At 63.9% G+C, this 56,259-nt stretch carries 55 protein-coding genes and 1 pseudogene (2 of these 56 cut by a window edge); 36 read left to right on the forward strand and 20 right to left on the reverse strand.

Going from position 1 to position 56,259, the window contains the following annotated elements:
- Together guaD and FJ988_RS02980 are read right to left on the reverse strand one after the other, a co-directional pair.
- On the reverse strand, positions 1–868 hold the 5' portion of the coding sequence (gene guaD / locus FJ988_RS02975) for a guanine deaminase (protein ID WP_140815232.1). Its footprint begins 446 nt before the window's first position; 868 of the gene's 1,314 nt are visible here — the first part of the coding sequence; the start codon lies at positions 866–868; its stop codon lies off the left edge, out of view.
- 2 nt (positions 869–870) lie between these two features.
- A complete protein-coding gene (locus tag FJ988_RS02980; RefSeq protein ID WP_140815233.1) occupies positions 871–2,097 on the reverse strand; it encodes a urate hydroxylase PuuD in 1,227 nt (408 codons plus the stop codon).
- A 142-nt stretch (positions 2,098–2,239) separates the two neighbouring features.
- On the opposite strand from FJ988_RS02980, the gene FJ988_RS02985 reads away from it, so the two are divergent.
- From FJ988_RS02985 to FJ988_RS02995, 3 genes are all read left to right on the forward strand, one after another.
- Positions 2,240–3,160 (forward strand): LysR family transcriptional regulator, encoded by a 921-nt coding sequence (locus FJ988_RS02985; RefSeq protein WP_140815234.1) that lies wholly within the window; start codon positions 2,240–2,242, stop codon positions 3,158–3,160.
- A 385-nt stretch (positions 3,161–3,545) separates the two neighbouring features.
- Entirely contained in the window at positions 3,546–4,493 is a 948-nt protein-coding gene (locus tag FJ988_RS02990; protein WP_140815235.1) for an LLM class flavin-dependent oxidoreductase, read from the forward strand.
- On the forward strand, positions 4,490–5,740 hold the full coding sequence (locus FJ988_RS02995) for an LLM class flavin-dependent oxidoreductase (RefSeq protein ID WP_140815236.1): 1,251 nt from the start codon (positions 4,490–4,492) through the stop codon (positions 5,738–5,740). Before FJ988_RS02990 ends, FJ988_RS02995 begins: the two co-directional genes overlap by 4 nt.
- 4 nt (positions 5,741–5,744) lie before the next feature.
- Here FJ988_RS02995 and FJ988_RS03000 read toward each other — a convergent pair whose 3' ends face one another.
- On the reverse strand, positions 5,745–6,575 hold the full coding sequence (locus tag FJ988_RS03000; RefSeq protein ID WP_140815237.1) for a PhzF family phenazine biosynthesis protein: 831 nt from the start codon (positions 6,573–6,575) through the stop codon (positions 5,745–5,747).
- Positions 6,576–6,787: 212 nt separating this feature from the next.
- Here FJ988_RS03000 and dps point away from each other — a divergent pair, with 212 nt between their 5' ends.
- Positions 6,788–7,276, forward strand: coding sequence for a DNA starvation/stationary phase protection protein Dps (gene dps, locus FJ988_RS03005; RefSeq protein ID WP_140815238.1), 489 nt, complete (start codon positions 6,788–6,790; stop codon positions 7,274–7,276).
- 16 nt (positions 7,277–7,292) lie between these two features.
- Here dps and xdhC read toward each other — a convergent pair whose 3' ends face one another.
- From xdhC to uraH, 4 genes are all read right to left on the reverse strand, one after another.
- Positions 7,293–8,192 carry a xanthine dehydrogenase accessory protein XdhC gene (gene xdhC / locus FJ988_RS03010; protein ID WP_140815239.1) on the reverse strand — a complete coding sequence of 300 codons (900 nt, stop codon included), beginning with the start codon at positions 8,190–8,192 and terminating at the stop codon, positions 7,293–7,295.
- 62 nt (positions 8,193–8,254) lie between these two features.
- Complete coding sequence (gene xdhB, locus FJ988_RS03015) at positions 8,255–10,618, reverse strand: xanthine dehydrogenase molybdopterin binding subunit (RefSeq protein WP_140815240.1); 2,364 nt, start codon at positions 10,616–10,618, stop codon at positions 8,255–8,257.
- Positions 10,618–12,099 (reverse strand): xanthine dehydrogenase small subunit, encoded by a 1,482-nt coding sequence (gene xdhA, locus FJ988_RS03020; RefSeq protein WP_140815241.1) that lies wholly within the window; start codon positions 12,097–12,099, stop codon positions 10,618–10,620. Before xdhA ends, xdhB begins: the two co-directional genes overlap by 1 nt.
- A gap of 3 nt (positions 12,100–12,102) precedes the next feature.
- Positions 12,103–12,477, reverse strand: coding sequence for a hydroxyisourate hydrolase (uraH, locus tag FJ988_RS03025; RefSeq protein ID WP_140815242.1), 375 nt, complete (start codon positions 12,475–12,477; stop codon positions 12,103–12,105).
- A gap of 178 nt (positions 12,478–12,655) precedes the next feature.
- Between uraH and puuE the strand changes: the two genes are divergently transcribed.
- From puuE to FJ988_RS03100, 15 genes are all read left to right on the forward strand, one after another.
- A complete protein-coding gene (puuE, locus tag FJ988_RS03030) occupies positions 12,656–14,080 on the forward strand; it encodes an allantoinase PuuE (RefSeq protein ID WP_140815243.1) in 1,425 nt (474 codons plus the stop codon).
- Between the two features lie 47 nt (positions 14,081–14,127).
- Positions 14,128–14,988, forward strand: a complete 861-nt coding sequence (locus FJ988_RS03035) for a bifunctional allantoicase/(S)-ureidoglycine aminohydrolase (protein ID WP_140815244.1) — start codon at positions 14,128–14,130, stop codon at positions 14,986–14,988.
- Complete coding sequence (locus FJ988_RS03040; protein ID WP_140815245.1) at positions 14,985–15,476, forward strand: ureidoglycolate lyase; 492 nt, start codon at positions 14,985–14,987, stop codon at positions 15,474–15,476. The genes FJ988_RS03035 and FJ988_RS03040 overlap by 4 nt, the downstream gene beginning before the upstream one ends.
- Positions 15,477–15,492: 16 nt before the next feature.
- Positions 15,493–16,086: a nucleoside deaminase gene (locus FJ988_RS03045; RefSeq protein WP_140815246.1), complete on the forward strand. Its 594-nt coding sequence runs from the start codon at positions 15,493–15,495 to the stop codon at positions 16,084–16,086.
- 50 nt (positions 16,087–16,136) lie between these two features.
- The gene (locus FJ988_RS03050) at positions 16,137–16,442 is read left to right on the forward strand and encodes a type II toxin-antitoxin system MqsR family toxin (RefSeq protein WP_140815247.1); all 306 of its coding nucleotides are present in this window, start codon (positions 16,137–16,139) and stop codon (positions 16,440–16,442) included.
- A gap of 1 nt (position 16,443) precedes the next feature.
- Positions 16,444–16,857, forward strand: a complete 414-nt coding sequence (locus FJ988_RS03055) for a type II toxin-antitoxin system MqsA family antitoxin (protein WP_140815248.1) — start codon at positions 16,444–16,446, stop codon at positions 16,855–16,857.
- Positions 16,858–16,936: 79 nt separating this feature from the next.
- Positions 16,937–18,922: a CocE/NonD family hydrolase gene (locus FJ988_RS03060; protein WP_140815249.1), complete on the forward strand. Its 1,986-nt coding sequence runs from the start codon at positions 16,937–16,939 to the stop codon at positions 18,920–18,922.
- 150 nt (positions 18,923–19,072) lie between these two features.
- Complete coding sequence (locus FJ988_RS03065) at positions 19,073–20,659, forward strand: ABC transporter substrate-binding protein (protein WP_140815250.1); 1,587 nt, start codon at positions 19,073–19,075, stop codon at positions 20,657–20,659.
- Between the two features lie 16 nt (positions 20,660–20,675).
- Positions 20,676–21,635 (forward strand): ABC transporter permease, encoded by a 960-nt coding sequence (locus tag FJ988_RS03070; RefSeq protein WP_140815251.1) that lies wholly within the window; start codon positions 20,676–20,678, stop codon positions 21,633–21,635.
- Between the two features lie 12 nt (positions 21,636–21,647).
- The gene (locus FJ988_RS03075; RefSeq protein ID WP_140815252.1) at positions 21,648–22,472 is read left to right on the forward strand and encodes an ABC transporter permease; all 825 of its coding nucleotides are present in this window, start codon (positions 21,648–21,650) and stop codon (positions 22,470–22,472) included.
- A complete protein-coding gene (locus FJ988_RS03080) occupies positions 22,472–24,127 on the forward strand; it encodes an ABC transporter ATP-binding protein (protein ID WP_140815253.1) in 1,656 nt (551 codons plus the stop codon). The genes FJ988_RS03075 and FJ988_RS03080 overlap by 1 nt, the downstream gene beginning before the upstream one ends.
- 135 nt (positions 24,128–24,262) lie before the next feature.
- On the forward strand, positions 24,263–25,102 hold the full coding sequence (locus FJ988_RS03085) for an alkaline phosphatase family protein (protein WP_140815254.1): 840 nt from the start codon (positions 24,263–24,265) through the stop codon (positions 25,100–25,102).
- Between the two features lie 122 nt (positions 25,103–25,224).
- Positions 25,225–25,791: a sigma-70 family RNA polymerase sigma factor gene (locus FJ988_RS03090; protein WP_140815255.1), complete on the forward strand. Its 567-nt coding sequence runs from the start codon at positions 25,225–25,227 to the stop codon at positions 25,789–25,791.
- The gene (locus FJ988_RS03095) at positions 25,788–26,456 is read left to right on the forward strand and encodes an anti-sigma factor (RefSeq protein ID WP_140815256.1); all 669 of its coding nucleotides are present in this window, start codon (positions 25,788–25,790) and stop codon (positions 26,454–26,456) included. The genes FJ988_RS03090 and FJ988_RS03095 overlap by 4 nt, the downstream gene beginning before the upstream one ends.
- Entirely contained in the window at positions 26,446–27,894 is a 1,449-nt protein-coding gene (locus FJ988_RS03100; protein WP_140815257.1) for a S8 family serine peptidase, read from the forward strand. Before FJ988_RS03095 ends, FJ988_RS03100 begins: the two co-directional genes overlap by 11 nt.
- A gap of 46 nt (positions 27,895–27,940) precedes the next feature.
- On the opposite strand, the gene FJ988_RS03105 is transcribed toward FJ988_RS03100, so the two are convergent.
- Positions 27,941–29,287 carry an FAD-binding oxidoreductase gene (locus FJ988_RS03105; protein ID WP_140815258.1) on the reverse strand — a complete coding sequence of 449 codons (1,347 nt, stop codon included), beginning with the start codon at positions 29,285–29,287 and terminating at the stop codon, positions 27,941–27,943.
- A gap of 688 nt (positions 29,288–29,975) precedes the next feature.
- Positions 29,976–30,998, reverse strand: a complete 1,023-nt coding sequence (locus tag FJ988_RS03110) for a LacI family DNA-binding transcriptional regulator (protein ID WP_140815259.1) — start codon at positions 30,996–30,998, stop codon at positions 29,976–29,978.
- A 359-nt stretch (positions 30,999–31,357) separates the two neighbouring features.
- Between FJ988_RS03110 and FJ988_RS03115 the strand changes: the two genes are divergently transcribed.
- The 5 genes from FJ988_RS03115 (at position 31,358) to FJ988_RS03135 (ending at position 37,906) form a co-directional block, all read left to right on the forward strand.
- A complete protein-coding gene (locus FJ988_RS03115) occupies positions 31,358–32,713 on the forward strand; it encodes an ABC transporter substrate-binding protein (protein WP_140815260.1) in 1,356 nt (451 codons plus the stop codon).
- Between the two features lie 190 nt (positions 32,714–32,903).
- On the forward strand, positions 32,904–33,917 hold the full coding sequence (locus tag FJ988_RS03120; protein WP_140815261.1) for a carbohydrate ABC transporter permease: 1,014 nt from the start codon (positions 32,904–32,906) through the stop codon (positions 33,915–33,917).
- A gap of 1 nt (position 33,918) precedes the next feature.
- A complete protein-coding gene (locus FJ988_RS03125; protein WP_140815262.1) occupies positions 33,919–35,073 on the forward strand; it encodes a carbohydrate ABC transporter permease in 1,155 nt (384 codons plus the stop codon).
- Between the two features lie 4 nt (positions 35,074–35,077).
- Positions 35,078–36,742: an alpha-glucosidase family protein gene (locus tag FJ988_RS03130; protein WP_140815263.1), complete on the forward strand. Its 1,665-nt coding sequence runs from the start codon at positions 35,078–35,080 to the stop codon at positions 36,740–36,742.
- 51 nt (positions 36,743–36,793) lie between these two features.
- Positions 36,794–37,906, forward strand: a complete 1,113-nt coding sequence (locus FJ988_RS03135; RefSeq protein WP_140815264.1) for an ABC transporter ATP-binding protein — start codon at positions 36,794–36,796, stop codon at positions 37,904–37,906.
- A 78-nt stretch (positions 37,907–37,984) separates the two neighbouring features.
- On the opposite strand, the gene FJ988_RS03140 is transcribed toward FJ988_RS03135, so the two are convergent.
- The 3 genes from FJ988_RS03140 to FJ988_RS03150 form a co-directional block, all read right to left on the reverse strand.
- On the reverse strand, positions 37,985–38,212 hold the full coding sequence (locus FJ988_RS03140) for a DUF680 domain-containing protein (protein ID WP_140815265.1): 228 nt from the start codon (positions 38,210–38,212) through the stop codon (positions 37,985–37,987).
- 70 nt (positions 38,213–38,282) lie between these two features.
- Positions 38,283–38,489, reverse strand: coding sequence for a DUF680 domain-containing protein (locus tag FJ988_RS03145; protein WP_140815266.1), 207 nt, complete (start codon positions 38,487–38,489; stop codon positions 38,283–38,285).
- A gap of 72 nt (positions 38,490–38,561) precedes the next feature.
- Entirely contained in the window at positions 38,562–38,768 is a 207-nt protein-coding gene (locus FJ988_RS03150) for a DUF680 domain-containing protein (RefSeq protein ID WP_140815267.1), read from the reverse strand.
- A 439-nt stretch (positions 38,769–39,207) separates the two neighbouring features.
- Between FJ988_RS03150 and FJ988_RS03155 the strand changes: the two genes are divergently transcribed.
- From FJ988_RS03155 to FJ988_RS03190, 8 genes and pseudogenes are all read left to right on the forward strand, one after another.
- Complete coding sequence (locus FJ988_RS03155) at positions 39,208–39,492, forward strand: SRPBCC family protein (protein WP_281407742.1); 285 nt, start codon at positions 39,208–39,210, stop codon at positions 39,490–39,492.
- 69 nt (positions 39,493–39,561) lie between these two features.
- A pseudogene (locus FJ988_RS03160) lies at positions 39,562–39,822 on the forward strand (hybrid-cluster NAD(P)-dependent oxidoreductase); the annotation flags it as partial.
- Between the two features lie 219 nt (positions 39,823–40,041).
- Positions 40,042–40,452 carry a PqqD family protein gene (locus FJ988_RS03165; RefSeq protein WP_140815268.1) on the forward strand — a complete coding sequence of 137 codons (411 nt, stop codon included), beginning with the start codon at positions 40,042–40,044 and terminating at the stop codon, positions 40,450–40,452.
- Between the two features lie 157 nt (positions 40,453–40,609).
- Positions 40,610–41,656, forward strand: a complete 1,047-nt coding sequence (locus tag FJ988_RS03170; RefSeq protein WP_140815269.1) for a serine kinase — start codon at positions 40,610–40,612, stop codon at positions 41,654–41,656.
- A complete protein-coding gene (locus tag FJ988_RS03175; protein ID WP_181183395.1) occupies positions 41,656–42,408 on the forward strand; it encodes a glycosyltransferase family A protein in 753 nt (250 codons plus the stop codon). The genes FJ988_RS03170 and FJ988_RS03175 overlap by 1 nt, the downstream gene beginning before the upstream one ends.
- A 55-nt stretch (positions 42,409–42,463) precedes the next feature.
- Positions 42,464–43,216, forward strand: a complete 753-nt coding sequence (locus tag FJ988_RS03180) for a glycosyltransferase (protein WP_140815270.1) — start codon at positions 42,464–42,466, stop codon at positions 43,214–43,216.
- Positions 43,216–43,893 carry a glycosyltransferase family A protein gene (locus tag FJ988_RS03185; protein WP_140815271.1) on the forward strand — a complete coding sequence of 226 codons (678 nt, stop codon included), beginning with the start codon at positions 43,216–43,218 and terminating at the stop codon, positions 43,891–43,893. Before FJ988_RS03180 ends, FJ988_RS03185 begins: the two co-directional genes overlap by 1 nt.
- Positions 43,893–45,362: a nucleotidyltransferase family protein gene (locus FJ988_RS03190; protein WP_140815272.1), complete on the forward strand. Its 1,470-nt coding sequence runs from the start codon at positions 43,893–43,895 to the stop codon at positions 45,360–45,362. The genes FJ988_RS03185 and FJ988_RS03190 overlap by 1 nt, the downstream gene beginning before the upstream one ends.
- Positions 45,363–45,440: 78 nt before the next feature.
- Here the strand turns inward: FJ988_RS03190 and FJ988_RS03195 are convergent, their stop codons facing one another.
- The 5 genes from FJ988_RS03195 to FJ988_RS03215 form a co-directional block, all read right to left on the reverse strand.
- A complete protein-coding gene (locus tag FJ988_RS03195) occupies positions 45,441–45,845 on the reverse strand; it encodes a type II toxin-antitoxin system VapC family toxin (RefSeq protein ID WP_140815273.1) in 405 nt (134 codons plus the stop codon).
- Positions 45,842–46,075 carry an AbrB/MazE/SpoVT family DNA-binding domain-containing protein gene (locus FJ988_RS03200; protein ID WP_140815274.1) on the reverse strand — a complete coding sequence of 78 codons (234 nt, stop codon included), beginning with the start codon at positions 46,073–46,075 and terminating at the stop codon, positions 45,842–45,844. Before FJ988_RS03200 ends, FJ988_RS03195 begins: the two co-directional genes overlap by 4 nt.
- 74 nt (positions 46,076–46,149) lie before the next feature.
- Positions 46,150–46,896, reverse strand: coding sequence for a ferredoxin reductase (locus FJ988_RS03205; RefSeq protein ID WP_246688414.1), 747 nt, complete (start codon positions 46,894–46,896; stop codon positions 46,150–46,152).
- Positions 46,893–47,504, reverse strand: a complete 612-nt coding sequence (locus tag FJ988_RS03210; protein ID WP_140815276.1) for a molybdopterin-dependent oxidoreductase — start codon at positions 47,502–47,504, stop codon at positions 46,893–46,895. The genes FJ988_RS03205 and FJ988_RS03210 overlap by 4 nt, the downstream gene beginning before the upstream one ends.
- Before the next feature lie 125 nt (positions 47,505–47,629).
- Positions 47,630–49,177, reverse strand: coding sequence for a DegQ family serine endoprotease (locus FJ988_RS03215; RefSeq protein WP_140815277.1), 1,548 nt, complete (start codon positions 49,175–49,177; stop codon positions 47,630–47,632).
- 498 nt (positions 49,178–49,675) lie between these two features.
- Between FJ988_RS03215 and FJ988_RS03220 the strand changes: the two genes are divergently transcribed.
- Positions 49,676–50,134 carry a hypothetical protein gene (locus FJ988_RS03220; protein WP_140815278.1) on the forward strand — a complete coding sequence of 153 codons (459 nt, stop codon included), beginning with the start codon at positions 49,676–49,678 and terminating at the stop codon, positions 50,132–50,134.
- A gap of 90 nt (positions 50,135–50,224) precedes the next feature.
- On the opposite strand, the gene FJ988_RS03225 is transcribed toward FJ988_RS03220, so the two are convergent.
- The 3 genes from FJ988_RS03225 to FJ988_RS03240 form a co-directional block, all read right to left on the reverse strand.
- The gene (locus tag FJ988_RS03225) at positions 50,225–50,959 is read right to left on the reverse strand and encodes an MBL fold metallo-hydrolase (protein WP_181183396.1); all 735 of its coding nucleotides are present in this window, start codon (positions 50,957–50,959) and stop codon (positions 50,225–50,227) included.
- On the reverse strand, positions 50,959–52,125 hold the full coding sequence (locus FJ988_RS03230; RefSeq protein ID WP_140815279.1) for a diphosphate--fructose-6-phosphate 1-phosphotransferase: 1,167 nt from the start codon (positions 52,123–52,125) through the stop codon (positions 50,959–50,961). The genes FJ988_RS03225 and FJ988_RS03230 overlap by 1 nt, the downstream gene beginning before the upstream one ends.
- Positions 52,126–52,353: 228 nt before the next feature.
- The gene (locus FJ988_RS03240) at positions 52,354–53,124 is read right to left on the reverse strand and encodes a L,D-transpeptidase (RefSeq protein WP_140815281.1); all 771 of its coding nucleotides are present in this window, start codon (positions 53,122–53,124) and stop codon (positions 52,354–52,356) included.
- A gap of 229 nt (positions 53,125–53,353) precedes the next feature.
- Here FJ988_RS03240 and FJ988_RS03245 point away from each other — a divergent pair, with 229 nt between their 5' ends.
- The 3 genes from FJ988_RS03245 to xylB all read left to right on the forward strand — a co-directional run.
- Positions 53,354–53,977: a LysE family translocator gene (locus FJ988_RS03245; RefSeq protein ID WP_140815282.1), complete on the forward strand. Its 624-nt coding sequence runs from the start codon at positions 53,354–53,356 to the stop codon at positions 53,975–53,977.
- Positions 53,978–54,080: 103 nt separating this feature from the next.
- Positions 54,081–55,406 carry a tetratricopeptide repeat protein gene (locus tag FJ988_RS03250; RefSeq protein ID WP_140815283.1) on the forward strand — a complete coding sequence of 442 codons (1,326 nt, stop codon included), beginning with the start codon at positions 54,081–54,083 and terminating at the stop codon, positions 55,404–55,406.
- Between the two features lie 82 nt (positions 55,407–55,488).
- Positions 55,489–56,259 carry the 5' portion of a xylulokinase gene (xylB, locus tag FJ988_RS03255; protein ID WP_140815284.1) on the forward strand. 684 nt of this gene lie beyond the right edge of the window, so 771 of the gene's 1,455 nt are visible here — the first part of the coding sequence; it begins with the start codon at positions 55,489–55,491; its stop codon lies off the right edge, out of view.

The following is a 56,259-nucleotide window of genomic DNA, read 5'->3' on the forward strand; positions in this document are numbered from 1 at the left end:
CCGCTACCGAACCCGACTGCGACAGCGCATCGGCCTCGCGCTCCGACAAATGGATGCAGTGGCCGAACAGGCTCTTTTTGCCGAGCAGGCCGTAATGCTCATAGACATCGGTGTAGTCGCGCGACCAGGGATAGAGCTCCTGGGTGAAAGCGATCTCGGCGTGGTTTTCCGAGAGATGCGTCTGCATGTGGAGATCGGGATGCTCGCGGCAGAGCGCGCCAGCCATCTCCATCTGCTTAGGCGTCGACGTGATGGCGAAGCGCGGCGTGATGGCATAGAGCTGGCGGCCCTTGCCATGCCATTCGGCAATCAGCGCCTTGGTATCGTCATAACCGGTCTGCGGCGTGTCGAGCACGGCGTCCGGCGCATTGCGGTCCATCATCACCTTGCCGGCGATGTTCAACATGTTGCGGTCATGCGACTCGGCGAAGAAGGCTTCGGCCGACGATTTGTGCACCGAGCAATAGGCGGCGACCGTCGTCGTGCCCTGGCGCAGGATCTCGTCCAGGAACAGCCGTGCAATGCGGCGGCCATGCTGGGCGTCGCGGAATTTAGACTCTTCCGGGAAGGTGTATGTGTTCAGCCAGTCGAGCAGCTCGGCGCCATAGGAAGCGATGATCTGCATCTGCGGCACGTGCACATGCGCGTCGATGAAGCCGGGCAGCAGCAGATGCGGGCGGTGGTTGATGGTCTCGACGCCGGCGCCGGACTTCTTCGCCACCTCGCCATAGGGTCCGGCGGCAATGATCTTGCCGTTGTCGACCAGCAGGCCGCCATCCTCCTCGTAACGCCAGGCGGAATGGTCGTCTATCGCTTCGGGCCAGCGCAGGAAGGACAGCGTTCGGCCGCGCAGAATTTTCGATGTCATGCTTACTTTCCGGCGCCTTCGAACCAGGCCACCAGGAGGGCCCGTTCCTGGTCGGTGATCTGGGTGACGTTGGCCGGCGGCATGGCATGCGCCCGGCCGGCCTGGATGTAAATCTCGCGCGCATGCTCGGCGATGCGCTCGTCGGTGTCGAGCAGCACGCCCTTCGGTGCATGGTAGATGCCCTCATAGACCGGCTCTTCCGTATGGCACATCGAGCAGCGGCCGAGCACGGTGTCGCGCACGGCCGGGAAATGCGCCGAGGCGATATAGACCTGGGCGGCGGCCGAGGCGGCGGAAGCCTTCGGCTCGCCGGTCAGCACCTTCGGCACGGTCGACAGCCAGATGATGATCATGAACAGCACCGCCGCACCCAACCAGGTCCAGTGCGGGTTGCCCTTGCGGGCATGCAGGCTGTTGAAATAGTGCCGGATCAGCACGCCGATGATGAAGACCAGCGAAGCGATGACCCAGTTGAACTCGGTGCCGAAGGCCAGCGGGTAGTGGTTCGACAGCATCAGGAACAGGACCGGCAAGGTCAGGTAGTTGTTGTGCAGCGAGCGCTGCTTGGCGATCTTGCCGTATTTCGGGTCCGGCTTGCGGCCGGCGATCAGGTCGGCGACGACGATCTTCTGGTTGGGGATGATGACCATGAAGACATTGGCCGACATGATCGTGGCGGTGATGGCGCCGAGATGCAGGAAGGCGGCACGGCCGGTGAAGAGATGAGTCAGCCCCCAGGCGATGAAGACCAGCACGCCGTAGAGCACCAGCATCAGGCCGGTATCGCTTTTGCCCAACGGCGAGCGGCAGAGCAGGTCATAGACGATCCAGCCGACCCCGATGGTGGCCAGCGACAGCAGGATGCCGACCGGTACCGAAACATTGAGGACGTTGGGGTCGATCAGGAACAAGTTGGCGCCGCCGTAATAGACCAGGCAGAGCATGGCGAAGCCCGACATCCAGGTGGCGTAAGACTCCCATTTGAACCAGGTGAGGTGCTCCGGCATCTCGGCCGGCGCCACCAAATATTTCTGGATGTGGTAGAAGCCGCCGCCATGCACCTGCCATTCCTCGCCGAAGGCGCCGGCGGGCAGGCCGGGACGCTGGCGCAGGCCGAGGTCGAGCGCGACGAAATAGAAGGACGATCCGATCCAGGCGATGCCGGTGATGACATGCAGCCAGCGGACGGCGAAGCTCAGCCAGTCCCAGAAAATCGCGAAATCCATCATTGGTGATCGTCCCTGCCGATTGGCCGACTTTACGGTCTAGCGCGCAAACGAAAAGAGGCGAGGTGCGCGATGACTTTCAAAAAAAAATAAAAAATACTAGGGTTGCCCTACGCAGCCGCATGAGAGCCACGGAAGCCGCCGCATGGCCTATCTCGACAACATCGCCGTCTTCGTCCGTGTCGTCGAGCTCGGCAATCTGTCGGCCGCCGGGCGCGACATGCGCATTTCGCCGGCGGTCGCCTCCAACCGCATCAAGGAGCTGGAGAAGCATCTGGGCGTGCGGCTGTTCAACCGCACGACCAGGCAGCTGATGCCGACCGAGCACGGCACGGTGTTCTATACCGGCGCCAAGCAGGTGCTGGATGCCATCACCGAGGCGGAAGCCGCTGTTGCCGCGCTCTCCGGCCAGCCGCGCGGCACGATCAAAGTGACGGCGCCACTTGGCCTGGGACGACGGCTCGTGGCCTCCGGTATCCCAGATTTCCACGACAAATACCCCGATATCGAGGTGCGGCTTCGGCTTTCCGACCACAATGTCGATATCATGAAGGAAGGCATCGACGTCGCCTTCCGGTTGGGCATCATCGAGGATTCCAGCCTCAGGATGCGCGGCATCATGGAATGCGAGCGCGTGCTGGTGGCGGCGCCGAAGTATCTGGAGGCGCGCGGCGAGCCGGCCGAGCCGCAGGAACTGATCGGCCGGAAGCATGATTGCCTGATGCTGCGCTATGCCGGGGCGCGCGAATTCGTCTGGACCCTGCAGACGCCGACCGGCGTTCAGAAATACGAGGTGCACGGCCCCTACGACACCGACGACGGCGACGTGCTGACCGGCTGGGCGCTTTCCGGCCGCGGCATCATCAACAAGCCGCGCTTCGAGGTCGAGCCGTTCATCCGCGATCGCCGGCTGAAAGTGATCCTGCCGCAGGCGCCGCCGACGCCGGTGCAATTCGCCGCCGTCTATCCGCACAAGAAGCTGCAGGACCCGAAGGTGCGGCTGCTGCTCGACTTCATGGCCGAGCGCTGCCAGCGGCTGATCAAGGATATCCTGGCGGGGAAGTAGGGCTGGTGGCGTTGTGTCGCGATTGGCCGAAGCCTCCGCGACGTCGTCATCCACGGGCGGAGCGACGCGAAGCGGGAGCGCAGACCCGAGGATCCATTCCGTGACCTTTACCGAAGGGTGCAGCGGAGCAGAATTCTGTACCGTCGCAACGCTTTGACGTCACGGAATGGATTCCAGGGTCTGCGCCGCGTCGCTTCGCTCCTTGCTCCGCCCTGGAATGACGACGCGACAGGTGTTCGGCTAACCACCAAGGCGGTAGGTGCGCGATGACTGGCCGGCAAGTGACAGTCTGGTGGCCCATTCGATGACGTTGCCTTGCTTAAAGGCGGGCCTAGGTTGGTGGCCAGACGGCTGCCCGATTTCACGGCGGCCGAAGGGCCGCACTATGCATCTCGCCATTTCGCTAGACATCGCCGCCGCCAACGGACAGGCCGTGCTGGACTTCAGCCGGATCAGTGCTTTCGTCCGCGATGTGGAAGCGGCGGGCGTGGACATGGTCGTCATTTCCGACTCGGCCGATAAGCCGTCGAGCAGCCCGTTCGAAGCGACGACGCTGCTTGCCGCCCTGGCCATCGTGACCGACAGGATCGGGCTCGTCGCCGGCGCTTCGACACTGGCGCATCAGCCCTACAATCTGGCGCGCCGTTTCGCGTCGCTCGACATCATCAGCCGCGGCCGCATCGGCTGGAACGCGACCTTGGCACAGAACCCGCGCGAGGCGCCGAATTTCAGCCGGCCCGAAGGTTTCTCGGATGAGGACTTTCGACGTCGCGCCAGAGAGTTCATCACCATCGTCCGGGGATTGTGGGTCGGCTGGGAACCCGATGCGCTGCTCTTCGACAAGGCGGGCGGCCGCTTCCATGATCCGGAAAAGATGCAGCTTCTGAACCATGCCAGCGAATTCTTTTCGGTGCGCGGGCCGCTCAATGTCGCGCGTTCGCCGCAGGATAGGCCGGTTCTGGTGATGTCCGGGCTAGCGGAGGCCGACCATGCGTTTGCAAGCCGCGCCGCCGACGTCATTCTGATCGGCGAGCAATCACCGGAAACCGCAAAAACGGTTTGCGAGGAACTGAGACGCCTTGCGCGTGGCGCCGATCGCCAGGCGCCGAAACTGCTATTGACCGTCGGCGCGGGATCCGAACTCGGTGCGGACCAAATCGCAGCCTTGCACGCCTCAAGCGAGTGTGACGGGATCAACGTCGCCTTGCCGGCTGACCTTAGCGCGCTCGATGATTTTGCCGGTCGGGTTCTGCCGAAGCTAAGAGGACGCGGCGTGGCCGTTGCTGGCCATGCCACCTTGCGCCGTCATCTCGGATTGGGAGGCGCGCAATGAGCAAGCGCCAGATGAAGCTCGGGCTGTTCCTGTGGGCGACGGGCCACCACATCGCCGCCTGGCGGCATCCGAAGGCGCATGTGACAGCTGGCATCGACATCGACCACTACATCCAGCTCGCCCGCACGGCGGAAGCGGCGAAGTTCGACATGATCTTCTGCGAGGACGCCGCCGGCCTGCGCGAAGCAAATGTCAACATTGCCAGCCAGACCTCGCGCTCGATCGGCTTCGAGCCGATCAGCCTCTTGTCCGCCCTTGCCGCACAGACCGAGCGTATTGGCCTCGTGTCGACCGCTTCGACCGGCTACAACGAGCCCTACGGGCTGGCGCGGACTTTTGCCTCGCTCGACAATCTGAGCGGCGGCCGGGCCGGCTGGAACCTGGTCACGTCGGCCAGCCCGATCGAGGCAGCGAATTTCGGCGCGACCGGTTTGCGGCCGCACGCCGACCGCTATGCAAGGGCGCGCGAATTCGCCAGCGTCATCACCGGCCTGTGGAACCGTCGCGCCGCAGGCCATGACGGCGAGAGCTTTTCGGTGCGCGATCCGCTCGACATTCCGCCCTCGCCGCAAGGCGCGCCGGTGATGGTGCAGGCCGGCGCATCCGACGACGGCAAGGACCTTGCCGCGCGCACTGCCGACGTCGTGTTTTCGGCCGCGCAGACTTTCGAGGACGCCAAGGCTTTTTATGACGACTTGAAGGGAAGGCTGGCCGCTTATGGCCGGCAGCCCGACGATTTGAAGATCATGCCGGGCGTGGCGCCGGTGGTGGCGGCGACCGAGGCCGAGGCGCGCGCCAAGCATGATCAATTGCAAGAGCTGATCCCCGACGATGTCGGCGTGGCGCTGCTGTCCAGCTATCTCAGCATTTCCGATCTTGGCCGCTACCCGATCGACGGACCCTTGCCCGAACTACCGGAAAGCGAAGGCATGAAGAGCCGGCAGGCGCTGGTGATCGAGCAGGCGCGCCGCGACGGGCTGTCGATCCGCCAGCTCGCGCGTTACTTTGCCGGAGCGCGCGGCCATTGGCGGATCGTCGGCACGGCTGCCCAGATCGCCGACGAGTTGCAGGCGCGCTTCGAAGGCGGCGCCGCCGACGGTTTTAACGTGATGCCATCTTGGTTCCCGGGCGAGCTCGATGCCTTTGCCACGCTGGTCGTGCCGGAGCTGCAGCGGCGCGGCCTGTTCCGCACCGACTATGAAGGCCGCACTTTGCGCGAGCATCTCGGCCTCAAACGGCCGGTTTGACGGCTCAATTCATCAGTCGCGCCGTGCCGGAAACCCGGATCGAGCTGCCAGACTCGGGTCGAATGACGGCGTGGAGCCGCGAGCGCATGCCCATGTCCTCGCCCTGGACGATGTCGATCGCGCCGCCATGCGGCCAGCCAAGGTCGCGCAGATAGCCGGCAAAGGCCGCGGTCGCGGCGCCCGTCGCCGGATCCTCATAGACACCGCCGGAAGCGAAGGGATTGCGCGTGTGGAAGAGCTGAGGCGCCTCGGCATAGGCGAGCAGTATGGTGACCAGGCCTTCACGGCGCATGAAGGACTGGCCTTGCTTGAGGTCATAGGCCATCGCGGCCAGCGCCTCGCGCGACTTGAGCGCCAGTACCAGATGATCGGCACCGCCATGGATGAGCGCCGGCGGTATCGCCGGATCGAGACCGCCCGGCTGATAGCCGAACAGCGTCAGCGCCTCGCCGATCAGTTCCGGCGGTGCCAGCCGGCTGCGTGTCGGCGGCGATTGCAGCGCGGCGGCGAAATTGACACCGTCACGAAACCCTTCGACCGTGATGTCGGCCTGGTTGAGCGTCAGCTTGAAAACGCCATCGCCGAACTGCCTGACCAATGCGGCGCCGAGCGCGATGGTGGCATGGCCACAAAACGGCACTTCCGATTCAGGCGAGAAATAGCGCACGCGCCAGTTCTCGCCCTCAGGTGCGGCGAAGGCTGTTTCGGAAAAACCGACCTCGGCCGCGATGCGCTGCATGACTGCCACATCCGGCAAAGCCTCGCCGATCATCACGCCGGCGGGATTGCCGCCAATGCTTCCGTCCGAAAATGCAGCGATGCGCAATACGTCCATATGTCCGCCTCGTGTTTATCGGCGCGCAGAAAACACGTTTCGGGCCGGTTTGGGAAATGATGAAAACGATGAGGAGCTGTGAGCGACGGTCATAGCCCTGTTCGCCCAATGCGGAACAAACCCACTTGATTGCCGTTCTGGCATCGGCGGCCGCGCAAGGCCGCCCTCCGATCAGCTTTCACCAAGCGACGCACCCACGACAGGAGCCGACCATGGACGCCATCGTCACCAAGAACGACCTCAAATCCGATGCCAAGAAGGAATCGATCGACCTGCTCAATGCCAGGCTGGCCGACGCCATCGACCTGGCGCTGATCACCAAGCAGGCGCACTGGAACGTCAAGGGGCCGCAGTTCATCGCCATCCACGAGATGCTGGACGAATTTCGCGAGGAGATCGATGGCCATGTCGACATCATCGCCGAGCGCGCCGTCCAGCTTGGCGGAACCGCGCACGGCACCTCGCAGGAAGTGTCGAAATCAACCAAGCTGAAGGCCTATCCGACCGACATCCACAAGACCAAGGACCATCTGGCCGCGCTGATCGACCGCTATGCGGCGGCGGCCAAGCTGACACGCGCGGCGATCGACGAAGCCGCCGATGCGGGTGATGCCGACACGGCCGACATCTTCACCGCCTATTCGCGCTCGCTCGACAAGCTGCTGTGGTTCCTCGAAGCGCACACGCAGGAAAAGGAATAGCCGGTGGCGACGTCGATCAGACGGCCATCGCCTTTTCGGGAGCGGCCGACGCCGCTTCCGTCGCATGCGAGACCAGCGCCGTCATGATCTCGGCGGCGGCAAGTGCCGCTATCACCGGCGGGCGCTTGTCTTTCACTGTGTTGCCGCCGATCGGCGAGATGAGGCGGTTGAACTCGGCCTCGCTGCCTTCGGCGGATTTCAGGAACCAGTTCCTGAACGTCGCCTTCTTGGTCTTTGAGCCGATCATGCCGACATAGGCGGTGTCGCCACGCTTCAACGCTTCGGCGACGATCAGGAAATCCAAGGCGTGGTCGTGGGTGAGAATGGCGAAGGCCGATCCGGCCGGCGCCTCACGCACCACGGCCTCAGGCATCGGCGTCAGCCTTGTCTCGACCGTGTCCGGCATGCCTTCCAGCGCGTCGGCGCGGGTCTCGACGACGATGACATGGACCGGCAGCAGCGCCAAAGACGCCGCCAGCGCCTGGCCGACATGGCCGCCGCCGAACATATAGACATGCGGCAAATGCGCCTCCTCGGCTTCAGCCTCGGCAACCAGTCTTTCCTCGATCGTCCTGTCGACCAGGCGGATCAAGACCTCGACGCGGCCGCCGCAGCACTGGCCGATCTCCGGCCCAAGCGGGACGTCGAGCGTCGCGCAGACTTCATCGACCTCGATGCGCGCTTCATTGGCGCCGGGTCGCGGCCGCGCTCCTCGACCCAGCATCTGCCGCGCCTTGTCGATCGCCATATATTCGAGCTGGCCGCCCCCGATGGTGCCGAAGATCGACGATGCCGAGACAAGCATGAAGGCGCCGGCCTCGCGCGGCGTCGAGCCCTTCGTCGCCGCGACTTCGACCAGCGCGATCCGGCCGGCATGGCCAAGAAACGCCTTCAGACCTTGCACTTTCGAGTTCATCGTCTGCATTTCCACCGGAGAAACATAACGTTTCGTGGCCCGAATTGCACGTTTTGGCCTCTTCAGGCCTGTTCTGCGGCTTCCCGCTTCAACCTCTCGATCGCCATCAGCACCCGTTCCGGCGTCGCCGGCGCGTCGAGGCGCGGACAAATCTTGTGGTCGGCGACGCTCGCCACGGCGTCGGACAGCGCGTGCAGCACCGACATGCCATGCGGCAGCGGCGGCTCGCCGACCGCCTTGGAGCGATGGATGGTCGGCTCATAAGCCGACGACCAGTCGGTCAGCTTGACGTTGAAGATCTTCGGCCGATCGGAAGCGAGCGGGATCTTGTAGGTCGACGGCGCATGCGTGCGCAGCCGGCCGCTATTGTCCCACCACAATTCTTCCGTTGTCAGCCAGCCCATGCCCTGGATGAAGCCGCCCTCGATCTGGCCGAGGTCGATCGCCCGGTTCAGCGAGCGGCCGGCATCGTGCAGGATATCGGTGCGCTCGACGACATATTCGCCGGTGAGCGTATCCACCGAGACCTCGGCGCAGGCCGCGCCATAGGCGTAATAGTAGAAGGCGTGGCCGCGGCCCTTGCTGCGGTCCCAATGGATTTTCGGCGTCTTGTAGAAGCCCGCCGCCGAGAGCTGGACGCGGGCGATATAGGCTTGCTTGACCAGATCGTTGAAGGCGACTTCCTGGTTGCCGACGCGCACCCGGTTCGGCAGGAACACGACCTGGTCGAGCGGAACCTGGTATTTTTCCGCTGCGAAATCGGTCAGCCGCTTGCGTATCTGGCGCGCGGCATCCTGCGCCGCCATGCCGTTGAGGTCGGCGCCGGAGGACGCTGCCGTGGGCGAAGTGTTCGGCACCTTGGCGGTGGTGGTCGCCGTGATCTTGACCCGGCTAAGGTCGATCTGGAACTCCTCGGCGATGACCTGCGCCACCTTGAGGTGCAGGCCCTGGCCCATCTCGGTGCCGCCATGGTTCATGTGCACCGAACCGTCGGCATAGACATGCACCAGCGCGCCGGCCTGGTTGGCCTCGGTCTTGGTGAAGGAGATGCCGAACTTCACCGGCGTCATCGCCAGGCCGCGCTTGATGAAGCGGCTATTGGCGTTGAAGGCCCTGATCTGTTGCCGGCGCCGGGCATAATTTGCGCTTTCCTCGAGCTCCGCTACGATGCGCTGAATGATGCAGTCCTCGACGCGCTGGTGATAGGGCGTGACGCTGCGCTCGCCGATCGCCTCCATCGGGTCGTAAAAGTTCAGCTTGCGGATTTCGAGCGAGTCCTTGCCGACGGCGAAAGCCACCTCGTCGATGACGCGCTCGGCACCGACCATGCCTTGCGGGCCGCCGAAGCCGCGGAACGCGGTGTTGGACACGGTGTTGGTATAGAGCGGCGCCGATTTGGCATGCACCGCCGGGTAGAAATAGGCGTTGTCGCAATGGAACAGCGCACGGTCGCCGACCGGACCGGACAGATCGGCGGAAAAGCCGCAGCGCAGCGCATAGGTGAAGTCGACGCCGAGGATGTTGCCCTCGTCGTCGAAGCCGACTTCGTAATCGATGGCGAAGTCGTGCCGCTTGCCGGTGGCGGTCATGTCCTCGTCGCGGTCGAGCCTGATCTTGACCGCGCGCTTCAGCTTCTTGGCGGCGATCGCGGCGATTGCGGCGCACTGGTTGGCCTGGGTTTCCTTGCCGCCGAAGCCGCCGCCCATGCGGCGCACTTCGACCGTCACGGCATGGCTCGGCACGCCGAGCGCATGCGCGACCAGATGCTGCGTTTCGCTTGGCCCCTGCGTCGAGCAATAGACGATGACCTCGTCATCCTCGCCGGGGATGGCGAGCGAAACCTGGCCTTCGAGATAAAAATGGTCCTGGCCGCCGAGCCACATGCGGTTCTTGATGCGGCGGGGCGCGGCCGCGATCGCCGCCGCCGCATCGCCGCGCTTGAGGATCAGCGGCGTGGTGACCTGCTTGTCCTTGACCGGGTCGAGATCCCAGATGTCGATGACGGCCGGCAGCTCGTCATATTCGATCTTAGCCAGACGCGCAGCGCGGCGCGCTTCCTCGCGCGTCTCGGCAATCACGGCGAAGATCGGCTGTCCGTAAAACTGCACCTTGCCTTCGGCAAGCACCGGATCGTCATGCATGTTGCTCGGCGAAACATCGTTCTCGCCGGGGACGTCGGCATAGGTCAGCACATCGGCGACGCCGGGCGCCGCGCGCACCGCCGACAGGTCGACGCTTTTGAGCGTACCATGCGCCACCTTCGACAGGCCGAGCCCGACATGCAGCGTGCCGGCGGGCTCCGGCATGTCGTCGATATAGACGGCGGTGCCGCTGACATGCTTGTGCGCGGAATCATGGCGCTGGTCGGTGGCGACGCCACCGACGATCTTTTCAGCCTTGAGATTATTGGTGGCGTGCTTGTTCATCAGGCCGCCTCGTCGCGCGAGACCTGGAACGGCGCCTTCGTTCCGGTCGTTTCGATGTAGAAACGCAGCAAAAGGTTCTTGGCCGCCAGCGCCCGATATTCGGCGGTCGCCCGCATGTCGGTCAGCGGCGTAAAGTCCTTGGCGTATTCGGCCATCGCGGCCTCCACCGTCGCTTCCGTCCAGGGCTTGCCGATGAGCGCCTTTTCGACCGCGCCGGCGCGCTTCGGCGTCGCCGCCATGCCGCCATAGGCGATGCGGATGTCGGCAACCGTGCCGTCCTTGGCCAGGGTCAGATGGAAGGCGCCGAGCGTCGCAGTGATGTCCTCGTCGCGGCGCTTGGTGACCTTGTAGACGGCGAACTTCGTTTGCTTTGCCGGCACCGGCACATGGACGGCCTCGACGAATTCGCCCGGATGACGGTCCTGCTTGCCATAGGCGATGAAAAAGGTTTCGAGCGGGATGGTGCGGCGCGAATCGCCCTTGCGCAGGGAGAGCTCAGCGCCGAGCGCGATCAGCGGCGGCGGCGTATCGCCGATCGGCGAGCCGTTGGCGACGTTGCCGCCGATGGTGCCCATGTTGCGCACCTGCTCGCCGCCGATGCGGTCGACCAGCGGCCCCAAAGCCGGGATGCGCTTCGACAGCGTCTCGAAGGCTTCGGTGTAGGTGACGCCGGCGCCGATGGTGATGACGCCGTCCTTTTCCGACATCGAGCGCATGTCCTCGATGCCGCCGATGAAGATCGCCGGCGAGATGTCGCGCATATGCTTGGTGACCCACAGGCCGACATCGGTCGAGCCGGCAACGACCGTCGCCTTCGGCTCGTTCTCGAAGATAGCGGCGAAATCGTCGGCGTTGGCCGGCACGATCAGCCGTGCCTTGCCGGAGCCGATCTCGACCCTGGCGCCGTCGCGCAATGCCTTCAGCCGCGCGGTGATGTCCTTGCGTTCCAGCGCCAGCGGATCCTTGGCCGCCTTGCCGTAGCTCGAAATGGCATGCGCGGCGCGCATGATCGCCTCATAGCCGGTGCAGCGGCAGAGATTGCCCTGCAGAGCCTTTTCGATCGCGGCGTTGGACGGATCGGGCGTCTTCATCCAGAGCCCGTAGAGCGACATGATGAAGCCGGGCGTGCAGAAGCCGCATTGCGAGCCGTGGAAATCGACCATGGCCTGCTGCACCGGATGCAGCTTTTCGCCGTCGCCGCGCAGATGCTCCACCGTCACGATATGGGTGCCGTCGAGCGAGCCCATGAAGCGGATGCAGGCATTGACGCTTTCATAGACCAGGCCGTCGGCCGTCAGCTTACCGACCAGCACCGTGCAGGCGCCGCAATCGCCCTCGGCGCAGCCTTCCTTGGTGCCGCGCAGCGTGCGGCTGAGCCTGAGCCAGTCGAGCAAGGTGGCGTCGGGCGCGACATCGCTCAGCGCGACGTCGGCGCCGTTGAGGATGAAGCGTATATCGTTGCGGATCTTGATCCCGGCCATGGCTCAGCTCCCCCGATAGGTCGAGTAGCCGTAGGGCGAAATCAAGAGCGGGACATGATAGTGCCGCGCTTCGGCCATGCCGAAGCGGATCGGCACGATGTCGAGGAAAGCGGGCTTGGGCAGGCTGGCGCCCTGGCCACGCAGATAATCGCCGGCGGCGAAGACCAGCTCATATTCGCCGGTGCGGAAATCGGCGCCCGCGAGCAGGGGCGCATCGCAGCGGCCGTCATCGTTGGTGGCGACGGTTTTCAGATGGGTGCGGCTCTGGCCCTCGATGCGGAAGAGCTCGATCGACAGGCCCTTCGCCGGCCGGCCGCTTGCGGTGTCCAGCACATGGGTCGTCAGGCGCCCGCCATCGGCTTTCGACGTTTCTGCCACTGGCCGCCCTCCCATCTCGGTACAGATCGACATTTTCTGCTCAATTGTGCGCCAATTAAAGGCGATGCATAAGCCCTGGTCGAGCGGAGTGCGGCAAAAAGCACTTTCAAAAATTTTGAGGGGAATGCAGGCGCACTCCTTTCGATATCTTCATCTCAACCATTGGGCAGGAGTGGCAATGCGTTACGAACGAGACATGCGCGGTTACGGGGCAAATCCGCCGGACCCGAAATGGCCGGGCGGCGCGCATGTCGCGGTGCAGTTCGTCGTCAATTACGAGGAAGGCGGCGAGAATTGCGTGCTGCATGGCGACAAGGCTTCCGAGGCCTTCCTGTCCGAGATCGTGGGCGCCGCGCCCTGGGTCGGCCAGCGCCACTGGAACATGGAATCGATCTATGAGTATGGCGCCCGTGCCGGCTTCTGGCGGCTCTACCGGCTGTTCACGGAAGCCGAGGTGCCGGTGACCTGCTACGGCGTCGCCACCGCGCTGGCGCGCTCGCCGGACCAGGTCGCCGCCATGCAGGAAGCCGGTTGGGAGATGGCCTCGCACGGGTTGCGCTGGATCGACTATCGCGACCATGCGGCGGAAGACGAAAAGCGCGACCTCGATGAGGCGATCAAGCTGCATTACGAGGTGACCGGCGCGCGGCCAACCGGTTGGTACACCGGCCGCACCTCGGTCAACACTGTCCGTCTGGTCGCCGAGGAAGGCGGCTTCGACTATGTCTCCGACACCTATGACGACGAACTGCCCTACTGGTTCGACCGCGACGGGCTGGAGAAGCCGCAGCTCATCATCCCCTACACGCTCGACGCCAACGACATGCGCTTTGCCACGCCGCAGGGCTTCAATTCGGGCGACCAGTTCTTCACCTATCTGAAGGACAGCTTCGATACGCTCTATGCCGAGGGCCGGGACGGCCGGCCGCGCATGATGAACATCGGCCTGCATTGCCGTCTGGTCGGCCGTCCCGGCCGCGTCGCGGCGCTGAAGCGCTTCGTCGATTACGTGAAGTCGCATGACAAGGTGTGGCTGACGCGGCGCGTCGACATCGCAAAACACTGGCGCGAGACGCATCCGTACCAGGCGGCGACGCTGCGGCCGTCGCGGATGGAGTTCGAGACCTTCGTGCATGCCTTCGGCGGCGTCTTCGAGCACTCGCCTTGGATCGCCGAGCGCGCCTACGAGCTGGAGCTCGGCCCCGCGCACGACAGCGCCGGCGGCCTGCACAACGCGCTCTGCCGCATCTTCCGATCGGCAAGCGAAGCCGAGCGTCTTTCTGTCCTCAACGCTCACCCCGATCTTGCCGGCAAGCTGGCCAAGGCCAAGCGGCTGACGCCGGAATCGGCCAAGGAGCAGGCCTCCGCCGGGCTCGATGCGCTGACCGACGAGGAGCGCGAGCTGTTCTCGAAACTCAACGCCGCCTATGTCACCACTTTCGGCTTTCCCTTCATCATCGCGGTCAAGGGCAAGACCAAGGACGAGATCCTGGCGGAGTTCGAGGCGCGCATCGGCAACAGCCGCGGCGTCGAATTCGAAACCGCCTGCAGGCAGGTCGAACGCATCGCGCTGCTTCGGCTGAAGGACATGCTGCCGCTCTGAATGTTGTTTTCAATTTTTCCTGAAATTGCTCTGAGGATCAGGACCCGATGGATATGATCAAGACGCCCGAGCGAACCTATTATGCGCCGCAAGGCGGCCATCCCGGCCAGAACGAGCTGTTGACCGGCCGCGCCGTCTTCACCGAGGCCTATGCCATCATCCCGAAAGGCGTGATGCAGGACATCGTCACCAGCCCGTTGCCGTTCTGGGACAAGACCAGGGCCTGGATCATCGCCAGGCCGCTGTCCGGCTTCGCCGAGACGTTTTCGCAATATATCGTCGAGGTCCTGCCCGGCGGCGGTAGCGACCGGCCGGAACTCGATGCTGGCGCCGAGGGCGTGCTGTTCGTGGTCGAGGGCGAGCTGACGGTTTCGCTGGCCGGCAAGAAGCACGTGCTTGCTCCGGGCGGCTTTGCCTTCCTGCCGCCGGCCAGCGGCTGGACGGCGCGCAACGAAAGCAAGGCTGCCGCCCGCTTCCATTGGGTGCGCAAGGCCTATGAGCCGGTCGACGGGCTCGACGCGCCCGAAGCTTTCTTCTCGAGCGACCAGGAGGTGGCGCCGAGCCCGATGCCCGGCACCGAGGGGCGCTGGGCGACGACCCGCTTTGTCGACCCGGCCGACATGCGCCACGACATGCACGTCACCATCGTCACGCTGGAGCCGGGCGCGGTGATCCCGTTCGCCGAGACCCATGTCATGGAACACGGGCTCTATGTACTGGAAGGCAAGGCAGTCTACCGGCTCAACCAGGACTGGGTCGAGGTCGAGGCCGGCGACTTCATGTGGCTGCGCGCGTTCTGTCCGCAGGCCTGCTATGCCGGCGGCCCGGGCAAATTCCGCTACCTGCTCTACAAGGACGTCAACCGGCACGCCAGGCTTGGTGGCTATCTCGGGGGCCGTTCGCGGTGAGCCGCATCGTCGCCCAGCCATTGACCCGCAAGGGTTTCGCGCCGTTCGGCGACGTCATCGACAAGGGCGGCGACAACCGCTACCCGATCAATGCTGGCCGGGCGATGCGCTACCACGACCTCGCCACGGCGGAGGCGACCGGGCCGAACGCGCGCGTGCTGATCTCGATGGTGCGCGGCACGCCCTATGAGATGCCGCTGAAGCTCACCATGGTCGAGCGCCACCCGTTCGGCAGCCAGGCTTTCGTCCCGCTGTCGCCGCGCCCGTTCCTGGTGGTCGTGTGCGATGACACGAAGGACGGCCCCGGGGTGCCGCACGCCTTCGTCGCCGGCCCCGGACAAGGCATCAACTACCGCCGCAACCTCTGGCACGGCGTGCTGACGCCGATCGGCGAGGAACAGGATTTTCTAATCGTCGACCGCGGCGGCGACGGCTCCAACCTCGAAGAGTTCTACTTCTCGCACCCCTACGAGATCCATCTTCCCTGAAGGGTTCTTTTCTCCAATGACCGATGTTTCCCTGATCGACCGCCTGCTCGATGTGATTGAGCACGACATAGTGCCGAAGACGGCGCAAGGTGTCGCCCATGGCAACAAGCTGTTCGGCGCGGCGATCCTGCGCAAAGACGACCGCTCGCTGGTGCTCGCCGAGACCAACAACGAGATGGAAAACCCGCTCTGGCATGGCGAGGTCCACTGCCTCAAGCGCTTCTACGAGATGCCGAAGGCAGAGCGTGTCGACACCAAGGATGCGCTGTTCGTCGCCACGCACGAGCCCTGCTCGCTCTGCCTTTCGGCTATCACCTGGACGGGCTTCGACAACTTCTACTATCTGTTCAGCCACGAGGATTCGCGCGACAGCTTTGCCATCCCGCACGACCTGAAGATCCTGAAGGAGGTCTTCACCCTCGACCCCGGCGGCTACAATGCCGAGAACGCCTATTGGAAGAGTTTTTCCATACGCCGGCTGGTGCGGGCGTTGCCGGAGGCGGAGCGTAAGCGGCTGGAGGGGCGCATCGGCAAGATTTCCTCACGTTACGACGAATTGTCTGGCGTTTATCAGGGCAGTAAGGCTGAAAACGACATTCCGCTGAATTAGCCCTTTGGCAGCCGTCTTGATTTGCCACCTTTATGGTGGCATATTTGGGCATGGAGAAACGCAGGCCTACCTACGATCTTGACGCGATCAAGACAACGTTCGGGTCTGCGGACACGCTGGCGATCACAACATCCGCATTGCGCGATGCTATCGGCCTTGGCTTCGATCGCGCCGGCATCGTCGAGGTGATCGGCGACATGACACGCAAGATGTTCGTGAAGTCGATGACGACTTTCGCGGATCATCGGGTCTGGCAGGACGTTTACTACGTGCCGGCGCGCGACGTCGTTCTCTATGTGAAATTCCAGGCGGATGTCGTGACCGAATTCACGGTCATGGCGTTCAAGGAGAAATGACATGGCGGCAAGACAACTTAGCGAAACGATGATCTCCCCTGAAACAGGAGAAACCCTGACGCGCGACGTTCGTCCGTTTACAGTGACCTACAAGGGCGAAAGCATGACGGTCGACCTGCCGGGCTATTATCCGGCTTCGCAGGGCGAAGGCGTGCATGTGGGAGACGACATGGTTGCCACCGATGCGGCTCTCCGAATTCTGAAGGAGAAAGTCGATGGCGTGCCAGCGCCGGAAACCATCCGGCGTATGCGCACGAAGCTCAAACTGTCACAGCGTGAGGCAGGATCTCTGTTCAAGGTCGGCGAGAATGCCTTCGACAAGTATGAGCGCGGGCTGATCGAGCCGAGTGGCCCGACCATTCAGCTGATGACGCTGCTCGAAAAGCACCCCGAGCTGCTGGATGAATTGCGCTAACGGCCCAGGTCGCATTTTTTGATGCTCCAGTCGCGAATGGCGATTGAAAGTCGCCACGTCGCGGAGCGTTATGCGGCCCATGAAAACCGTCACCGAATTCCCTCGAAAAGTCGTCGAAATTCCCGATATGGGCATCGTCATGCCGGATGGCTGCCGGCTGTCGGCGCGCATCTGGATGCCCGAGGATGCCGGCGACGATCCGGTGCCGGCTATCCTCGAGCATCTGCCCTACCGCAAGCGCGACGGCACCATTTTTCGCGACCAGCTCACCCATCCCTATTTCGCCGGCCACGGCTACGCCTCGATCCGCGTCGACATGCGCGGCAATGGCGATTCCGAAGGGCTGATGGACGACGAATATTCCGAGCAGGAACTGCAGGACGCGTGCGACGTCATCGCCTGGGCTGCCAGCCAGCCCTGGTGCAACGGCAATGTCGGCATGATGGGCATTTCCTGGGGCGGCTTCAACTGCCTGCAGGTGGCGGCAAAGCAGCCGCCGGCGCTGAAGGCGGTGATCAGCCTGTGCTCGACCGTCGACCGCTATGCCGACGACATCCACTACAAGGGCGGCTGTCTTTTGCTGGAAAATTTCGGCTGGGCCTCGACGATGCTGTCCTATTCGTCGCGGCCGCCGGACCCGCTGATTGCCGGCGGCAACCGCTGGCGCGATCTGTGGCTGAGCCGGCTGGAGAACCAGCCTTTCCTTCTGCCGCTCTGGCTTAGCCATCAGCATCGCGACGCTTATTGGAAGCGCGGCTCGATCTGCGAGGATTTTTCGGCCGTGAAGGCTGCCGTGCTCTCGATCGGCGGCTGGCATGACGGCTACCGCAACACGATCTCGCACCTCGTCAGCAACATCCAGTCGCCGGTCAAAGGCATCGTCGGCCCGTGGATCCATAAATACCCGCATTACGCCGGGCCTCAGCCGGCCATCGGCTTCCTGCAGGAAGCACTGCGCTGGTGGGACCGCTGGCTGAAGGGCGCATCAACCGGCGTCGAGGCCGATCCCGATTATCGCGCCTATGTCATGGACAGCGTGCGGCCTACGCGCTGGCATCCGGAGCGGCCGGGGCGCTGGGTGGCGGAACAGGAATGGCCATCCCCCAGAATTAAGGTCGAGGCGATCGAGCTCATTGCCGACGGCGCCAAGCCCTCGATCGTCGCTTCGCCGCAGACATGCGGTCTTGCCGGCGGTGAATATTTCCCGTTCACCTTCGGGCCGGAACTGCCGGGCGATCAGCGGCCCGACGATGCGCTGTCGGTGTGCTTCGACCAGCAGGAGCTCAACGAAGCGATCGACATCGTCGGCGCGCCGGAGCTTGAGGTCCAGCTCACCTCCGATCGGCCCCAGGCCAACATCGCGGTGCGCCTGTGCGACGTGCATCCCGACGGCGCCTCGGAATTGATCTCCTACGGCGTGCTCAATCTCACGCATCGCAAGTCGCACGAGTTCCCCGAGGCGCTGGTCCCTGGCGAGACGGTTTCGGCGCGTGTCGTGCTCGACCAGTGCGCCTATCGCGTGCCGGCCGGCCACAAATTGCGCGTCGCCGTTTCGACCGCTTACTGGCCGATGATCTGGCCCTCGCCGGAGCCGGTCCGGCTCGATGTCGCAAAGGCGACACTGAGGCTGCCGCTGCGCCCGCTGGCCAAATCGAACGAGGTTTCCTTCCCCGAGCCGGAAGGCGCGACGCCCTGGGCGACCGAGACGGTCCGGCCGACCAGTTCCGAACGGCATATCGAGCGCGATGAGAAGAGTGGGCTCGTCACGCTCGCTATCACGGACGATTTCGGCGAGGTGCGCGATCTCGAGCATGGGCTCATCCACGGCAGCATCGTGCGGGAAACATGGGCGATCCATCCCGACGATCCGACATCCGCGACGGGCCGCACCCATTGGACGCAGACTTTCCTGCGCAACGAGTGGTCGGTGCGGACCGAGACCTTCGCCGAGATAAGCTGCGACGCGCAAAATTTCATCCTCAGCGCCAGAATCGAGGCCTATGAGGGCGAAAAGCTCGTCTTTGCGCGCGATTTCGAGCAGAAAGTCCCCCGCGACCTCGTCTGAGGCGCTGGCAGGATTGGTCCAAATGCGACGCGCCATTTACGCCACGGCATGTCGCATTCGGTCTTGCTTACAGCTTTCCGTTGCGGTCATTATCTCCTCAACAAGTAAGAAACGACCATAAGGTCGGACCATCCAGAGTGAGGAACCATAATGTCTAACGAACTCGACTATCTCAGCCGTCGTGTCGCTGCCGGAAAGCTCAGCCGCCGCGACTTTCTTGGCCGTGCCGCGGCCCTCGGCATCTCTGCTCCGTTCGCCAACTCGCTGCTTTCGAGCGCAGCGCGCGCGGCCGGCCCGGTCAAGGGCGGCACGCTGAAGGCCGGCCTGGTCGGCGGTGAATCCACCAACAGCCTCGACCCTGCTCTGATGATGACGCAGGTGCCGTTCGCCTTCGGCAAATGCTGGGGTGAAATGATCGTCGAGCTGTCTCCCGAGGGCAAGCTCGAGAACCGCATCGCCGAGGAGATCGGTTCCTCCAAGGACGCCAAGGTCTGGACGCTGAAGATCCGCGACGGCGTCGAGTTCCACAACGGCAAGACCGTGACCGCCGACGACGTCGCCGCCACGCTCGAGCGTCACTCCGACGAGAAGTCGAAGTCCGGCGCGCTGGGCTACATGAAGGGCATCGAAACCATCAAGGCCAATGGCAAGGAAGTGGTGCTGACGCTCAAGGAGGCCAATGCCGACCTTCCCTACCTGCTGAGCGACTACCACCTGATCGTCCAGCCGAATGGCGGCAAGGACAAGCCGGATGCCGGCATCTCGGCAGGCCCGTATGTCGTCAAGACTAACGAGCCCGGCGTGCGCCATGTCGGCGAGCGCTTCGCCAACTACTGGCAAGGCGACAAGATGGGCCATGCCGACCAGATCGAGGTCGTCGTCATCAACGACGCGACGGCGCGCACGGCGGCTTTGCAGGGCGGCCAGGTCAACATGATCAACCGCGTCGAGCCGAAGATCGTCGACCTGATCAAGCGCGTGCCGGGCGTCACCATCCGCAACCATGCCGGCCCCGGCCATTACGTGTTCATCATGCATTGCAACACGGCGCCGTTCGACAACAACGACCTCAGGATGGCGCTGAAGCTGGCGATCGACCGTGAAGAGATGCTGAACAAGGTGCTGCGCGGCTACGGCTCGCTCGGCAACGACTTCCCGATCAATTCGTCCTATCCGCTGTTCACCGAGATCGAGCAGCGCAAATACGATCCTGACAAGGCCAAGTTCCACTACAAGAAGTCAGGCCATGACGGCACTGTGCTCTTGAGGACCTCGGATGTCGCCTTCCCGGGCGCCGTCGATGCCTCGCAGCTCTTCCAGCAGAGCGCGGCCAAGGCCGGGATCAAGATCGAGCTCAAGCGCGAGCCCGGCGACGGCTACTGGAACGAGGTCTGGAACAAGCAGCCCTTCTGCGCCTCCTATTGGGGCGGCCGCTCGACCCAGGATCAGATGTACTCGACTGCCTATCTGTCGAGCGCCGACTGGAACGACACGCGTTTCAAGCGCCCGGACTTCGACAAGATGGTGCTTGCGGCGCGCGCCGAACTCGACGAGGCCAAGCGCAAGGCGATGTATCACGACATGGCCGTCATGGTGCGCGACGAGGGCGGCCTGATCTTGCCGATGTTCAATCAGTTCATCGACGCCACCGGCGCCAAGGTCGATGGCTGGGTCGACGATCCGCATCAGGAACTGATGAACGGCTACGCGTTGGCGAAGTGCTGGCTGCAGGCCTGAGTCCGGCTTTGCAGAGATGTCCGCACCCATCGTGAAGCTAATTGCCCAGCGCGTTGCGCTGGGCATCCTCCTTCTGTTGGCCGTTTCGGTCCTGATCTTCGCCGGCACCCAGATCCTCCCCGGCGACGTCGCGCAAGCCATTCTCGGACAGTCGGCGACGCCGGAGTCGCTCGCCAATCTGCGCGAGCAGCTCGGGCTCAACCAGCCTGCCTATATCCGCTACTTCCATTGGCTGGGCGGCGTGCTGACCGGCGACCTCGGCACCGCCATGTCGAGCGGACAGGACATTGCGACATCGATCAAGGAACGGCTTTGGAACACTCTGTTCCTCGCCTTCTGGGCGGCGATCGTGGCCATTCCGCTGGCGATCATCCTAGGCCTGATCGCGGTGCGCTACCGCAATGGCTGGATAGACAAGCTGATCTCCGGCCTGGCGCTGGCTTCAACCTCATTTCCAGAGTTCTTCATCGGCTACCTGCTGGTTTATTTCTTCGCCGTGAAATGGCAGATCTTCCCGGCCATCTCGACGGTCTATGACGAGATGTCGTTCGGCGAGCGCATGCAGGCGATCGTGCTGCCGGCGACGGCGCTGACGCTGGTGGTGCTTGCGCATATGATGCGCATGACGCGCGCGGCGATCCTCAACGTCATGCAGTCGGCCTATGTCGAGACGGCGGAGCTCAAGGGGCTCTCGGCCTTCGCGGTGATCCGCAAGCATGCCTTCCCTAACGCGATCGCGCCGATCATCAACGTCGTCATGCTGAACCTTGCCTATCTGGTGGTCGGCGTCGTCGTCGTCGAGGTGATCTTCGTCTATCCCGGCATGGGGCAATATCTCGTCGATCACGTCACCAAGCGCGACGTGCCGGTCGTGCAGGCGGTCGGCCTGATCTTCGCCGCCGTTTATATCAGCCTCAACATCATCGCGGACATTGCGGCGATCGTCGCCAATCCGCGCCTCAGACATCCGAAATAGGGAGCGGCCGATATGCTCGATATCAGACGCATCCCTATCGCGGCGCTGATCGGCCTGGTGCTGACGACGCTGTTCGTTCTGGCGGCTGTCTTCGCGCCCTTGATAGCGCCGCACGGCAACGCCGAGATCGTCGGCGACGTGTGGGAGCCGATGTCGTCGGCGCACTGGCTGGGCACCGACAATCTCGGTCGTGATCTTCTGTCGCGCCTGATCTACGGCGCCCGCATCACGCTGTTCATCGCCGTGCTGGCGACGGCGCTGTCCTTCTCGCTCGGCGCCATACTCGGTTTCTCGGCGGCGGTGTTCGGCGGCTGGTTCGACACCATCCTGTCGCGCCTCGTCGACCTCCTGATGTCGATCCCGACGCTGATCATGGGCCTGGTGGTGCTGTCGGTGCTGCCCTCCAACCTGGTGACGCTGATCCTGGTGATGGGCATCCTCGACTCCACCCGCGTCTACCGCCTGTCGCGCGCGGTCGCCGTCGACATCAACGTCATGGATTATGTCGAGGCGGCGAAGCTGCGCGGCGAAGGCAGCGGCTGGATCATCTTCCGCGAGATCCTGCCCAACGCGCTGTCGCCGCTCGTCTCTGAACTCGGGCTGCGCTTCATCTACGCCGTGCTCTTCCTGTCGACGCTGTCCTTCCTCGGCCTCGGCGTGCAACCGCCGGACGCCGACTGGGGCGGCATGGTCAAGGAAAACAAGGACGGCATCGTGTTCGGCATTCCGGCGGCGCTGATCCCGGCGGCTGCGATCGCCGCACTTGCGATCTCGGTCAATCTCGTCGCCGACTGGGTGCTCAACCGCACGACCAGCCTGAAGGGAGGACGCGGCTGATGGCTGACGGCAAAGCGAAATCCGGCCTGCTCCTCGACATCCGCAACCTGCGCATCGAAGCGACGGTCTACCCGCCGGGCGAAGCGCCGAAGACCATCACGCTGGTCCACGATGTCTCGCTGACGCTGGAAAAGGGCAAGGTGCTCGGCCTGATCGGCGAATCCGGCGCCGGCAAGTCGACCATCGGCCTGTCCTCGATGGGCTATGGGCGCGGCGGCGTGCGCATCACCGGCGGCGAGGTCATCCTCAACGGCCGCGACATATTGAAGGGCGGCAAGGAAGGCTTCCGCAAGTTGCGCGGCCGCGAGGTCTGCTATGTCGCGCAGTCGGCGGCGGCGGCCTTCAACCCGGCGCACCGCTTGATGGACCAGGTGGTCGAGGCCACGCTTCTGCATGGCACTGCGACCCGCGCAGAGGCCGAAAAGCGTGCCGTCACGCTGTTCAAGAAACTCAGCCTGCCCAATCCCGAAACCATTGGGCAGCGCTTCCCGCACCAGGTTTCCGGCGGCCAGCTGCAGCGCGTTATGACGGCGATGGCGTTGTGCTCGGAGCCCGACTTGATCGTCTTCGACGAGCCGACCACGGCGCTCGACGTGACGACGCAGATCGACGTGCTGGCGGCGATCAAGGATGCCATCCGCGACACGCATGTAGCAGCCTTGTACATAACCCACGACCTTGCCGTCGTCGCCCAGGTGTCGGACGAGATCATGGTGCTGCGCCATGGCCGGCTGGTCGAATGGGGCGGCACCAGGCAGATCATCAAGGAGCCGCGCCAGGAATACACCAACGCACTGGTTTCGGTGCACGAGATCGAGCACAAGGAGCAGCAGCCCGGCACGGCGCCGTTCCTGTCGGTGAAAAACGTCACCGCCGCCTATGGCGGCGGCCAGGTCAAAGTGCTGAAGAACGTCTCGGTCGACATCTATCCTGGACAGACGCTCGCCGTGGTCGGCGAATCCGGCTCGGGCAAGTCGACGCTGGCGCGCGCCATCACCGGACTTTTGCCGCCTGAGCAAGGCACCGTCACCTTCGACGGGCGCCCGCTCGGCAACAAGCTGGCGGACCGGCCGAAGGAAGACCTGCGCCAGTTGCAGATGATCTACCAGATGGCCGACGTGGCGATGAACCCGCGCCAGACCGTCGGCACCATCATCGGCCGGCCGCTGGAATTCTATTTCGGCATGCGCGGCAGGGAACGCGACAAGCGCGTAGCCGAGCTGCTCGACGAGATCGAGATGGGCAAGGGTTTCGTCGACCGCTACCCGGCCGAGCTCTCCGGCGGCCAGAAGCAGCGCGTCTGCATCGCCCGCTCGCTCGCCGCCAAGCCCAAGCTGATCATTTGCGACGAGGTGACGTCGGCGCTCGATCCGCTGGTGGCCAACGGCATCCTCAAGCTTCTCTTGAACCTGCAGCAGGTGGAGAAGGTCGCCTACCTGTTCATCACCCACGACCTGGCGACGGTGAAGTCGATCGCCGATTCGATCGCGGTGATGTATCGCGGCGAAGTGGTGCGCTACGGCGCCAAGAGCAAGGTGCTGACGCCGCCTTTCGACGCCTATACGGACCTGCTCTTGTCCTCGGTGCCCGAAATGGAGATCGGCTGGCTGGAGAAGGCGATCGCGGGTCGGCGCATGGAGAGCGCCGGCAACTAGGCCTCAAACAATTGCTGGACGGCAACGCGCCCGGCGAATGCTGACTGAACGCCCGGTATCAGGCTAGTGCTTTTCGGCGCCGCGTGTCCGTGCGATAGGCGGCGCTTCCGTTTCGGACAATCACAGGAACTCGCCGTGGCGCTCAAATCCAAACTGCTGCTCATCATCCTCGACGGCGTGCCTTACCGTAACTGGCGCCGGCTGATGGGCAATCTCGAGGGCTGGGCGCAGTCGGGCGAGGCGCAGGTGTGGAAGATGCGTTCGGTGCTGCCGTCGACCTCGGCCTGCTGCTACGCCTCGATCCACACCGGGGTCACGCCGCAGGTGCACGGAATCCTATCCAACGAGAACCGTTTTCGCGTCACCCAGCCGGATATCTTTTCCGAAGTGAGCAAGGCGGGCGGCAAGACGGGTGCGGTGACCCATTCCTACTGGTCGGAATTCTTCCGCAGCTTTCCGTTCAACCTTGTCGAGGACCTGGAGTTCGACGATCCGAGCGGGCCGATCACGCATGGCCGCTTCCACAGCATGACCGGCTACAATCTCAAGAACCAGATGACGCCGAGCGATGTCGACCTGTTCGCGACGCTGACCATGCTGGCGAAGCGCCACGGCATCGATTACGGCGTCCTGCACACCTGCACGCTGGATTCGATGGGCCATCGCTTCGGCCATGACTGCATCGAGATGGACCATGCCTGCTACGCGATGGACGGCATGCTGGCGGCCTTCCTGCCGCTCTGGCGCCAAGCCGGCTACGAGGTGATCGTCACCGCCGATCATGGCCAGACCGATCGGGGCCATCATGGCGGCCATGACGACGAGATGCAGGATTTCGCGCTTTACTATTTCGGCCCTGCCAAGGGGCCGCAGGCCGGCACGCTGCTCGACCAGCTGCAGCTGGCGCCGACGGTGCTGAGCCGGCTTGGTGTGACGATCCCCGAGACGATGAAGGCCAAGCCGTTTCTGGGCTGATCCCTGCCTACTGGCAACCTCCCCGCTCTTCGGTTAGCTTCCGAAAATTCCTTGGGCGGAGGATGAACCATTTTGGACCGATCAGCGACAGAGCTACGAGGAGCCAGGCGGCTCGACCGGCCATGACCGCGGCGACGGAAACCGATCGCGCGCTCGTAGACCGGGTCGCGAAGGGCGACCGGGCTGCCGTTCGGCTCCTGTTCATGCGTCACCACGCGCGGGTCTACCGCTTCGTGGCGCGCCAGACGGGATCGGAAATGATGGCCGACGATATCGCAAACGAGGTGTTTCTGGAGCTGTGGAAGCAGGCGCCGGGCTTCGAGGGTCGCTCCGAAGTCTCGACATGGCTGCTCGGCATCGCCCGCTTCAAGGCGCTGTCCTCGCTGCGCAAGAAGAAGGAAGACTGGATCGACGACGACGCTGCCGCCGAGATCGCCGACGGCGCCGACACGCCGGAAGTCGTCACCATGAAGGAAGACAAGGCCGCCGCCTTGCGCCGCATGATCAACGCCTTGCCGGAAGAGCACCGCACGGTGATCGACCTTGCGTATTATCACGGACAGTCAGTGACCGAGATCGGCGAAGTGCTCGACATTCCGGTCGCCACGGTGAAGACAAGGATGTTCTACGCCCGCAAGAAACTCGGCGAGGCCCTCAAGGCCGCCGGTTACGACAGGGGGTGGCCATGAGCGCCGCTGAAAAAATGTCGCGCCGCGACGAGATGGAAACGCTGCTGCCGTTCTACTTGAACGGCTCGCTGGAAGGCGCCGAGCTGGAAGCCGTCGAGGAATGGCTGGCCTCCGATCCGGCGGCGCTTGCAGCCCTTGGCGAGGCGGAAGCCGAGTTCTCCGGCACTGCGGCCGCCAACGAGGCGATCCGCCCGCCGGCCGATGCGCTGTCGCGCTTCACCAGGGCGCTCGACGCCGAAGCCGGCCCGGCGCGCAAGCCTGCCGGCCAGTCCTGGTTCGCCAAGGTATTCGGCCAGCTGACGGCGATGCCCGCCGGCGTCGCCTGGGCGGCGGCCGCTGCGCTGCTGGCGCTCGTCCTGGTGCAATCCTTCGAGCGCCCGGGCGGCAAGGGCAACGATTTCGAGGTCGCGGGCGCACAGGATGATCTGGCGAAATTGCCTTTCGCCCTGGTCAAGTTCAAGGCTGACGCCAAGATGTCCGATATCGCCGGCTTCCTCGGCCAGAACGGGCTGAAAATAGCCGGCGGACCGACCGCCGACGGCATCTTCCATGTGACCGTTCCGGCTGAAACCGCGGCCGACTACGACAAACTGGTTAGCCTTATTGCCGCCCAGCCTTTCGCGGAAGCTGTGATCCAGGGAAGGAAACCGGCCGATGGCGGCTAAGGCGGTCATTCTCAAAGCGGCGCTCCTCGCGGCGGCGGCCTTTGCCGCCGCGCCTGCGTTTGCGCAGACCAACGATCCGAACCTGACGCAACAACAGGTCGACTGCACGAACCGCATGACGGCGGCGGGCGACGGCTGCGACAAGAACGGCGGCAATGGCGGCGCGAAGCCGGGAACCGGCACAGCGGCGGGCGGCGCGGTGTTCCTGCCGGCCCTGATCGTCGACCTGTTCCCGAACCAACCGGCCGGCGCCGCTCCGCAAACGCCTGCGCCCTCGAATGGATCATCGTCGAACGGTTCCGGCAATGTGCCGGCGCCAGCACCCACGCCGAGCGGGCCGGTGACGGTGCCGCAAGGCCTCAACCTGGCCGAACCGCCGCGCGCCATCACCGGCGAGTTCGTGCCCGACGAGGTGCTGGTGACGGTCGACGGCGATGCCGGCGTCGTGCAGCAGATCGCGACCTCCTTCGGCCTGCAGGTGCGCTCGCAGCGCCAGTCGCGGCTGCTCGGGTCGACGCTGGTGCGCTTTGGCATCACCGACGGGCGTCCGGTCGGCGTCGTGCTGGCGCAGTTGGCCGCCGACGGCCGCACGCAGCGGCGCGAGCCCAACCACATCTACACGCTGCAGCAGGCGGCCGGCATCGTGAACTACGCCTTCGACCGCATCGAGCTCGATTCGAAACAGGCGAGCGGCGAGAACGTGCGCGTCGCCGTCATCGACACCGGCATCGACGACACCAACCCGGCGCTGGCCGGGGTGATTGCCGGACAGTTCGACGCGATGCCAAGCGTGCCGATCGAAAAGCGCGACCACGGCACATCGGTCGACGGACTGATCGCCGGTGTCGGCCAACTCGAAGGCATGGCGCCCGGCGCGAAAATCTATCATGCGCGCGCCTTCGAGGGCGGCAAGTCGAGCATGGACGTCATCCTGTCGGCGCTCGACTGGGCGGCGGAGCAGGATGTGCGCATCATCAATATGAGCTTCGTCGGCCCGAAGAACGACCTGCTCGGCACCGCCTGCCGCAATGCCCGCGCGATGGGCATCGTGCTGGTCGCGGCGGCCGGCAACAACGGGCCGAAGGCGCCCTATGGCTATCCGGCAGCCTTCGACGGCGTCATCGCGGTGACGGCCACCGACGCCAAGGACGGGTTGATGCCGCAGGCCAATCGCGGCGCCTATGTCTTCATCTCGGCGCCGGGCGTCGAGATGGTGGCGCCGAGCGGCGCCGGCTCCGAGGTGGTGACCGGCACGTCGTTTGCCGCGGCCATCGTCAGCGGCGCCATCGCCAACCTGATCCACGCCGCGCCCGACCGCTCGGCAGACGATATCGAAAAGGCGCTCGCCGCAACGGCCAAGGATCTTGGGCCCAAGGGACGGGACAATGATTTCGGCTATGGGCTGATTGATACGAAGGCGGCTGAAGCGGCGAAGTAGTGCATCCGGGCAGTCGGTCGACTGTCGCCGACTGCGAGTGATCAATTCAAAGGGCCGGACCCAACCTTACCGGGCTTCCGTCATCAAAGCGCGACAACCGAAAGCGGCTGAGATCGTGGCCGGGCTCGTTTCCCTGAATCATGTCGGCGACGACGCGGCCCATGCCGGGGCCGATGCCGAAGCCGTGGCCGCTCATTCCGGTCGCAACGAAAAGACCGCCGATCGCCTCGACCCGATCCACGACCGGGACGACGTCGGGCATGGCGTCGATCATGCCGCCCCAGCCGACCTTCAGGCGCGCTTTCTCGAACTGTGGAAACAGCTTTTTGAAATTGCGTTCTATCGCATGCAGTCGGGCCGACTCGGGAGCTGGGTTCAGCACCCGCATTCTTTCAAACGGGCTCTGGCTACCCGGCGCCCAATTGCGCGGCGTCGACCAGCCGTCCGGGTAGCCTGACGGGGCGAATGGAAAATAGCGCGCCCCGAACGGATCGTTCCTGAGGGCGGGCATATATTTGATGGCGTGCCGGAATGCGTCAGGCCCCAGGTAAAGCAGGTGGCTGCCGCCGCCGGCGAGCGTGTAGCCGCCGTCCTGCCTGCGCCTGAAGGCGATGTGGTCGTCGGCGGCCGCGCCCGCGTAGATTTCAGGCAAGGGTTCGGTTGCGGCCACGGTTACGCGGACGCTGAGCTGCGGGATGGAGACGCCATGCCTCGCCAGGAACAGTGACGACCAGGCACCGCCCGCGACCAGCACAATAGAGCTCTCGATGTATCCCGTCTCGGTCCACACGCCCTTGATCCTGCCGGCCGCGATGTCGAGGGTCCGCGCCGCGCAGTTCTCGACGATCCTGGCGCCTTTTCGCACGGCAAGCCGGGCAAGCGCCGGCACCGCCAACCAGGGTTCGGCGCGCATATCGGAGGGCGTCGTCATCGCGCCCCTGAAGGCGCGCGACATACCGTTGATGAGTTTCGCGGTCTCGCCCGCGTCAAGCAGGCGCGTGTCGAGATCGTGGGCCGCGGCGATCTTCATGAATTTTTCGAAGCCGGCCATATCCTTGTCGGCGTTCGCCAGATAGGTCACGCCTGTTTGGGTCAGCCCGATGTCTTCACCGCATTCGTCGGCCAGTTGCCGCCACAGGCGAATGGCCTCGATGACGATGGGCAGTTCATCCGCGTCCCGTCCCTGCTTTCTAATCCAGCCCCAGTTTCGCGACGATTGCTCGGCGGCGACACGGCCTTTTTCCAGCAGCGTCACCGGAATGTTGCGCGCCGCCAGGAAAAGCGCCGTCGTCACGCCGATGACACCGCCGCCGACAATCACCACCTGCGACGCCTTCGGCGGCGGCCCGGGATGTTGGATCGGATCCGCTTCGGAGAACGGGAACTTGGGCAAAGAGGCGCACCCTGAGAATGGTTGATGGCTCTGCCTTACTGGTAGCCACCTTCCAAGATCAAGAGAAGGTGCAGGCCGATCGTTGTCCCACAACGGCAAAGCATTCAATTCTGAAGTTTTGAATGCCGCTCGTCCCGCGCGGTCGAGCTTGTGCTCATTGGAGCAAAAAAACACGTCCATCTCAGCCTATGATTGCCGACGCGCGCGGTTGGAATCAAGGACTCGCAAATGTGGTACCGGTCGTCCGGTGCCCTCTGCACGCGTTCTTTGGGGATAAACCATTCGTCCCCCGGCGGATCATTGCGATGGTGTGGGCGAGACCGCCTGACAAAATAGCCGTCCTTGACCGATCTGATATCGCCAGCATCAAGTGGGCGGCAATCCTTATTGTTACAGCAGTTGAAGTGGAAAATCGGGTCAGTTCTTTTCGAATACCAATCGTGGGCTTCCGCCCCGGAGGTGAAAATAAGGCTCATCAATAAGACAATGCGCCTTTGCGACCGTTTCATGAAAGACCCCTCTACGGTCGCATATATCACATTAGTATGTGCTCATAAAAGCAAATACCGTTTTAAGGAGTGATTTAAGGTCGACCTGAAAGCGGGTCACAAATTCGAGGGACGCTCTTTAGATCTTTGTTTCGATGGGGTGGTGGTCACTGGACAACTGCACACTCCGGCGACTTGAATTAGCTCGGCGCCCCTGCCACCGATCCCCTGACCACCAAATCCACCGGCCAGACCTCGCCGCGCGCGCCCTCTTCCAGCCCCGATATGCGCGCCGCCAGGCGCTCGGCGACGCGCGCGCCGGCGAGGCGGATCGAGGAGCGCGTCGTCGACAGCGGCACAGGAAAGTTCTCCGGCCGCAGCCAGGGGAAGACGTCGTCATGGGCGACCAGCGACAGGTCGCCGGGGATAGTCAAGCCAAGGTCGCGCACGGCGCGCACGACGCCGAGAGCCATGATCAGACTGGAGCAGACGATCGCCGTCGGCGGTTCGTTTTCCTCAAGCAGGCGGCGGGCGGCGCGGTAGCCGTTTTCCTCGGTCATGGCGACGGAGCGGATGTGGCGCTCGCCGAGTGTGAGGCCGTTTGCCGCGAGCGCGCGGCGCATGCCGCGCTCGCGGTGGATGGCGAAGGTCTCGCGCTCATTGCCGTTGATCAGCGCCAGCCGCTTGTGGCCGAGCTGCAAGAGCAGCCGCGCCGCCTCGTGGAAGGCGCCCTCATTGTCGATGTCGAGATAGGGATAATCGAAATCGAAACCCTCGCTGCGGCCATGCACGATGAAAGGAATGCCCAGCGTGTTGACCAGAGCCAGCCGCCGGTCGGCGGGACGCGGCGAGGAGACATAGACGGCGTCGACCTGGCGATTGGCGACGATACGGCGGTAGGTCGTCTCCTCGTCGTCGGCATCGGCGGGCGAAAGCACTAGGTCGAGCTCATGCGCGCGCGCATAGTCGCCGAGGCCGGACAGGAACTCGACGAAATGCGGATCGATGTCGACGGCATTGCCGGTCGGCAGCACATAGCCGATCATGCCCGACTTGCCGGTGGCCAGACGCCGGGCGGACGGGTTCGGCCGATAGCCGTGGCGCTTGGCGGCGTCCATCACGCGCCGTCTGGTCTCCTCGCTGACTTCCGGATAGCCGTTCAGCGCGCGGCTCACCGTCGTCTGCGAGAGCGACAACATATGCGAGAGCTGTTTGAGGTTCATTGGCGCCCTCCAAGCCTCAAAGCGCTTTCAAACTGAATCGATACGGTGCCGGTTCGATGACATTCTCCGGCGCTTCGACCATAGTTTCGGACACGCTCCCGTTGAAGTGGAAAACGCTGCTGCACTGCCAAAAAACTATGCTGCGGTGCAAATTCGCAGCATATCGGGCAGTATTTAAATCGGTTAGAGCGCAAGCCCTCTTGACTTCCAGACGATTCAGTGGCGAGATCAAATCAGCCAAAGCGCTTTGGAAGCCTCTTCGAAAGGTTGCGGTTGCCCTTTCGCTGAGTCACAGTTCCGCGGGCGTCGGCGGACGAGATGGAGGTCTCGTCCTGTGTGTGACCACTGGGAGGAATGCGATGAAGAAAATGCTTATGCTGGGCGCAGCGTTCGCGGCGCTCACGATCAGTCTGCCGGCGCATGCCGATCTGAAGTTCAAGCCGGGCGAAGATCCGAAGTTTCACTGGGCCAATTACGACGACCTCAAGAAGGTCGACCTCAAGGGCGAGACGCTGACCATCTTCGGGCCGTGGCGCGGCGAGGACGAAGACCTGGCCCGCTCGGTGCTGGATTATTTCGCCGAGGCCACCGGCGCGGACGTCAAATACTCCTCGTCCGAGAATTACGAGCAGCAGATCGTCATCGACACCCAGGCCGGCAGCCCGCCCAACATCGCCATCCTGCCGCAGCCGGGCCTGATCCAGGATCTTGCCTCCAAGGGCGTGCTGACCCCGCTGGGCGACGACGTCGCCGCCTGGGTCAAGGAGAACTACGCCGCGGGCGATTCCTGGGCCAAGCTCGGCACATATAACGGCAAGGACGGCAAGCCCGGCTTCTACGCGCTTCCCTACAAGATCGACGTCAAGGGCCTGATCTGGTACTCGCCCGACAATTTCGAGGAAGCCGGCTACAAGGTGCCGAAGACGCAGGAGGAACTGGCCGACCTCGAAAAGAAGATCATCGCCGACGGCGGCAAGCCATGGTGCATCGGCCTTGGCTCGGGCGGCGCCACCGGCTGGCCGGCGACCGACTGGGTCGAGGACATCATGCTGAGGACGCAGCCGCCGGAGGTCTATGATAAGTGGGTCAAGAACGAGATCCCGTTCACCGATCCGGCGGTCGTCAACGCCATCGACATCTTCGCCAAGATCGCCACCGACGACAAGATGGTCGACGGCGGCGCAAAGGCGGTAGCTGCGACCGACTTCCGCGACAGCCCGAAGGGTCTCTTCACCGTGCCGCCGAAGTGCTACATGCACCATCAGGCCTCCTTCATACCCTCCTTCTTCCCGGAAAACGTGAAGCTCGGCCAGGACGCGGACTTCTTCCCCTACCCGCCCTACGCCTCCAAGCCGGAACTGGGCACGCCGCAGGAAGTGGCCGGAACGCTGGTGATGATCACCAAGGATTCCAAGGCGTCGCGCGAGTTCATCAAGTTCCTGCAGATGCCGCTCGCGCATGAATTGTGGATGGCGCAGAAGAGCTTCGTCACGCCGTTCAAGGGCGCCAACAAGGAAGCCTATGGCAGCGAAGCGCTGAAGAAGCAGGGCGAGATCCTGGTCAACGCCACGACGGTGCGCTTCGACGGCTCGGACCTGATGCCGGGCAAGGTCGGCGCCGGCTCGTTCTGGACCGGCATGATCGACCTGGTCGGCGGCAAGTCCGCGCAGGACGTCGCCGCCGACATCCAGAAGAGCTGGGATGCGATCAAGTAAGCGACCGGCAAACAGGCCGCCGCGCGCGGCCTGATATCCTCCTCATCCTCCACCTGGATCCGGGCTACGGCCCGGATCCGACCGGCGGCGCACGCCGGATGCCTTCGCGTTTCGATTGTTCCGAATAGCTCAAAAGTCGGTGCATCCGACCGCCGGCATTGCCGGCAGGTCATGCGCAGGGAGAGGGACCATGGCGGCTCAGATTTTCTCGGCCATATTCGTCATCATCATCGGCGTCGGCGGCTGTGTCGCCTATTTCTGGGGCGCCAACAAACTGCTCGATATGATCTTCCCATCGCGCGGGGTTTCCGGCACGGCCGCCGTCGACAATCTGCGCCGGCAGGGGCTGGTGCGGCCCTGGCTGTTCGTCGGCCCGGCGATGATCATCCTCACCATCTATCTGATCTATCCGGTGGTCGAGACGCTCAGGCTTTCCTTCCTCGACCGCGGCGGCGAGCATTTCGTCGGGCTGGCGAACTACCAATGGGCGTTCGGCGATCATGATTTCCGCAACTCGATCCTGAACAACATATTGTGGCTTGCGGTGGTGCCGGCGGCCTGCACCTTCCTCGGCCTGATCATCGCCGTGCTGACCGACAAGATCTGGTGGGGCACCATCGCCAAAAGCCTGATCTTCCTGCCACTGGCCATCTCCTTCGTCGGCGCCAGCGTGATCTGGAAGTTCATCTACGAGTATCGCGGCGAGGGCCAGGTGCAGATCGGCCTGCTCAACGCCATCATCCAGTATTTCGGCGGCCAGCCGCAGGTGTGGATATCGCTGCCGTTCTGGAACAACTTCTTCCTGATGATCATCCTGATCTGGATCCAGACCGGCTTTGCCATGGTGATCCTGTCGTCGGCGCTGCGCGGCATTCCGGAAGAGACACTGGAAGCCGCCGTCATCGACGGCGCCAATCCATTCCAGATCTTCTGGAAGATCATGGTGCCGCAGATCTGGGGCACCATCGCCGTGGTCTGGACCACAATCACCATCCTGGTGCTGAAGGTGTTCGACATCGTGCTGACGATGACCAACGGCCAATGGAACAGCCAGGTGCTGGCCAATCTGATGTTCGACTGGATGTTCCGCGGCGGCGGCGATTTCGGCCGCGGCGCGACCATCGCCATCATCATCATGATCGCGGTCATTCCGATCATGGTCTGGAACATTCGTCAGGCCAACAAAGAGACCGGAGGACACTGAGATGGCCAGCGCTACCGGAAAATCCTTCGTCGGCCGCTTCGGCGTCCATCTCGCGGTGCTGGTCTTCGTGGCGATCTGGACCGTTCCTACCCTCGGCATCCTGGTCTCGTCGTTGCGCGACAAGGACCAGATCGTCGCCTCGGGCTGGTGGAATTCCTTCGCCAGTTCGACCCAGAACGGCGCCGGCCGGTTGCCGGCCGCTTCGGCGCAGACGCAGAAGGACGGCAAATACGTCATCGAGGGCAACATCTTCGGCGACGAGCCCAAACGCGAGATCAGTGCCTTCGGCGTGAAGGCGGCTGCCCCGACGCAGTACAAGGCCGGAGCGGCGGCCGATCTCGGCGACGGCGTGACGCTGCAGGTGAATGCCGACGGCGGCTTCGTGCTTTCCTCGCCGAAAGCCTTCGAAGGCGACCGCGGCCAGCGCGTTTATTACGCTTCGTCGGCGCCGCCGAAATTCACCACCGAGAACTACAAGAACGTGCTGTTGTCGCAAGGCATCGGCCGCTCCTTCATGAACTCGCTGACGGTGACCATACCGGCGACGGTGATCCCGATCCTGATCGCCGCCTTCGCCGCCTATGCACTGGCCTGGATGCGCTTTCCGGGACGGGCGCTGCTGATCGCGGTCGTCATCGGCCTCCTGGTCGTGCCGCTGCAGATGTCGCTGATCCCGCTGCTCAAGCTCTATAACGGCGTCGGCACCTTCTTCGGCGTGCCGTCGAAGACCTATCTCGGCATCTGGCTGGCGCATACCGGCTTCGGCCTGCCCTTCGCCATCTATCTGCTCAGGAGCTACATCGCCGGCCTGCCGCGCGAGATCATGGAATCGGCGCGCATCGACGGCGCCAGCGACTTCGAGATCTTCGTCAAGATCGTGCTGCCGCTGTCTTTCCCGGTGCTTGCCTCCTTTGCCATCTTCCAGTTCCTGTGGGTCTGGAACGATCTGTTGGTGGCGATGGTTTTCCTTGGTACAGCGCCGGACCAGATCGTGCTGACGGCGCAGCTCAACGCGCTGCTCGGTTCGCGCGGCGGCAATTGGGAAATCCTGACGACATCGGCCTTCATCACCATCATCGTGCCGCTGATCGTCTTCTTCTCGCTGCAACGCTATTTCGTCCGCGGGCTGCTGGCCGGCTCGGTGAAAGGAGGCTGAAGACATGCAATCGGCTTTGAAGGCAACTTCGAGACCAGACCCCGCCGTCGACCGCGACTGGTGGCGGGGCGCGGTGATCTACCAGATCTATCCGCGCTCCTATCAGGACTCGAATGGGGACGGCATCGGCGACCTGAAAGGCATCGTGCGGCGGCTGCCCTACATTGCCGGGCTCGGCGTCGACGCCATCTGGATCTCGCCCTTCTTCAAATCGCCGATGAAGGATTTCGGCTACGACGTCTCGGATTATTGCGATGTCGATCCGATGTTCGGCACGCTGGCCGATTTCGATGCGCTGGTCGCCGAGGCGCATCGGCTCGGCCTCAAGGTGATGATCGACGAGGTGCTGTCGCACACTGCCGACATCCATCCGTGGTTCAAGGAGAGCCGCTCCAGCCGAAGCAACGCCAAGGCGGACTGGTATGTCTGGGCGGACGCAAAACCCGACGGCACGCCGCCCAACAACTGGCTGTCGATCTTCGGCGGCTCGGCCTGGCAGTGGGACACCAGCCGCCAGCAATATTACATGCATAATTTCCTCGCCGAGCAGCCGGACCTCAACTTCCACAACCGGGAAGTCCAGGACGCGCTGCTCGACATCACCCGCTTCTGGCTGGAGCGCGGCGTCGACGGTTTTCGCCTCGACACCATCAATTTCTACTTCCACAGCCAGGGGCTGGAGGACAATCCGCCGCTGCCGCCGGAAGAGCGCAACGACCAGACGGCGCCGGCGGTGAACCCCTACAACTACCAGGACCATATCTACGACAAGAGCCGGCCGGAGAACCTCGCTTTCCTTGAGCGTTTCCGCACGCTGCTCGACGAATATCCGGCGCAAGCCGCCGTCGGTGAGGTCGGCGATTCGCAACGCGGGCTCGAAGTAGTCGCCGCCTACACCGCCGAGGGCAAGCGCGTGCATATGTGCTATTCCTTCGACTTCCTGGCGCCGGAAAAGATCAGCGCCGCCAAGGTGCGCGCGGTGCTGGAAGCTTTCGGCCGGGTGGCCAGCGACGGCTGGTCGTGCTGGGCCTTCTCCAACCACGATGTGATGCGCCCGGCCTCGCGCTGGGCGGCCGATGAGGCCGACCCGATCGCCTATCTCAAGGTGATCTCGGCGCTGCTGATGTCGCTGCGCGGCTCGGTCTGCATCTATCAAGGCGAGGAACTCGGGCTCGGCGAAGCGGAACTCAAATTCGAAGACCTGCAGGACCCCTACGGCATCCGTTTCTGGCCGGAATTCAAGGGCCGCGACGGCTGCCGCACGCCGATGGTGTGGGAGACGGCGGCGACGAATGGCGGCTTCTCGACCGCAAAGCCATGGCTGCCGGTGCCGGGCAAGCACCTGTCGCAGGCGGTCAACGTGCAGGAGGGCGACGCCGGCTCGCTGCTCGAACACTACCGCCGCTTCCTCGCCTTCCGGCGCCAGCATCCGGCGCTGGCCAAGGGCGACATCGATTTCATCGAAAGCGACGGCGACACCGTCGCCTTCACGCGGCGCGAGGGCAATGAGCGCGTCGTCTGCGTCTTCAACCTCGGCAGCAAGCCCGCCGAGGTCGATCTCGGCCAGGGCTCGCTGCAACCCTTGCCGGGGCACGGCTTTTCGGCACAGACTGGCACCGGCCCCATCCGCCTCGGCGGCTATGGCGCCTGGTTCGGACGTATCGACTGAAATTGCAACGGGAAATCACTTCGTAAGCGAAATCACTGGGAGGAGAAAACCATGGCCGATGTCACGCTGAACCAGGTGAAGAAATCATACGGCAACCTCAACATTCTCCACGGCATCGACCTCGACATCAAATCGGGCGAGTTCATCGTCTTCGTCGGACCGTCGGGCTGCGGGAAATCGACGCTGCTGCGGTCGATCGCCGGGCTCGAGGAGATCACCGGGGGCGAATTGAAGATCGACGGCGAGGTGGTGAACGATGTGCCGCCGTCGAAGCGCGGCATCGCCATGGTGTTCCAGTCCTATGCGCTCTATCCGCATATGACGGTCTACGACAACATGGCCTTCTCGATGAAGATCGGCAAGGAAAGCAAGGTCGAGATCGACAAGAGGGTGCGACAAGCGGCGGAGATACTGCAACTGACCAAATATCTCGACCGCCTGCCCAAGGCGATGTCGGGCGGCCAGCGCCAACGCGTCGCCATCGGCCGCGCCATCGTGCGCAACCCGAAAGTGTTCCTGTTCGACGAGCCGCTGTCGAACCTCGACGCAGCACTCCGAGTCGCCACGCGCATCGAGATCGCCAAGCTGAAGGAATCGATGCCCAACACGACGATGATCTACGTCACCCACGACCAGGTCGAAGCGATGACGCTGGCCGACCGCATCGTGGTGCTCAAAGACGGCCGGATCGAGCAGGTCGGCACGCCGATGGAGCTCTACAAACGTCCGGGCAATCTTTTCGTCGCCCAATTCATCGGCTCGCCGGCCATGAACATTTTGCCGGCCAAGATCGACAAGGCCGGCAACCCGACCGTGGTCAGCCATGTCGGCGGCCGCAAGGCTACGGTGCCGATCGCCACACCGGCCTCGGCCAATGGTGCTGCGGTCAGCTTCGGCGTGCGGCCCGAGGATCTTGCGATCGCGACGGGCGCGGATTTCCTGTTCGAGGGCAAGGTCGATTATATCGAGCAGCTCGGGGAGGTGCAGCTCGTCTATGTCGATATCGGCCGCGCCGACCTGCCGCTGGTGGCCAAGCTGCCGGGCAATGTCGAGGTCAAGCGCGGCGAGACGCTGCGGCTCAACGCCGGCGGCGCCGACCTGCACATCTTCGACGCCGACGGCCATTCCTTCACGCTGCATCGCGAGGAAGCGAAGGCGGCCTGACGCCAAATTCAGCGGTTCCCGGCAAAGAAAAAAGCGGCGAGCCATGGCCCGCCGCTTTTTTAACTAACGATCCGGCAATCAGCGGCCGAAATGGTCGCGGTCAGCACCCTGCGGGGCCGACTTCTGCGCGTCGCCCGAGTTCAACAGCTTGTAGACCGGCGAGTCGCTCTTGATCGACGAGGTACGCGTCGTGTCGACCGCGGGCGCCGGCTGGTTGACGCCGCTGTTGTTGTAGTTGTCGCTGCCGGCAAAAGCGGCACCGGAAACGGCCACAAGGGCCACCGTGGCGAGAATGATCTTCTTCATTTTAATGCTCCTGGATTTTCTGATCCGACCGAAGCGGCGGGCGAACCCGCCGCCGGTTCAAGGTCGGCTTTTAGTTGTTGCCGAAGAGGTTGTGGTCGGCGCCCGTCTTGACGGGGATCTGCTGCGCCGGCTCGGACTTCTTGACCGAGGCCGTGTAGGAAGAGTCGACCGTTGCGGCCGGCGGGTTGGCAGCCTGCGAACCGTAGTTGCCGCTACCGGCGAAAGCGCTGCCGGAAACTGCGAGAAGGGCGACAGCGGCGAGAATGATCTTGTTCATTTTAGTGCTCCTTGAAAATTCTTGATCCGGCCTAGGCGGCAGGAAAACCCGCCGCCGGTTCAAAGCCGGCTGTTAGTTGTTGCCGAAAAGGTTGTGGTCGGCGCCCGTCTGGACGGGGACCTGCTTCGCCGGCTCGGACTTGTTGACCGAGGCAGTGTGAGACGTGTCGACGGCCACGGCCGGCGGGTTGGCGGCATCGGAACCGTAATGGCCGCTGCCGGCAAAGGCGCTGCCGGAAATCGCCAGAAGGGCTGCGGCAGTAAGAACAATCTTTTTCATTTTTGCTACTCCAGTATCTTTATTCTGTCCGTCTAGCGGCGTGTCTTGGGAATGAAATCGCGTCGTTCGGACAGCCCCGATGTGGGGAGACTATCGCCGGATTCCAATCACGAATTTTTTTCCGTCTGGACCATGAATCCAGGTCTTGAAATTTTCATAAGCATGCCCACCATTATATTTTTCTGTAATTAATCCAAATAGTTACGCTTATTGCCGGCTTGGCTCACCAAGTGTATCACGACGCCAATGTTCACACCGTCTTGCACGCATCGTCAACAGAAACGAACCGTTCGGTTCGATTTTAGCAACTGCTAATAGTCACTTTTCGATACCGTTAACCAACCGCGAGCCGGTCAACCGTCGATTCGTGCTCTTGCGCGGGCGAGGATTCGCTGTCCAAATCGCTTGAGGACGAGCTGCCGACGGCGCGGGCCAAACGATCTCATGGCCGTGTCGCTCGGCATTCATGCGATGTGCCGTGGAGGGCGTCGACTACACCGTCGACGAACTCACCCATGTCTGCCATGTCTGGACCGAGACCAACGACCAGGACCGCCGCATCGTCGAGGAAAACGCCTTCGGCATCCTGTCGCCGGCCTATGAGCCGGGTCCTTATTCGGAGGCGCATGAAGGCGGCGTGATCCAGTTCGTCGGACGGTACGCCTCCTTCATCGGGCCGCGGCTCGCTGACGACGGCAGGCCGGCCCTGCGTAGCGTTGCCTAGCGCATGTCGCCCAAAAGTGTTGAGCGGTCTTGGGATTACGACAGGCGCAGAACGAAAAGGTTTGAGGGAATGGCCGAACTCGGCCTCTACCGCCATCTCGACGAGATGACGCCGTGGAACGACCGGCTGCAGGTGCTGGAAGTGATCGGGGTCAGCGACGAGGCGCCTGACGTCAAGACCTTCGCCTTCCGCTCCGACAACCAGACCTGGTTCCGCTGAAAGCCCGGCCAGTTCGCCACACTGGAATTGCCGGCCACCGACGGGCCGCTGATGCGCACCTATACGCTGTCGTCCTCGCCGTCGCGGCCATTATCCATCGCGGTGACGGCATAGGCGCAGACCGGAAGCATCGGCACGCGCTGGATACTTGTCGGCCCTGGGAATCGAGGCCTGACGCGAGCAAAGCCAATGAACCGAACCCCAAAATGGTCAGCAACACGTGAATGACCGTCGCCTTGCCAGCGCAGGTCCGAGTGTTTACAGGCCTTGTCGAGGGATAAGCGCCAGTCGACACGTCCGGACTGGGGTTGCGGAGCGGGGTCAGGACCGATGCATCACTCGAATGTCTATGCGGTTGCGAGCAAGGACATTGTCTTTGAATCCTTCGACGGCGAAGCCGTCGTGCTTGATCTCTCCAACGGCAAATATTTCGGCTTCTCCGATTCCGGCAGCGCGGTCTGGCAGGCCTTGTCCTCCGGAGTCAGCATGCAGGCGCTGACCGGAATGGTCGACGCCGCCGCGCTTGAGGCCTTCGTCGCGCGGTTGGTCGAGTTCGGACTGCTGGCGCCTTCCGACGCTCCGCCGCAGCCGCTGCCCGACAATCTCCCGGCAGCACTTGCGGCGGCAAAGGAGCCGCTCAACGTCAGCATCCACGACGATCTGGCCGATCTGATCATCGTCGACCCGATCCACGAGGTTGAGGAGCCGCTGGGCTGGCCGGCGGTGAAGCAGGCCTCCTGAGACGCCGGCGCTGCACGAACCGCATGCAGACCAGCCGAAAGCGCGTCGCGCTGAAACGGACTGAGGCGCCGCGCTTTAGGTCTTTTGTTTTAATGCATGTCGTTGCCGCAAATCCGCTGCGCACTTTTGCGCGACATGCATTGGGCCGGGACAGACCATGCCGCGCGTGACCATGGCCTCCCTGCCGGACTATGCGCGGTATGTCATCGCCGCGGCCGAGGCGTCCGCCGCGTATTTTCCGATCACCCGGACCATCCGCCTGCCCGGTCTCGAACTCACGGCGCATCTCGTCCCGGGCGCGCTTGCCGAGTCGCTCGACCGGGCTTTCATCGAAGCCGAGGGCGACCAGGTGGATGTCCGTCACCTGCGTGTCTTCATCGGCCACCCGGGCATCGGCGACCTGCCCGAGCCGGCGCATTGGGGCGACGCGCATTTCACCGAACACGGTTTTGCGCAAAAGCTCGCCGAGGCCGGCCTACGCGGCCTTCATTTCCACGACCTCGACTTCTGGCAGCTCCATGACCTTAGGCGGCATGTCGGCGTCCAGCTGATGCGGTCGACCGACGCCTTCCCGCCCTGGGAGCCGGGTTCGCCGCTGCGCGCCTTCCTGCACTGGGAGTATGCCGCGCGCGGCATGCGGCTCACCCACGCCGGCACGTTCGGCCTCGACGGCAAAGGCGCGCTTCTGGCAGGCGCCGGCGGCGCCGGAAAATCCGGCACCGTGGTTGCCGGCCTGCTCAGCGGGCTGGACAGCGTCGGCGACGATTACGTGCTGGTCGATCTTGAAGGCGGCGTGCGGGCCAGGCCGTTGTTTTCGACGCTCAAGCAGGATCCGAAGGGCTTTGCCCGGCTTGGCCTGAAAACCCGTCTCGGAGCTGACGGCCCGCTCAACTGGCAAGGCAAGCATACTTTTCACATCGAAGAGATCGCACCCAGGCCGATACCTGCAACTCTGGACATCTTTGCGTTGATGGTGCCACATATCGGGCGCGGCGAGACGAGTTCGATTATGCCGATGTCGCGCAGGGACGCCATGATGGCGCTGGCGCCTTCCGGCATCGCGCAAATGCCTGGCGAGCGGGAAAGCGGTTTTCGCTTCTTCAGCGATCTTACCCGGCTGCTGCCGTGCTACCGGATTTCGCTCGGGCCAGACCCTGAGGAAATCGCCGGCACGATCGCGGATTTCCTCGCCCGGGGCAGCTGATGAAACTGAGCGTGATCATGCCTGTCTACAATCGCGAGCGCTATGTCGTTTCGGCATTGCGCTCGCTGGTGAGGCAGCGCGATGCCGTCGATCTCGATATCATCGTCATCGATGACGGCTCGACCGATGGTTCGGCCGAGGCGGTGCGCGCGATGATGGAGCAAGTCCCTTGCATCCGTTTGTTCCGGCATGCTCACATGGGCGTCGCCAAAGCGCGCAATGCGGGCCTGCGGCACCTGCCGCCGGATGCGGAATTCGTGTCCTTTCTCGATTCGGACGACGTTTCGCTGCCCGGGCGCTTCAGGGCCGATCTTGGCCGTTTCGGCGCAGATCCGGGACTGGAGCTGACCTACTCGCTGATGACGGTGACCGACCAGTTGGACGACGAGACGCTGGAGCCGGCTCGGGGCAGCCGGACGATGACCTTGCGCGGGATCTCACTCACCACCGCCCTCTTCAGGCGGGAGCTTGTCGAGCGCGTAGGCTATTTCGATGAAGAGTTCGAGCAGTCCGAGGACACGGACTATCTGCTGCGCGCCTTTGAATCATGCCTAAACTACGAGCTGCTCGACAGTGTCGCCATCTATTATCGCCGGCATGACGGCAACATCACCAGCCAACATGGCATCCGGTTGCGGGAGCATCTGCGGGCGATCCACAAGTCGATGCGACGCCGCAAAGCCAACCCGGCCCTGCGCGGTGTCCAGGGCATTTTCGAGCTGAAGAACCTGCCTGAGTGGCTGATGACGTGATGCCGCCCATCGAAAGATCTGGTTGCGTGTGGCCTGGGCGGCGGCGGAGCCGGCTATGAAGCTTTCCGTGATCATGCCCGTCTACAATCGCGAGGTCTTGGTCGGCGCGGCGTTGCGTTCGCTGCTGCGGCAGCGCGATGCCGCGGAACTCGACATCATCGTCGTCGACGACGGCTCTACCGATGGCTCGGCGGATGTCGTGCGCTCGATGATCGACGAAAACCCTTGCATCCGGCTATTCCAGCAGGAAAACACAGGCGTGACGCGGGCGCGCAATCGCGGGCTCAGCCTGCTCAAGCCGGAAACGGAACTGGTGTCCTTTCTCGATTCCGACGACATCTCGCCGGCCGGACGCTTCGCGGCCGATGTAGCCCTTTTCCGCAACGATCCCGATCTCGAGCTCACCTATTCGAAAATGATGCTGGTCGACGCGATCGACGAACAGAGCCTGGAGCCGGCCGCGGGCGCCAACAGCGTGATCGCTCGCGGCATTCATCTCTCGGCCGCGATCTTCTCACGCCGGTTGGTCGAGCGGATTGGCGGTTTCGACGAAGATTTCGCCCAGGCCGAAGACACCGACTATCTGCTGCGCGGCTTCGAAATCGGCCCCAGATACGTGCTTCCCGACACGCTGGCGCTCTATTACAGACGGCATTCCGGCAACATGACCAGGCAGCAAGATGTGCAAGCCCGCGAATTCATGCGCGTCATCCATAAATCGATAAAGCGACGCAGAGCCAACCCGTCGCTCAAGCCGATCGAAGGGATCTTCGAGCTCGAAAAACTTTCAGACTGGCGGCTCATGTGATGAACAGATACGGCGTCGTCATTCCGGCCTTCAACGCCAGCGCAACGATCCGCGAAACGCTGTTATCGGTCGCGGCGCAGACACTGCGGCCGGAACGGGTCGTGATCGTCGATGACGGTTCGAGCGACGATCTCGCCGCGGCGATCGGCGGCATCGACCTGCCGCTCGAATTGCTGCGCCAGGACAATGCCGGACCGGGCAGCGCCACGACCCGCGGCTTTGCTGCGCTCGTCACACCCTTCATCGCCACGCTGGACGCCGACGACCTCTGGCTGCCTGGGAAGATCGAGGCGCAGCTTGCGCATCTCGAACGCCAGCCCGGCACATCCGGGGTGTTCACCCACATGCGCAGTTTTCGCGACAGAGAAGCCGACGCGCTGGCCCCGACCGCAACCCCTGGCTGGTCGCGCTCGACGATGCTGATCCGCCGCGAGGCTGCCGAGAGCATCGGACCGATGGTCGATCCGCCGGGCGGCCGCGGCGAGATGATCGACTGGATTGCTCGTGCGCGCGAAGCGGGCTTCGTCCTCGATATGATGGCCGAAGTGCTGGCGCTGCGGCGCATCCGGCCGGGCAGCCTTTCCTACGGGCGCGACGCTGCCCGAGACCGCGGCTATCTGGAGGTCGCGCGGCTTGCCATGCTGCGGCGGGCACAGAGCAAGGCCGGCTCCAGCTGATGGCGAAGCTGCGTCGCATCGGCCGGCGTTTTCCGGACTATGGCTGGTCCTGGCCGACGGGCTCGCTCGACCAATTGCTGAAGGCTGCACTTCTGCCCGACGAGCAAGCGGCGAGCCTCTGCGCCGCACGCTGGCTGGACGACAACGATATCGACCAGGTCTCCTTCCGCGAGCATCGTTTGCTTGCCGCGATTTCCGACCGTTTCGGCCGCAAGCTTGCCGGGCATAAGGCCTATCCGCGCCTTGTCGGCCTGCAGAAGATGTTGTGGACCAAATCGCGTATGGCGATGCGCGAGGCGGAGCCGGCCTTGAAGGCAATGGTCGAGGCCGGCTGCCGGGTCATGCTGATCAAGGGCGCCAGCCGTATCGCGCTCGATGCGGCGGCGCAGCGCGGCCGCGTAGCCCATGACATCGACCTCTTGGTGCGGCCGCAGGACATGCAGCCGGCTTTCGACGTGCTACGCAACCGCGACTGGCAGATCGCCACCGGCGTTTCCCCGCAATATCTGAGGACGCGGTTGGCGTCGCTGCGCTCGATGAATTTCTTCAAAGGCAATTACGGCGACATCGACCTGCACCAGCTCGCCTATGACGGCTCGCAGCAAAGCGCCGAGGACGATGTCGCGATCTGGCAACGCGCGGTGGCCGCCGAATTCAGCGGCGTCGAAGTTCTGGTGCCCTCGCCCGCCGACCGCATTGCGCTCGCCATCGCGCATGGCGGCCTCGACGCGCATACGCATAGCGACTGGCTGGTCGACTGCGCCGTGGCGATCGGAGCCGGCGACGTCGACTGGGATATCTTCCTCGATGTCGTGCGCAAGCGCGGCCTCGCCGTCGCCGCCGCGGTGGCGCTCTCCTATCTCGCGCTGGAGATCGGCGTCGCGGTGCCGCAAGCCGTCCTTTCGCAAGTGGTGGCGATTGCCGACCGGCTCGGCTCGGGGCGGCTGTCATCGGTGTTGCAAGCCAAGCCGCGCACCGATTTCGGCAAGCTGACCTGGCTGTCGCGCGGCTTTGCCAAGCAGCTCAGGCTGCAACGGAAAAAGGGCCGGCTGAAACAGTCCGAGCCGGAAATCGTATGGCGCGGCAGATCCGTGGCGGCAAAGGCAGCCGATGAGCGCGCGCCACCCGTGCTTTCGCAACGCATTGAGGGCCAGCAAGGCGACGACAGGGAGATGATGCTCGACATCGTCGTGCGCATCACCGTCCCGCCGGTCAGGCGGCGCATCGAAATGGAAATCAACGCCGGAGAGCAGCATATCGCCCGGCTGCGCTCGATGGTGCTCAGCCGCAGCGGCGGCGAGCGGACGCTGCGCTTTCGCGGCAAGGTGAGGCTTGGCGCCGGGCAGCCCCTGGTGCTTGAAGCGCGGCCGTCACGACAGTTCCGGGTCTGGGACAATGCCCAGGCTGTCGCCACCTATGGCGCGCTGCCGTTCCAGCTCATCTCGGCGATTTTTTCGCTGACCGGCTGAGCCCCAGATGAGCACTTGCCGGACCGCTGGCGTCGATCATGGCCTCGGCAGTCGAACGAAGGCCAACTCGGCAGCCGTTCAGGGGTCTGGAGCGATCAGATTCAAAGAGGGGAAATAGGTCCGATATCGGCCGACATCGCGTGTCAGAAGTGGAAGGCGATCGACCGCAGCATGGGCACCGATGAAGAAATCAGGCAGAACGCCAGTCTTTTGTCCTCCCGACCGGCGGTATTGCGTAAAGACCTTTCCGGCAAGGAAAAGGGCTGCCCTCGGCATGGAAGCCATTTCAAGACCTGCGGCGTCAACAAACGACTCAAGGTCCTCGATCCGAGCGTAGCGCATGGCGAGCTCCGCGTAGACCACGTCACTGATCAGCAATGGTCCATTGAGGCTCGCTGCCTCGAGCTGCGCAACCGACCAGTCCGCCCAGTTTGGGTCGTCCGTGACAAGGTCGAGCAAAACATTGGTGTCGACGAGCGTCACGCTTCGCCACGCGTCAGCGCCATGATCGCGTCGGTCGTGAGCCCCTCGCCGGCATGGCCGCGCAACTTGGCGAAGCGGCTGACCGGCTGCTTTCTGTCAACACGAGCCAGCACTACATTTCCGTCAGCGGCCCGACGGAAATCGACCCTGCTCCCCGGGACGATCCCCAGCAGGTCGCGGACCGGCTTCGGAATGGTCACTTGGCCCTTTGCTGTAACGGTAGTGGCCATCTTCGCTCCTAGTAATACCAGATTTTTGTATAGTATTACCTTCTGGATCGAATTTCAACACTCGAAACCGCAGTTCAAACTCCGTAGCGTTCCGTGCGGATGAGGCTTGCAGGCATGTCGGCCTCGATCAGCGCCTCGGCTGCGGCCGAGACGAAGGTGTTGGAGCCGCAGACATAGGCGAGCCGGGGCGGCTTCGGCAGTCGCTCGATGGCCTGCATCATCATGCGGGCGTCGATGCGCCGGGAATAATCGGACGGCCGCCGCGCCGGCTCGCGGGTCAGCGTCAGCACCAGGTCGAAACCGTCGCGGCGATCGTCGAGGCCGATCAGTTCGTCGCGAAAGATCACCTCGTCCCAGACCCGCGCCGAAAACACCAATGCAACGGGCACCGCGGTGTTGCTCAGCGTGCGATGGCGCACCATCGCCATCAGCGGCACGACGCCGGAGCCGCCGCCGACCAGAAGGATCGGCCCGCCGTCGTCCACCTGCCAGATGAAGTGGCCGCCAAGCGGTCCGCGCAACTCGATCTCGTCGCCGACCGCCGCGACGTCGTGGAAGAAGGGCGAGACCTCGCCGTCGTCGAGCCGCTCGATGGCGAGCTCGATGCCCGCGCCGGCTTCCGGCGCCGAGGCGATGGAATAGGAGCGGCGCGCCTGATAGCCGTCCGGCGCGGTCAGCCTGACATCGACATGCTGTCCGGCCTCGTGGACGAAAGGCCGTGACGGCTGGAACCAGAAGCTGGTGACGCGCGGCGTGCGCTTTTCGATGCGCGTGATCGTGGCCGTCTGCCACGGCGACTGCGGGCGGGGTTCGGCGCTCACCGGTCGCTCGAATAGCGCTGCTCGCGCCAGGGGTCGCCATACATATGATAGCCGCGTAACTCCCAGAAGCCGGGCTCGTCGCGCCCGGTGAACTGCAGACCGTTCACCCATTTGGCCGATTTCCAGAAATAGAGATGCGGCACCAGAAGCCGCGCCGGTCCGCCATGATCTGATGTGATCGGCTTACCTTCATAGAGCAGCGCCACCATCGCCTTGCCGGTGACGAGATCCTTGGTCGGCACATTGGTCGAATAGCCGTCGAAGGACAGCGCCAGCGTATAGGCCGTGGGGGGCTCGATGCCGGCGTCGGCGAGGATGTCGTCGATCATCACGCCCTGCCAGGGCGTGTTGAACTTGGTCCATGCGGTGACGCAGTGGATGTCGCGCGTCATCTTGCTTTGCGGCAGGGCGTTGAACTCGGCCCAGTTCCACTTCTTGATGGGCTTAGGTCCATGCTTGAGGGTGAACGACCAGTCCTCGGTGCGCACGCGCGGCGTCGGCCCGGCGGAAAGAACCGGAAAACCCTGTTCCAGATATTGGCCGGGCGGGATGCGTGCATCGGTGTCGGTGGGCGGACGCCGCCCGGAAAAGAAGCCGCGGGTGACCATTGAGACGCCTCCTGCAACATGCCGCCTGGCGGCTGTCGCAGTGTTCTCGAAGACGCTCCGATGGGCAACCGAAATCTGCCGACAAAGCCCGCCGGAACGCCAGCGGGCTCTGTCGAGGCTTTTTCTCAACCGGCGGCGAAGGGCACGGCGACGAAGATTTGCGAATCTCCGCGGTCGATCAGCAGCAGCACCGACTTCTTGCCGGATTTGCCGACCTCGGCGATCGCCTGGTTGGCCTGCCTGGCGTTCTTGACCGGCGTCTGGTCGACGCCGACGATGAGGTCACCCGGCTGGATGCCGGCGGCCGAGGCAGCCTTATCCGGATTGACGCGCGCCACCACGGCGCCGCGCTGGTTGTCGGCAAGGTTGAGCTGATCGCGGAGGTCGGGCGTGAGGTCGGTCAGGCCAAGGCCGAGCGACGGCACGCGCAGGCCTTGCTCGGCCGACGGATTGCCGCCTTCATTGCCGTTCGAGGCGGTCTTCTCATCCTCGGTGTTGCGGCCGACGGCAGCAGAGATCTGCATCACCTTGCCTTTGCGCCAAACGTCGAGCGTTTCCTTGACGCCGGGCGATACATCGGCGACGGCGCGCGACAGGTCTTTCGGATCCTTGACCTCTTGCCCAGCGAAGCTCGTGATGACGTCGCCGGTCTCGATGCCGGCCTTGGCCGCCGGCGAACCGTCCGTCACAGCAGAAACCAGCGCGCCGCCCGGATGGTCGAGGCCGATGGCGCTGGCGACATCCTGCGTGACCGGCTGGATCTGCACGCCGAGATAGCCGTATTCGATGTCGCCGCCCTTCATCAGCTTGGCGACGACCTTCTGCGCCTGATCCGACGGGATGGCGAAGCCGACGCCGACGCTGCCGCCATTGGGCGAATAGATGGCGGTGTTGATGCCGATGACGTTGCCGTTGACGTCGACCAGCGGGCCGCCGGAATTGCCGTGATTGATTGGTGCGTCGATCTGGATGAAGTCGTCGAACGGCCCGCTGTGCAGGTCGCGGCCGCGCGCCGAGACGATACCGGCAGTGACGGTGGTGCCGATGCCGAACGGATTGCCGATGGCCAGCACCTGATCGCCGGTCATCAGCTTGTCGGAATCGCCCCACTTGACGGTCGGCAGCGGCTTGTCGGCCTTGATCTTGAGCACCGCCAGGTCGTTCTTGGCGTCGTGCCCGACCAGCTTGGCCGGAAGCTCGGTACCGTCGTCGAGCGTAACCTTGATCGAGCTCGCACCGTCGATGACATGGTTGTTGGTGACGATGGTGCCGTCAGCGCCGACGATGAAGCCTGAACCCAACGCCTCGGCGCGCTGCCCCTGCTGCTGCGGCGGCGACTTCGGCGTCGGCATGCCCTGATCGCCGAAGAATTGCTGGAAGAACTGGTCGAAAGGTGCGTTGCCGTCGAGCGGCTGGCCGTCGTCGCCCTCGGGCTGCGCCTTCAGAACCGTGGTGACGGTGACCACCGCAGGCTTGGTGACGGCGATGATCGGCGCGAAGGAGCCGTTCGGCGCGGTGATGCCGGCGACGGGCGTCTGCGTCGTCGCGGCAACGGCGCTCAAGCCGGCACTGCCGTTGCTTTGAGCGAAGGAGACGACGACGGGCGAAATGATCAGCGCGGCGCCCAACAGGGCGGCGACGCGATGTCTGCGAAGAATGCTTGAGGGTGACATGGTCGTTCTGTCCGGGCGAGCGTTGATCCGGCGTCGCGGGTGCTTCTCCAGAAAGACCCGTCGGCGTGTCGACGACCGGACCTGCCTGTCTCGCCGTGCATGGCAGCCGGCCGGATCGACCACCAAGCATTTAGGACTTGGAATTGCCCGAATTAGGGTCTTTGGCCGACCTTACGAAGATTTAATTCGCTGAGCACCGATCAGTCGAACACCAGTCACCGGATCGGGGAGCGGCGGCTGCCGAAGTTCAAAGCAGTCGGAAGGTGGCCAGCAGAAAGCAATCGCAGGCGATCCGACTGCCCTTATGTCGGAATGCAGCGGGCTCCAGAGGGTGCAAAGATTATTTTTATTTAATGATCGTCTGCGGCGACACCGACCTAGATTGGCATGACGGGCTGAGAACTGCCGGCGATGAAAACCCAATCGCGACTCGACGGAACTGGACAGCCTGATATCCGGAGGGCGGCTCACGCCCCCTCCACATGACAGGAGGCGCAAATGCACTCTTTCATCCTCAAATCGGCGCTCGCCGCAATGCTTGTCTCGCTGCCGCTGGCAACGGCTTCCGCGGCTTCGCACGGCCATGGCGGGAACGGACCACATGCGTCGGGCCCGGTTTTCGGCGATCCCGACGGCGTCTTTCCCGACGATCCGGCCTATATGCGGGACTTTTACGGCTATCCGGCTCCTTCGACGCCGGTCACCATACAGAGCGGCCGTTTCGACACAGTTCTCGGCGACTTGCGCGCCGCGGACAGCCGCGTCGCGGCGGACCGGGACCATCAGCGTCTGAGCGCGGCACAGGCGCGCGCGCTCGGTGCGCAAATCGACGCCATCCGCGGCGAGGCCGTCAGGACGGTCGACCGGGACGGCGGCAGACTGCCCGCCCCGCAATATGACGCCCTGATGCGCCGGATCCACGGTCTCGACCAGGCCATCGATCGGGATGCGGCCTGATCCATAGCCATGATAGTGCGATAAAATAATCCATGCCGCCCAGACCGCTCGTCGGCTTGGGCGGCGCGAATCGATTTCCGTGTCTTAACTTCAGATGCCGCCGTTGCGCCTGAGATAGCCTGTCGCGATCTCGCGCATGCGCGCGCCGTCGAAGCTCGGCCCGTGGCCGCCATGGCCGATACGGATCGGCAGGTCGAGCAGCCGTTGCATGGTGCGGCGGTAGTCGGCCTTGTTGGAATCCGCCAGGTCGTCGATCAGCCAACTGTCGTATATGGCGTCGCCGCTGAAGAACCGGCCATCGGCCTCGTCGAACAGCGCGATCGAATCCGGCGAATGTCCTGGAAGATGCAGCACGCGGAACTGCCTGTCGCCGAGATCGACGACATCGCCCTCGTCCAGCACGCGTGTGAGCGGCGCCGGCGGAATGCGATAATTAGCCGCCTTCCAATCCGGCGCCGGCAGTTTGGAGACGGCGCCGTCGAGATTGTGGAACATGTAGGCGTAGGTGACGGCATCATCCATGTCGTCGAAGCGCGCCGCGCTCATCTTCGGCCCCATGCGCAACGGGAACTCGTGCAGCGAGCCGACATGGTCGAGGTGGATATGGGTTGCGACGACAATCAGCGGCTTGCCGGCCGGCGTGTCGATTTCCGGCGCCAGCGGGCAGATGCCTATGCCGGTGTCGACCAGAAGGTCGGCGTCGCGACCCCTGAGATGCCACATATTGGCGCGCACGAAATCATGCACGAAAGGCTCGGTCAGCATCGTCGTTGAAGCATCGACAACCGCCTTGCCGAACCAGTCCCCCACCACCAGTTCGCCCATCAGACGAACGGCTTCCCGACCTTGTACTTTTCCGGCACCAAGCGCTTCAGATAAGCCATGCCGGCTTCCGAAAGCTGGTTGACGTCGGGCTTCATGAAATCGTCGGGCATGTGGCGCGTCTTGCCGGCTACGGCCTTCAGCGGCACCTTCTTCAGCACCGTCTTCGAGCCATCATACTGGATCGCCACCGAGCCGCCGCCCTCGGCGGCGACGCCGACGGCGAAAGCGCCGGCATCGAAGGCTTCCTGGGCGTCGACGGCGCTGATGGCGCCGACATAGCCGCGCGGCATATAACCCAGCGCATCGACGCGCGCGCGCTTGCCCGGCAGGCCTTCGGCCAGCGCCCGTTCAAGCGCCGCTGGCAGGTCGCTGCCCGAGAGCTTGACGTTGCCGTGTTGGTCGCGCTCGAGCTTTTCCGGTGGCACCAGGCTTTCGACCAGCGCCTTGCCGTCGGCGGTGCTGACGCCTTCGGAGACGGCGACGATGCAGCGCTTGTGGCGGTCCAGCGTTTCGCGCACCTCATCGATGAAGCGCTTGGCCGAGAAGGCGCGTTCCGGCAGATAGACCAGATGCGGACCGCTGTCGGGGTCGAGCTGCCAAGCGGCCGCGGCGGCGGTCAGGAAGCCGGCATGCCGGCCCATGACGATACCGACATAGATGCCGGGCAGCGCGCGGAAATCGAGATCGACCGACAGGAAGGCGCCGGCGACGAATTCGGCCGCCGAGATGAAGCCCGGCGTGTGGTCGTTTTCCTCGAGGTCGTTGTCGATGGTCTTCGGCGCATGCACGAAGGCGATCGAGCCGCCGGCCGCATCGGTCAGGATCTGCTGCGTGCCCGAGGTGTCGTTGCCGCCGATATAGATGAAGGCATCGGCGCCGGCCTTCTTCAACCCGTTGAGGATGACCTCGCAATAGGCGGCGTCCGGCTTGTCGCGGGTGGAGCCGAGGGCTGCGCTCGGCGTACCGGCGATCAGCCTGAGCCGATCCTCGGGGATGGCGGAGAGATCGACATAATTGCCATCGCGGATGCCGCGCACGCCATGGATCGAGCCCAGAACCTTGGCGCCGGGATGGCGCTTGCGGATCTCCAGCGTGGCGCCGACGACCGTCTGGTTGATGACGGCGGTCGGGCCGCCGCCCTGCGCGATGACGAAAGTTCCGGCCATGCTTTTTGTCTCCCTAGAGCATGATGCCGAAAAGTGTGAAGCGGTTTTCGGACGACATCATGCTCTATTTCTTTGATTTGGAGACGGATTCAGATTTCAGGTCGAACAGACCTGAAATCATCCGTCTCCAGGCGAAGGTTTTCACGGCACCTTGGCCTGTCTTGCGGCATCGCGCAACGGGAGAAACGGTATCTTGGAAGGAGTGGCCGGACAGGCCGCCCGACAGGATCAGACCACGACGACGGGGTTCTTCTTGGAAACGCGGCTGTAGAGGTCGATGATGTCCTGGTTGATCAGCCGCACGCAGCCCGACGACATCGCCTGGCCGATGCTCCACCATTCGGGCGAGCCGTGGATGCGGTAGCCGGTGTCCTTGCCGTCCTGATAGATGTAAAGCGCACGCGCGCCGAGCGGATTTGTGAGGCCGCCGGGCTGGCCGCCCTGCCACTTCACCAGTTCCGGCTTGCGCTGGATCATCTCCGGCGGCGGCGTCCAGACCGGCCATTCGCGGCCATATTGGATGTTGGCGCGGCCCGACCAGCGGAAGCCGTCCTTGCCGATGCCGACGCCGTAGCGGATGGCGTCGCCGCCCGGCTGTACGAGATAGAGCATGCGCTCCTTGAGATGCACGACGATGGTGCCGGGCGCCTCGCCGGTCTTGTCGACGACGATCTGGCGGCGGAATTCCGGCTTGACCTTCTGCCACGGCACCGCCGGCACATTGAAGCCGCCATCAGTCAGCGAGGCATACATGACATCCGGACCGGTGATGTTCTTGTCGACGCTGATCGCCGGGCGCATCGGCGGCACTGAACCGGTGACGGTGTTGTCGAGCTGCATCTGCGGCAAGTCGAGCGTCTCGGTGGTGCTGCAGCCGGCAACGCCCAGTAGCGCCAAGGCGCCAGCGCCAGAGAGCAGGGCGCGGCGGGAAAGCTGAATTTCGGTATCGATTGCGACGCCATTCGAAGGCGGCGTCAGACTTTGCGGCAACTCGCGCATGCACCAAACCCTACGCTGCCGGCGGGAAGCACGGTCCGGCCGGATCGCAGGCATTTTCGCCAGTCATGGTTGAAAAAGCGTGAAAGCCCCGCCCGCAGGCTTAACCCTAACGAGCCGTTGCACACGTGCAGGATCCAGCAGTTCGGCGTCGAGGATTTTTCCGACGGCCTCTTTACAATCGCGACGACCCCAGGATTTATCCTGTTCTTTGCGCTCAAGGAGTAAGGAAATGTCCTTCGAAAACTGGGCTGCCTTTGCCGCCGCCTCTTCCATCCTGCTCGTCATCCCAGGCCCGACGATCCTTCTGGTCGTCTCCTATGCGCTCGGCCAAGGCTGGCGCACGGCGCTGCCGATGGCGGTCGGCGTGGCGCTCGGCGACTTCACCGCGATGACGCTGTCTATGCTGGGCATCGGCGCGCTGCTCGCAGCCTCGGCCACGGTGTTCACCGTGCTCAAGGTGATCGGCGCTGGCTACCTGATCTATCTCGGCATAAAGCTGTTCCGCGCCGGCGGCGCGCTGAAGGCGGAGCCGCGCACCGACGCGGTGTCGGCGGCGAGGATGATGGCGCATGCCTGGCTGGTCACCGCGCTCAACCCGAAGAGCATCACCTTCTTCGTCGCCTTCCTGCCGCAGTTCCTCGACCGGCATGCCGATTTCTGGCCGCAGATGCTGATCTTCGAGACGACCTTCCTGACGCTGGCCTTCGCCAATGCGTTCGGCTACGCGCTCGTGGCCTCGCGCGCTCGCGCCATCGTGCGCAACGAGAAGGCGATCCGCATCTTCAACCGGACCGGCGGCACGCTGCTGGTCGGCGCCGGCATCGCCACGGTGGCGATGCGCTCGGGGAGTTGAGGCCGAGAGCGCGCATCGCCTCGTTGTTCGATTGGCGGCCAGACTGACGATGCTCTAGGATCGGAGCCTCGACAACGTATCTGCGACCATCGAAGGACACGGCATGACGGTGAAGGACGCATTCGGCCTGAGCTATTCGGGCGCGACCGATGTCGGTTTGTCGTCCTACGCCAAAGCCGTGCACGAGCTGCAGTGCTTCATCGGCGATCCGGTGGGTTCCATCGACCGCGCCATCGCGGATGATCCGGCCTTCGTCATGGCGCATGTCTTCAAGGGCTATCTGTTCGGGCTCGCCACCGAGCGCGACGCTTCGGCGGTTGCCCGGGCAAGCTATGAGGCGGCGCTGCCATTGGCGGCGACCGCGCGCGAACAGGCGCATGTGGCGGCGCTCGGCCATCTCGCCGACGGCCGCTGGCATGACGCCGCCCGCCTGCTGGAGGACATCGCCATCGACAATCCGCTCGATGCGCTGGCGTTGCAGGTCGGGCACCAGATCGACTTCTTCACCGGCAATGCCCGCATGCTGCGCGACCGCATTGGACGGGCGCTGCCGGCCTGGCAAAAAACCATGCCGGGTTACCACGCCATCCTCGGCATGCAGGCCTTCGGACTGGAGGAAATGGGCGACTATGCCCGCGCCGAGAGCTTCGGCCGGCAGGCGATCGAGATCGAGCCACGCGACGGCTGGGCGCAGCATGCCGTCGCGCACGTCATGGAAATGCAAAGCCGACAAAGAGACGGCATCGCCTGGATGCGCGCCAACCCCGAGGCATGGACGAAGGAAAGCTTCCTCCAGGTCCACAATTGGTGGCATCTGGCGCTGTTCCACTACGATCTCGGCGAGATCGACGAGGTGCTGAAACTCTATGACGGGCCGATCTTCGGCGCGCGCTCGACGCTGGCGCTGAACATGGTCGACGCCTCGGCGATCCTGTGGCGGCTTTATCTCGGCGGCGCCGATGTCGGCGACCGCTGGCAGGCGCTCGCAGCGAACTGGGCGCCGAAGGCGGGAGCCGGGAATTACGCCTTCAACGACGCACATGCGATGATGGCCTTTGTCGGCGCCGGGCTGGACGCGCCGGCTAAAACGCTGATCGAGGCGCAACGCGAGGCGATGCGGAGCGGTGACGACAACGCCGCCTTCACCCGCGATGTCGGCCATCCGCTGACCTTGGCCATCAAGGCGTTCGGCGAAGGCAATCATGCCGAAACCGTGCGGCTGATCCGGCCGATCCGCTCGATCGCGCACCGCTTCGGCGGCAGCCATGCGCAACGCGACGTGATCGACCTGACACTGATCGAAGCGGCGCTGCGCGCCGGCGACACGGCGCTGGCGCGGGCGCTGACGGCGGAGCGGCAGCTGGCGCGGCCGGACAGCCCGCTGTCGGCGCTGTTCCTGCGGCGCGCCGCCGATTTGCCTGACAATTGACCCGAAGCGGATCTTGCCGTAAAAACTGGCCAAGCCAGATTTTTTCGAGATCCGAAAAAATTAATGGCAATGGGAGGATATCATGTATCTCGGCCTCGACCTGGGCACCTCGGGCGTCAAGGCGCTGCTGATCGACGACGGCCAGAAGGTCGTCGGTTCCGGCCACGGCTCGCTCGATGTCTCGCGGCCGCATCCCGGCTGGTCGGAGCAGGACCCGGCGCATTGGGTCGAGGCCTGCGAGACGGCGATCGCCGAATTGAAGGCGGCGCATCCCAAGGAACTTGCGGCGGTCAGGGGCATCGGCCTGTCCGGCCAGATGCATGGCGCGACCTTGCTCGATACCGCTGACAATGTGTTGCGTCCCTGCATCCTGTGGAACGACACCCGCAGCCATGCCGAGGCGGCGGCGCTCGATGCCGATCCGCGCTTCCGTAAGCTCACCGGCAACATCGTCTTCCCGGGCTTCACGGCGCCGAAGCTCGCCTGGGTGAAGAACAACGAGCCGGTCCTCTTCGCCAAGGTCGCCAAGGTGCTGTTGCCCAAGGATTTCCTGCGGCTCTGGCTGACCGGCGAGCATATTTCGGAAATGTCGGATTCGGCCGGCACCTCCTGGCTCGATGTCGGCCAGCGTCGCTGGTCCTCCGAGTTGCTGGCGGCGACATCGCTCGACGAGAAGCACATGCCGTCGTTGGTCGAAGGCACGGCCAAGGCCGGCGCCTTGCGCGGCGAGCTGGCTTCCAAGTGGGGCATCGCGGCGGGCACCCCGGTTGCCGGCGGCGCCGGCGACAATGCGGCCTCGGCCTGCGGCATGGGCACGGTCGGCGCCGGCCATGCCTTCGTGTCGCTCGGCACG

Origin of the sequence: Mesorhizobium sp. CU3, from assembly GCF_006442965.1 — a bacterium.
Taxonomy (GTDB): domain Bacteria; phylum Pseudomonadota; class Alphaproteobacteria; order Rhizobiales; family Rhizobiaceae; genus Mesorhizobium.

Excerpts from the sequence above, each read along its gene's own strand:
- FJ988_RS03035 (WP_140815244.1), top strand. The coding sequence starts at position 14,128 with ATGGATATGATCAAGACGCCCGAGCGAACCTATTATGCGCCGCAAGGC.
- FJ988_RS03055 (WP_140815248.1), top strand. The coding sequence starts at position 16,444 with ATGGCGGCAAGACAACTTAGCGAAACGATGATCTCCCCTGAAACAGGA.
- FJ988_RS03070 (WP_140815251.1), top strand. The coding sequence starts at position 20,676 with ATGTCCGCACCCATCGTGAAGCTAATTGCCCAGCGCGTTGCGCTGGGC.
- FJ988_RS03060 (WP_140815249.1), top strand. The coding sequence starts at position 16,937 with ATGAAAACCGTCACCGAATTCCCTCGAAAAGTCGTCGAAATTCCCGAT.
- FJ988_RS03110 (WP_140815259.1), bottom strand. The coding sequence starts at position 30,998 with ATGAACCTCAAACAGCTCTCGCATATGTTGTCGCTCTCGCAGACGACG.
- puuE (WP_140815243.1), top strand. The coding sequence starts at position 12,656 with ATGCGTTACGAACGAGACATGCGCGGTTACGGGGCAAATCCGCCGGAC.
- FJ988_RS03075 (WP_140815252.1), top strand. The coding sequence starts at position 21,648 with ATGCTCGATATCAGACGCATCCCTATCGCGGCGCTGATCGGCCTGGTG.
- FJ988_RS03095 (WP_140815256.1), top strand. The coding sequence starts at position 25,788 with ATGAGCGCCGCTGAAAAAATGTCGCGCCGCGACGAGATGGAAACGCTG.
- FJ988_RS03145 (WP_140815266.1), bottom strand. The coding sequence starts at position 38,489 with ATGAACAAGATCATTCTCGCCGCTGTCGCCCTTCTCGCAGTTTCCGGC.
- FJ988_RS03250 (WP_140815283.1), top strand. The coding sequence starts at position 54,081 with ATGACGGTGAAGGACGCATTCGGCCTGAGCTATTCGGGCGCGACCGAT.
- FJ988_RS03220 (WP_140815278.1), top strand. The coding sequence starts at position 49,676 with ATGCACTCTTTCATCCTCAAATCGGCGCTCGCCGCAATGCTTGTCTCG.
- dps (WP_140815238.1), top strand. The coding sequence starts at position 6,788 with ATGGACGCCATCGTCACCAAGAACGACCTCAAATCCGATGCCAAGAAG.
- FJ988_RS03210 (WP_140815276.1), bottom strand. The coding sequence starts at position 47,504 with ATGGTCACCCGCGGCTTCTTTTCCGGGCGGCGTCCGCCCACCGACACC.
- FJ988_RS03165 (WP_140815268.1), top strand. The coding sequence starts at position 40,042 with ATGCATCACTCGAATGTCTATGCGGTTGCGAGCAAGGACATTGTCTTT.
- FJ988_RS03120 (WP_140815261.1), top strand. The coding sequence starts at position 32,904 with ATGGCGGCTCAGATTTTCTCGGCCATATTCGTCATCATCATCGGCGTC.
- FJ988_RS02995 (WP_140815236.1), top strand. The coding sequence starts at position 4,490 with ATGAGCAAGCGCCAGATGAAGCTCGGGCTGTTCCTGTGGGCGACGGGC.
- FJ988_RS03140 (WP_140815265.1), bottom strand. The coding sequence starts at position 38,212 with ATGAAGAAGATCATTCTCGCCACGGTGGCCCTTGTGGCCGTTTCCGGT.
- FJ988_RS02990 (WP_140815235.1), top strand. The coding sequence starts at position 3,546 with ATGCATCTCGCCATTTCGCTAGACATCGCCGCCGCCAACGGACAGGCC.
- FJ988_RS03225 (WP_181183396.1), bottom strand. The coding sequence starts at position 50,959 with ATGGGCGAACTGGTGGTGGGGGACTGGTTCGGCAAGGCGGTTGTCGAT.
- FJ988_RS03090 (WP_140815255.1), top strand. The coding sequence starts at position 25,225 with ATGACCGCGGCGACGGAAACCGATCGCGCGCTCGTAGACCGGGTCGCG.
- FJ988_RS03050 (WP_140815247.1), top strand. The coding sequence starts at position 16,137 with ATGGAGAAACGCAGGCCTACCTACGATCTTGACGCGATCAAGACAACG.
- FJ988_RS03170 (WP_140815269.1), top strand. The coding sequence starts at position 40,610 with ATGCCGCGCGTGACCATGGCCTCCCTGCCGGACTATGCGCGGTATGTC.
- FJ988_RS03080 (WP_140815253.1), top strand. The coding sequence starts at position 22,472 with ATGGCTGACGGCAAAGCGAAATCCGGCCTGCTCCTCGACATCCGCAAC.
- FJ988_RS03115 (WP_140815260.1), top strand. The coding sequence starts at position 31,358 with ATGAAGAAAATGCTTATGCTGGGCGCAGCGTTCGCGGCGCTCACGATC.
- FJ988_RS03200 (WP_140815274.1), bottom strand. The coding sequence starts at position 46,075 with ATGGCCACTACCGTTACAGCAAAGGGCCAAGTGACCATTCCGAAGCCG.
- FJ988_RS03065 (WP_140815250.1), top strand. The coding sequence starts at position 19,073 with ATGTCTAACGAACTCGACTATCTCAGCCGTCGTGTCGCTGCCGGAAAG.
- FJ988_RS03245 (WP_140815282.1), top strand. The coding sequence starts at position 53,354 with ATGTCCTTCGAAAACTGGGCTGCCTTTGCCGCCGCCTCTTCCATCCTG.
- FJ988_RS03190 (WP_140815272.1), top strand. The coding sequence starts at position 43,893 with ATGGCGAAGCTGCGTCGCATCGGCCGGCGTTTTCCGGACTATGGCTGG.
- FJ988_RS02985 (WP_140815234.1), top strand. The coding sequence starts at position 2,240 with ATGGCCTATCTCGACAACATCGCCGTCTTCGTCCGTGTCGTCGAGCTC.
- FJ988_RS03185 (WP_140815271.1), top strand. The coding sequence starts at position 43,216 with ATGAACAGATACGGCGTCGTCATTCCGGCCTTCAACGCCAGCGCAACG.
- FJ988_RS03000 (WP_140815237.1), bottom strand. The coding sequence starts at position 6,575 with ATGGACGTATTGCGCATCGCTGCATTTTCGGACGGAAGCATTGGCGGC.
- FJ988_RS03240 (WP_140815281.1), bottom strand. The coding sequence starts at position 53,124 with ATGCGCGAGTTGCCGCAAAGTCTGACGCCGCCTTCGAATGGCGTCGCA.
- xdhB (WP_140815240.1), bottom strand. The coding sequence starts at position 10,618 with ATGAACAAGCACGCCACCAATAATCTCAAGGCTGAAAAGATCGTCGGT.
- FJ988_RS03135 (WP_140815264.1), top strand. The coding sequence starts at position 36,794 with ATGGCCGATGTCACGCTGAACCAGGTGAAGAAATCATACGGCAACCTC.
- FJ988_RS03100 (WP_140815257.1), top strand. The coding sequence starts at position 26,446 with ATGGCGGCTAAGGCGGTCATTCTCAAAGCGGCGCTCCTCGCGGCGGCG.
- xdhA (WP_140815241.1), bottom strand. The coding sequence starts at position 12,099 with ATGGCCGGGATCAAGATCCGCAACGATATACGCTTCATCCTCAACGGC.
- xdhC (WP_140815239.1), bottom strand. The coding sequence starts at position 8,192 with ATGAACTCGAAAGTGCAAGGTCTGAAGGCGTTTCTTGGCCATGCCGGC.
- FJ988_RS03045 (WP_140815246.1), top strand. The coding sequence starts at position 15,493 with ATGACCGATGTTTCCCTGATCGACCGCCTGCTCGATGTGATTGAGCAC.
- FJ988_RS03230 (WP_140815279.1), bottom strand. The coding sequence starts at position 52,125 with ATGGCCGGAACTTTCGTCATCGCGCAGGGCGGCGGCCCGACCGCCGTC.
- FJ988_RS03130 (WP_140815263.1), top strand. The coding sequence starts at position 35,078 with ATGCAATCGGCTTTGAAGGCAACTTCGAGACCAGACCCCGCCGTCGAC.
- FJ988_RS03180 (WP_140815270.1), top strand. The coding sequence starts at position 42,464 with ATGAAGCTTTCCGTGATCATGCCCGTCTACAATCGCGAGGTCTTGGTC.
- FJ988_RS03125 (WP_140815262.1), top strand. The coding sequence starts at position 33,919 with ATGGCCAGCGCTACCGGAAAATCCTTCGTCGGCCGCTTCGGCGTCCAT.
- FJ988_RS03175 (WP_181183395.1), top strand. The coding sequence starts at position 41,656 with ATGAAACTGAGCGTGATCATGCCTGTCTACAATCGCGAGCGCTATGTC.
- FJ988_RS02980 (WP_140815233.1), bottom strand. The coding sequence starts at position 2,097 with ATGATGGATTTCGCGATTTTCTGGGACTGGCTGAGCTTCGCCGTCCGC.
- FJ988_RS03215 (WP_140815277.1), bottom strand. The coding sequence starts at position 49,177 with ATGTCACCCTCAAGCATTCTTCGCAGACATCGCGTCGCCGCCCTGTTG.
- FJ988_RS03150 (WP_140815267.1), bottom strand. The coding sequence starts at position 38,768 with ATGAAAAAGATTGTTCTTACTGCCGCAGCCCTTCTGGCGATTTCCGGC.